At 40.7% G+C, this 57,671-nt stretch carries 44 protein-coding genes and 1 tRNA gene (2 of these 45 cut by a window edge); 30 read left to right on the top strand and 15 right to left on the bottom strand.

Going from position 1 to position 57,671, the window contains the following annotated elements; translation table 11 throughout:
• The 3 genes in view from R2Q78_RS04810 to R2Q78_RS04800 are tightly spaced (at most 48 nt apart) and all read left to right on the top strand, a layout consistent with a single transcriptional unit that may run on beyond the window.
• Positions 1 to 1,968: the 3' portion of a GH92 family glycosyl hydrolase gene (locus tag R2Q78_RS04810; RefSeq protein WP_316789387.1), read on the top strand. It extends 363 nt beyond the left edge of the window; 1,968 of the gene's 2,331 nt are visible here — the last part of the coding sequence; its start codon lies off the left edge, out of view; the stop codon is at positions 1,966 to 1,968.
• A gap of 29 nt (positions 1,969 to 1,997) precedes the next feature.
• Positions 1,998 to 3,596: a glycoside hydrolase 43 family protein gene (locus tag R2Q78_RS04805; protein ID WP_316789385.1), complete on the top strand. Its 1,599-nt coding sequence runs from the start codon at positions 1,998 to 2,000 to the stop codon at positions 3,594 to 3,596.
• 48 nt (positions 3,597 to 3,644) lie between these two features.
• Positions 3,645 to 6,341, top strand: coding sequence for a hypothetical protein (locus R2Q78_RS04800; RefSeq protein WP_316789383.1), 2,697 nt, complete (start codon positions 3,645 to 3,647; stop codon positions 6,339 to 6,341).
• A 24-nt stretch (positions 6,342 to 6,365) separates the two neighbouring features.
• Here R2Q78_RS04800 and R2Q78_RS04795 read toward each other — a convergent pair whose 3' ends face one another.
• A complete protein-coding gene (locus R2Q78_RS04795; protein WP_316789381.1) occupies positions 6,366 to 7,391 on the bottom strand; it encodes a LacI family DNA-binding transcriptional regulator in 1,026 nt (341 codons plus the stop codon).
• Positions 7,392 to 7,512: 121 nt separating this feature from the next.
• Here R2Q78_RS04795 and R2Q78_RS04790 point away from each other — a divergent pair, with 121 nt between their 5' ends.
• The 13 genes from R2Q78_RS04790 (at position 7,513) to R2Q78_RS04730 (ending at position 22,642) form a co-directional block, all read left to right on the top strand.
• Positions 7,513 to 8,985 carry a xylulokinase gene (locus R2Q78_RS04790; protein WP_316789379.1) on the top strand — a complete coding sequence of 491 codons (1,473 nt, stop codon included), beginning with the start codon at positions 7,513 to 7,515 and terminating at the stop codon, positions 8,983 to 8,985.
• A 44-nt stretch (positions 8,986 to 9,029) separates the two neighbouring features.
• On the top strand, positions 9,030 to 10,298 hold the full coding sequence (locus R2Q78_RS04785) for an MFS transporter (protein ID WP_316789377.1): 1,269 nt from the start codon (positions 9,030 to 9,032) through the stop codon (positions 10,296 to 10,298).
• A gap of 27 nt (positions 10,299 to 10,325) precedes the next feature.
• Positions 10,326 to 11,654, top strand: a complete 1,329-nt coding sequence (gene xylA, locus R2Q78_RS04780; protein ID WP_316789375.1) for a xylose isomerase — start codon at positions 10,326 to 10,328, stop codon at positions 11,652 to 11,654.
• 21 nt (positions 11,655 to 11,675) lie between these two features.
• A complete protein-coding gene (locus tag R2Q78_RS04775) occupies positions 11,676 to 13,364 on the top strand; it encodes a sodium/sugar symporter (protein ID WP_316789373.1) in 1,689 nt (562 codons plus the stop codon).
• A 226-nt stretch (positions 13,365 to 13,590) separates the two neighbouring features.
• Positions 13,591 to 14,172: a tRNA-(ms[2]io[6]A)-hydroxylase gene (locus R2Q78_RS04770; protein WP_316789372.1), complete on the top strand. Its 582-nt coding sequence runs from the start codon at positions 13,591 to 13,593 to the stop codon at positions 14,170 to 14,172.
• Positions 14,173 to 14,291: 119 nt separating this feature from the next.
• A tRNA-Pro gene (locus R2Q78_RS04765) sits at positions 14,292 to 14,365 on the top strand.
• Between the two features lie 192 nt (positions 14,366 to 14,557).
• Positions 14,558 to 14,797 carry a hypothetical protein gene (locus tag R2Q78_RS04760; protein ID WP_316789370.1) on the top strand — a complete coding sequence of 80 codons (240 nt, stop codon included), beginning with the start codon at positions 14,558 to 14,560 and terminating at the stop codon, positions 14,795 to 14,797.
• A gap of 3 nt (positions 14,798 to 14,800) precedes the next feature.
• Positions 14,801 to 15,442: a zeta toxin family protein gene (locus tag R2Q78_RS04755; protein ID WP_316789368.1), complete on the top strand. Its 642-nt coding sequence runs from the start codon at positions 14,801 to 14,803 to the stop codon at positions 15,440 to 15,442.
• 560 nt (positions 15,443 to 16,002) lie between these two features.
• Entirely contained in the window at positions 16,003 to 17,403 is a 1,401-nt protein-coding gene (locus R2Q78_RS04750) for an RtcB family protein (protein ID WP_316789366.1), read from the top strand.
• A gap of 173 nt (positions 17,404 to 17,576) precedes the next feature.
• Positions 17,577 to 18,551, top strand: a complete 975-nt coding sequence (locus tag R2Q78_RS04745; RefSeq protein ID WP_316789364.1) for a DUF1080 domain-containing protein — start codon at positions 17,577 to 17,579, stop codon at positions 18,549 to 18,551.
• 174 nt (positions 18,552 to 18,725) lie between these two features.
• Complete coding sequence (locus R2Q78_RS04740; protein ID WP_316789362.1) at positions 18,726 to 20,150, top strand: TlpA disulfide reductase family protein; 1,425 nt, start codon at positions 18,726 to 18,728, stop codon at positions 20,148 to 20,150.
• A 1-nt stretch (position 20,151) separates the two neighbouring features.
• Positions 20,152 to 21,897 (top strand): sensor histidine kinase, encoded by a 1,746-nt coding sequence (locus R2Q78_RS04735; protein ID WP_316789360.1) that lies wholly within the window; start codon positions 20,152 to 20,154, stop codon positions 21,895 to 21,897.
• 1 nt (position 21,898) lies between these two features.
• The gene (locus R2Q78_RS04730) at positions 21,899 to 22,642 is read left to right on the top strand and encodes a LytTR family DNA-binding domain-containing protein (RefSeq protein ID WP_316789358.1); all 744 of its coding nucleotides are present in this window, start codon (positions 21,899 to 21,901) and stop codon (positions 22,640 to 22,642) included.
• A 55-nt stretch (positions 22,643 to 22,697) separates the two neighbouring features.
• Here R2Q78_RS04730 and R2Q78_RS04725 read toward each other — a convergent pair whose 3' ends face one another.
• The 4 genes from R2Q78_RS04725 to R2Q78_RS04710 form a co-directional block, all read right to left on the bottom strand.
• Positions 22,698 to 24,380, bottom strand: coding sequence for a RagB/SusD family nutrient uptake outer membrane protein (locus R2Q78_RS04725; RefSeq protein ID WP_316789356.1), 1,683 nt, complete (start codon positions 24,378 to 24,380; stop codon positions 22,698 to 22,700).
• A 5-nt stretch (positions 24,381 to 24,385) separates the two neighbouring features.
• Positions 24,386 to 27,763 (bottom strand): TonB-dependent receptor, encoded by a 3,378-nt coding sequence (locus tag R2Q78_RS04720; protein ID WP_316789354.1) that lies wholly within the window; start codon positions 27,761 to 27,763, stop codon positions 24,386 to 24,388.
• A gap of 226 nt (positions 27,764 to 27,989) precedes the next feature.
• Complete coding sequence (locus R2Q78_RS04715) at positions 27,990 to 29,138, bottom strand: FecR family protein (RefSeq protein ID WP_316789352.1); 1,149 nt, start codon at positions 29,136 to 29,138, stop codon at positions 27,990 to 27,992.
• 77 nt (positions 29,139 to 29,215) lie between these two features.
• The gene (locus R2Q78_RS04710) at positions 29,216 to 29,803 is read right to left on the bottom strand and encodes an RNA polymerase sigma-70 factor (protein ID WP_316789350.1); all 588 of its coding nucleotides are present in this window, start codon (positions 29,801 to 29,803) and stop codon (positions 29,216 to 29,218) included.
• Positions 29,804 to 30,010: 207 nt separating this feature from the next.
• Between R2Q78_RS04710 and R2Q78_RS04705 the strand changes: the two genes are divergently transcribed.
• Positions 30,011 to 31,180, top strand: coding sequence for an aldose epimerase family protein (locus tag R2Q78_RS04705; RefSeq protein WP_316789348.1), 1,170 nt, complete (start codon positions 30,011 to 30,013; stop codon positions 31,178 to 31,180).
• Positions 31,181 to 31,253: 73 nt separating this feature from the next.
• On the opposite strand, the gene R2Q78_RS04700 is transcribed toward R2Q78_RS04705, so the two are convergent.
• Together R2Q78_RS04700 and R2Q78_RS04695 are read right to left on the bottom strand one after the other, a co-directional pair.
• Positions 31,254 to 31,754 (bottom strand): hypothetical protein, encoded by a 501-nt coding sequence (locus R2Q78_RS04700; RefSeq protein ID WP_316789346.1) that lies wholly within the window; start codon positions 31,752 to 31,754, stop codon positions 31,254 to 31,256.
• Between the two features lie 29 nt (positions 31,755 to 31,783).
• Positions 31,784 to 32,581, bottom strand: coding sequence for a DUF4382 domain-containing protein (locus tag R2Q78_RS04695; protein WP_316789344.1), 798 nt, complete (start codon positions 32,579 to 32,581; stop codon positions 31,784 to 31,786).
• 229 nt (positions 32,582 to 32,810) lie between these two features.
• Between R2Q78_RS04695 and R2Q78_RS04690 the strand changes: the two genes are divergently transcribed.
• From R2Q78_RS04690 to R2Q78_RS04675, 4 genes are read left to right on the top strand one after another with little or no spacing between them, the layout of a single operon-like run.
• On the top strand, positions 32,811 to 33,080 hold the full coding sequence (locus R2Q78_RS04690) for a hypothetical protein (RefSeq protein ID WP_316789342.1): 270 nt from the start codon (positions 32,811 to 32,813) through the stop codon (positions 33,078 to 33,080).
• Between the two features lie 12 nt (positions 33,081 to 33,092).
• The gene (locus tag R2Q78_RS04685; RefSeq protein ID WP_316789340.1) at positions 33,093 to 33,926 is read left to right on the top strand and encodes a hypothetical protein; all 834 of its coding nucleotides are present in this window, start codon (positions 33,093 to 33,095) and stop codon (positions 33,924 to 33,926) included.
• A gap of 13 nt (positions 33,927 to 33,939) precedes the next feature.
• Entirely contained in the window at positions 33,940 to 34,614 is a 675-nt protein-coding gene (locus R2Q78_RS04680) for a response regulator transcription factor (RefSeq protein WP_316789338.1), read from the top strand.
• Position 34,615: 1 nt separating this feature from the next.
• The gene (locus R2Q78_RS04675; RefSeq protein ID WP_316789336.1) at positions 34,616 to 35,929 is read left to right on the top strand and encodes a HAMP domain-containing sensor histidine kinase; all 1,314 of its coding nucleotides are present in this window, start codon (positions 34,616 to 34,618) and stop codon (positions 35,927 to 35,929) included.
• 12 nt (positions 35,930 to 35,941) lie between these two features.
• Here the strand turns inward: R2Q78_RS04675 and R2Q78_RS04670 are convergent, their stop codons facing one another.
• From R2Q78_RS04670 to R2Q78_RS04650, 5 genes are all read right to left on the bottom strand, one after another.
• A complete protein-coding gene (locus tag R2Q78_RS04670; protein ID WP_316789335.1) occupies positions 35,942 to 37,732 on the bottom strand; it encodes a cytochrome-c peroxidase in 1,791 nt (596 codons plus the stop codon).
• A 74-nt stretch (positions 37,733 to 37,806) separates the two neighbouring features.
• Positions 37,807 to 39,285, bottom strand: coding sequence for a hypothetical protein (locus R2Q78_RS04665; protein ID WP_316789333.1), 1,479 nt, complete (start codon positions 39,283 to 39,285; stop codon positions 37,807 to 37,809).
• A gap of 113 nt (positions 39,286 to 39,398) precedes the next feature.
• Positions 39,399 to 39,812, bottom strand: coding sequence for a DUF6691 family protein (locus R2Q78_RS04660; RefSeq protein ID WP_316789331.1), 414 nt, complete (start codon positions 39,810 to 39,812; stop codon positions 39,399 to 39,401).
• A gap of 4 nt (positions 39,813 to 39,816) precedes the next feature.
• Positions 39,817 to 40,374: a YeeE/YedE family protein gene (locus R2Q78_RS04655; protein ID WP_316789329.1), complete on the bottom strand. Its 558-nt coding sequence runs from the start codon at positions 40,372 to 40,374 to the stop codon at positions 39,817 to 39,819.
• 62 nt (positions 40,375 to 40,436) lie between these two features.
• Complete coding sequence (locus R2Q78_RS04650; RefSeq protein ID WP_316789326.1) at positions 40,437 to 41,078, bottom strand: DUF47 domain-containing protein; 642 nt, start codon at positions 41,076 to 41,078, stop codon at positions 40,437 to 40,439.
• Positions 41,079 to 41,436: 358 nt separating this feature from the next.
• Between R2Q78_RS04650 and R2Q78_RS04645 the strand changes: the two genes are divergently transcribed.
• The 7 genes from R2Q78_RS04645 (at position 41,437) to R2Q78_RS04615 (ending at position 52,191) form a co-directional block, all read left to right on the top strand.
• Positions 41,437 to 42,045 (top strand): RNA polymerase sigma-70 factor, encoded by a 609-nt coding sequence (locus R2Q78_RS04645; protein WP_316789324.1) that lies wholly within the window; start codon positions 41,437 to 41,439, stop codon positions 42,043 to 42,045.
• Positions 42,046 to 42,109: 64 nt separating this feature from the next.
• The gene (locus R2Q78_RS04640) at positions 42,110 to 43,372 is read left to right on the top strand and encodes a FecR family protein (RefSeq protein ID WP_316789322.1); all 1,263 of its coding nucleotides are present in this window, start codon (positions 42,110 to 42,112) and stop codon (positions 43,370 to 43,372) included.
• Positions 43,373 to 43,498: 126 nt separating this feature from the next.
• Positions 43,499 to 46,915: a SusC/RagA family TonB-linked outer membrane protein gene (locus R2Q78_RS04635; RefSeq protein ID WP_316789320.1), complete on the top strand. Its 3,417-nt coding sequence runs from the start codon at positions 43,499 to 43,501 to the stop codon at positions 46,913 to 46,915.
• A gap of 18 nt (positions 46,916 to 46,933) precedes the next feature.
• Positions 46,934 to 48,370 carry a RagB/SusD family nutrient uptake outer membrane protein gene (locus R2Q78_RS04630; RefSeq protein WP_316789318.1) on the top strand — a complete coding sequence of 479 codons (1,437 nt, stop codon included), beginning with the start codon at positions 46,934 to 46,936 and terminating at the stop codon, positions 48,368 to 48,370.
• Between the two features lie 44 nt (positions 48,371 to 48,414).
• Positions 48,415 to 50,940: a metallophosphoesterase gene (locus R2Q78_RS04625; RefSeq protein WP_316789316.1), complete on the top strand. Its 2,526-nt coding sequence runs from the start codon at positions 48,415 to 48,417 to the stop codon at positions 50,938 to 50,940.
• An 11-nt stretch (positions 50,941 to 50,951) separates the two neighbouring features.
• A complete protein-coding gene (locus tag R2Q78_RS04620; RefSeq protein ID WP_316789313.1) occupies positions 50,952 to 51,695 on the top strand; it encodes a hypothetical protein in 744 nt (247 codons plus the stop codon).
• Positions 51,696 to 51,780: 85 nt separating this feature from the next.
• Complete coding sequence (locus tag R2Q78_RS04615; RefSeq protein ID WP_316789311.1) at positions 51,781 to 52,191, top strand: AraC family transcriptional regulator; 411 nt, start codon at positions 51,781 to 51,783, stop codon at positions 52,189 to 52,191.
• Here the strand turns inward: R2Q78_RS04615 and R2Q78_RS04610 are convergent.
• The 3 genes from R2Q78_RS04610 to R2Q78_RS04600 all read right to left on the bottom strand — a co-directional run bounded on the left by R2Q78_RS04610 (position 52,160) and on the right by R2Q78_RS04600 (position 54,607).
• The gene (locus R2Q78_RS04610) at positions 52,160 to 52,450 is read right to left on the bottom strand and encodes a chaperone modulator CbpM (protein WP_316789310.1); all 291 of its coding nucleotides are present in this window, start codon (positions 52,448 to 52,450) and stop codon (positions 52,160 to 52,162) included. The two genes, R2Q78_RS04615 and R2Q78_RS04610, sit on opposite strands and share 32 nt — an antisense overlap.
• Before the next feature lie 10 nt (positions 52,451 to 52,460).
• Positions 52,461 to 53,390, bottom strand: a complete 930-nt coding sequence (locus R2Q78_RS04605) for a J domain-containing protein (RefSeq protein ID WP_316789308.1) — start codon at positions 53,388 to 53,390, stop codon at positions 52,461 to 52,463.
• A gap of 62 nt (positions 53,391 to 53,452) precedes the next feature.
• Entirely contained in the window at positions 53,453 to 54,607 is a 1,155-nt protein-coding gene (locus R2Q78_RS04600; RefSeq protein ID WP_316789307.1) for an ROK family protein, read from the bottom strand.
• Positions 54,608 to 54,954: 347 nt separating this feature from the next.
• Here R2Q78_RS04600 and R2Q78_RS04595 point away from each other — a divergent pair, with 347 nt between their 5' ends.
• Positions 54,955 to 56,235, top strand: a complete 1,281-nt coding sequence (locus R2Q78_RS04595; protein ID WP_316789305.1) for a Gfo/Idh/MocA family oxidoreductase — start codon at positions 54,955 to 54,957, stop codon at positions 56,233 to 56,235.
• A gap of 37 nt (positions 56,236 to 56,272) precedes the next feature.
• Positions 56,273 to 57,671 carry the start of a family 16 glycoside hydrolase gene (locus tag R2Q78_RS04590; RefSeq protein WP_316789302.1) on the top strand. The gene runs 2,015 nt beyond the window's last position, so 1,399 of the gene's 3,414 nt are visible here — the first part of the coding sequence; its start codon is at positions 56,273 to 56,275; its stop codon lies beyond the right edge, outside the window.

The raw sequence follows: 57,671 nt of genomic DNA, 5'->3' as shown, positions 1-57,671 counted from the left end.
GACAGGAAAGATGAAGTAGCCACTGCAGGTTATTACGCTGTTTTGCTGAAAGATTATGGTATAAAAGCCGAAGTAACGGCAACGCCACGTGTTGCTTTTCATCGTTATATATTTCCTGAAAATAAGCAATCGCACATACTTTTTGATGTTGGAAATAAGCAGGGGGAAAGCGGTGAGGTAAAAGACGCAAAAGTAGTGCTTACTGCTGATGGCCGTGTTGAAGGTTTTGTAACTACGCTACCGGTTTACGTGCAAAAATATCAGCCAGGTGCCGAGGTAACGATGTTCTTTTCGGCAGTATTAGATAAAAAGCCAAAATCATTTGGTGTATTCAGGGGAAAAAAGGTTACTGCAGGTAAAAATGAACTGTCAGGAAAAGGGGCAGGGCTATACCTCACATTTGATACAAAAGCAGGTGAAAGCGTCACCATAAAGGCAGGTCTTTCTTATACCTCTATTGAAAATGCTAGGTTAAATCTAACTACAGAAGCTGAGCAATTGAAATTTGACGATGCAAAAGAGAAATCGGCAACAGCATGGAACAATTACCTCGGTAGAATACAAGTTGAAACACCTGTTTATAATGACAAAGTGAAATTTTATACTGGTCTCTATCATGCCTTACTGGGTCGTGGACTGGCCAGCGATGTGAATGGTGCCTATCCGAAAAACGATGGTTCAGTTGGACAAATACCATTGGATAAAAACGGCAAGCCACTTCATCATCATTACAACACAGATGCGATTTGGGGGGCGTTCTGGAATCTGTCTCAATTATGGGTCCTCGCTTATCCTGAATATTATTCTGATTGGGTAAAAAGCCAGCTATTGGTCTATAAAGATGCCGGCTGGCTGGGAGATGGTATTGCCAATAGTAAATTTGTTTCGGGTGTGGGAACTAATTTTGTAAGCCTTGCCATTGCCAATGCTTACAGCTCAGGTATCCGTGATTTTGATATTAAGTTAGGTTATGAAGCCGCACTTAAAAACGAACTCGATGGGAAAAACCGACCTTTTGGAGCTGGTAAATCAGATGTTGCCCAATTTGTAAAAAATGGATATGTAGGTCATTTAGACAAGGGAAATGGAGGAAGTGAAACATGGCAGTTCTCGGCTTCTCATACACTTGAATATTCTTTTAGCGGTTATGCTGTTGCACAATGGGCGAAATTATTAGGCAAGAAAAGAGATTACCAGCAATTGATACAATTATCGAAAGGCTGGCAGCACTTGTTTAATCCGGAACTTAAATTGATACAGCCCAAGCTGGAAAACGGAGCATTTATAGCCAACTTCAATCCGTCTAAACCCTGGAGAGGTTTCCAGGAAGGAAATGCATGGCAATACACTTTTTACGTTCCCCATGATCCTTTGACACTCATTGCTAAGGTTGGACGCAATACATTTAATTCACGCCTTGACAGCGTTTTCCGTACCGCACAAAAAAATGCTTTTGGCGGAGGCAAAGTGATCGATGCTTTTGCCGGTATAGAAAGTTTATACAATCATGGCAACCAACCCAGCTTGCACACTTCATGGTTATTTAATTTTTCTGAAAGGCCCTCTTTAACTCAAAAATGGGTAAGGGCCATTTGCAATGAATTTTATGGTGTAGAAGGCATTCACGGATACGGCTATGGGCAGGACGAAGATCAGGGCCAGTTAGGTGCGTGGTACGTGATATCAAGTATGGGATTGTTTGATGTGGCAGGTTTAACGGATAGTAAGCCACAACTGGGTTTAGGTAGTCCGCTGTTTACTAAAATTAAAATCAAAGGCAATAAAAAATATTACAGCGGAAATGATTTTGAAATTGAAGTGAAGAATAATAATGCCGAAAATATGTATGTGCAATCTTTTACCTTAAATGGAAATACATTACACAAACCTTTCATTCCACTAAGTGCTGTACAAAAGGGAGGTAAGTTGATCATTGAAATGGGGAAAGAACCAAAAGACCAATATTAGAAATAACTGCTAATTAAATAATTAATCTATTGAACTTAAAAATCAAACTCCTTATAGCCGGTATTGGCTTGTTAGGTTTTCAGTTGAGCCAGGCTCAGGTTGTTGGTCCAAATCCTAAGACTACCGACGTATGGACTCCGGATAATGGGGATGGGACCTATAAAAATCCTTTACTGTGGGGCGACTGGCCGGATCCCGATTTCATAAGGGTAGGCGACGAATTTTATTTCGTTTCTACCAGTATGCACTATGTACCTGGTTGCCCGATACTGAAGTCGAAAGACCTGGTGAACTGGGAAATGGCAGGTTATGCTGTAGATCAATACAATGAAGATCCGCGTTACAATCTGCAAGGCGGCGACCGCTATCTCAGGGGTTCCTGGGCGGCAACGATCCGGCACCACAACGGACTGTTTTATGTAGGTTTTTGTACACCAAACTGGGGTAAAGAAAAAGGCAATTTTTCCATTTGCACTGCGAAAGACATCAAAGGTCCATGGACCAGAACCATTTTTCCTGAATATTTATACGATCCAGGTTTGTTTTTTGACGATGACGGTAAAGTGTACGTAGCACATGGACAGCAAAAACTCTTTATCACTGAATTAAATGCCGATGCATTGTCCGTAAAAACGCCACAAAAGGAAATCTATGATAACCGGAGTTTTCCGTATCTGGAAGGTTCACATATGTACAAAATCAAAGGTAAATATTATCTCTTAGGTTCTACAGGAGGGACAACGGGTCGGCAGGTTTGTTTGCGTGCGGATAATATTTATGGGCCTTATGAATCCAAGGTTGTGATTAACGATGATCATACTTATCCAGGTAATGGTTTGCATCAGGGAGGAATGGTAGAACTTAAAGACGGTTCCTGGTGGTTCATCATCATGCAGGACCGTGGACCAATAGGTCGTGTTCCAAGTTTAGAACCTGTGGTTTGGGTAGATGGTTGGCCAATGTTGGGCGTAAACGGTAGAGGAGTAGATAGCCATAAAAAACCAAATGTTGGAAAAACCTATCCAATAAAAATTCCGGCAACATCTGATGAATTTTCTGCTTCAAAGCTGGGCTTGCAGTGGCAGTGGAACCATAACCCGGATAATGCAAAATGGTCTTTAAGAGAAAGAAAAGGATATATGCGTTTGCATGCTTCTTTTGCCGATGATTTAACTAAAGCACGCAATACACTTACCCAGAGGGTACAGGGGCCAGTTTCGAGAGGTGTGGTAGAAATGGATGTAGCTGGATTGAAAGATGGTGATGTTGCTGGTTTTGGTATTTTTCAATCGCCCTATGCTTATATCGCTGTTAGAAAAGAGGGCGGTAAGAAAACATTGGTAATGGTAAATAATGGCAAATTGATCGATAGTCTAGAGAATATTAAAGCTGACAAAGTATGGATAAGTGCAAGCCTAACGCATATTGGTTTTAAAGCAAATTTCTCGTATAGCCTGGATGGGGACAAATATATCTCATTTGGTAATGAGCTGAATATGGGCCTGGGTTTAGACTGGACTGCCAATCGATTTGCGCTATTTAACTATAGCACCAGCAAAGAAGGAGAAGGTGGTTATGCCGATTTTAATTGGTTTAGGTTTAAAGGAAAAAGTGATTTACAAGAATAAAAGTTTAATATGCTTAGAGTTAAAATACGGACGCTTTTACACGGGAAAATGATACCAAAATTCTTAACCCTGTCGTTGATGGTAGGTTTCTTACCTGCCTACTTATTTGGTCAGGACAGTATGCCAAAAGTAAAGCAGCAGAAAGTAAAAAATACCACTAAAGTAACAGACATATGGGTGGTTTTTAAGACTCACTTTGACCTGGGCTTTACCGATTTGCCGGAGAATGTTTTTACGCGGTATCGTGAGGAAATGATGGATAAGGCTTTGTCGGTAATCGAGAAAAATGCCAATTTGTCAAAGGAGAAACAATTTGCGTGGACTGTACCGGGATGGCCATTGAAAGCCCAGATTCTAGGCCCTTTGCAAAGCCCGGAACGCAAGTTAAGAATAGAAAAGGCGATAAAGAGTGGTGCTATTGTGGTACACGGACTTCCTTTTACTACACATACCGAATCGCTGGAGTATGAAGACCTGGTTCGTGGCCTAGGCTTTTCTTCACAAGTTGCCCGTAGTTACGGATTGCCTTTGCCCATTAGTGCAAAAATGACCGACGTGCCTTCTCATTCCTGGGTATTGCCCACGCTATTGAACAATGCCGGTATAAAATTTCTGCAACTCGGTTGTAACCCTGCCAGTCAGTACCCCCGTTTTCCATCTTTATTTTGGTGGGAGGGACCCGATGGATCAAAGATCCTTTGTCAGTATAGCCCTTTGTATGGTTCTGATATCAAACCAATAGAAAACTGGCCTTCTAAAAATTATCTGGCCATGCAAATGACGGGTGATAACCACGGACCTCCATCCCAGGAAGATATCAATAAGTTATTGGATTATGCAGAAAGAGAATTGCCGGGTGTAAAAATCCATTTTGGGACTCTTGATGATTTTGCTAAAGCCTTAATTGCAGAGAATCCTAAACTGGAGACCGTTAAAGGAGATACACCGGATACCTGGATACATGGTTTGCTTTCCGCACCACAGGGAGCAGGTATTGCCAGAAGTATTCGTCCTCTGGAACCCGTACTTGATGCGTTGCATACTCAAATGAAGGTGTGGAACATTCCAGGTGCTTCTATCTCAGGGAAACTGGCGGAAGCATATGAAAATAGTCTTTTGTATAGCGAACATACCTGGGGAATGAATGCTGAATACGGTCCGCGTTACGCTTATGGTGATGAATGGAAAAAATGGATGAGAGAGGCAGAAGCGGAGCCTGTTGCCGCCAACGGTGATTATTCGAAATTAAAAAACAGCAATTCGACGAATACGGGGCAAGGAAGTAAAAGAAAATGGCTGAATTCTTACGATAAACACCAACAGTATATCCGTAACACAAGTGACATCATCAGCGCTGAATTAAATTCCCATCTTAATTTGCTTGCCAAATCAGTTAATATAAAAGGGAAACGTTTCGTTGTTTATAACCCATTGCCCTGGAAAAGATCGGGTATGGTGGAAAATCCATTGAAAAAAGGGGATTATTTTTTTGTAGAGGGAATTGAGCCATTGAGTTATATTTCTTATACTCAAAATCAGTTAAAAGATCTGACGACGACTAATGATGGAAAATCGATACTGAGTACACCTTATTTTAACGTAGTTTTTGATTTAACCCGTGGAGGGATTTCTTCGCTGATAGATAAGAAAACTGGCCGTGAACTGGTTGACAAATCTTCAAAATACATTGTTGGTCAGTTTTTGCACGAGCGCTTCAGTACAAATGAGGTAGACAAGTGGTTTAATGCTTATAGCAGGATAAAAACGGGTTGGGGTTTGAATGATTTGGGGAAACCAGGGATGATTAATGCGGAAAAGGCACCTTATCTGACATTTACACCCGATGAATGGAAAATAGCTGTTTCGCACACTGAGATTGCAGATGTTGCGACTTTAACAGCGGTAGATACGAAGGGCTATGCCAAAAGTTATAGCATCGTTTTTACTTTTCCAAGAAAGCTTAATTATTTTGATACAGAGTGGTTTGTAGATGGTAAGACGGCAGAGAAACAACCAGAAGGAGGATGGCTTTGCTTCCCATTTGCCGTACAGAACCCGAATTTTACAATTGGACGCTTGGGTGGACCTGTAAATCCGGCGACAGATATTATTGACGGTACAAACAGGTACCTTATGGCGGTAAATTCAGGGGTTTCGATTACAAGTGCAGATCAATCAGGACTGGCTTTAACACCTTTAAGCAGTCCATTGGTCAGTATGGGTGAACCCGGATTATGGAGATTTTCTATGGATTATATACCTAAGGTTTCATCGGTATTTGTAAATATTTACAACAACATGTGGAACACCAATTTTCAGTTATGGCAGGAAGGTTCATGGAGTGAAAAAGTAAGGGTCTGGACAGTCGGCCAACAGACGCCCACAGTACCGGACCTGGTTCAAAAATCCTGGGAGGCCAGATTACCCCTGTTGACCGGAACTGCAGATGGCGAAGCAGGTAAATTGCCGGCTAAGATGAATGGATTATCTATATCAAGATCTGGTGTGCTGCTAACCGCATTTGGCGAAAATCCAGATGGCGAAGGAACGATATTGCGTGTATGGGAACAAGCAGGCAATTCAGGAATGCTGAAAATAACCCTGCCAAAAGGAATGAAGGTGAGTAGGGCCATTGCTGTGAATCTCCGTGGAGAGCAGATGCCGGGTGGCGCTAAAAAGGTAGTTAATGGACAGTTTTCATTTGTATTAAACAAATATGCGCCGGCTAGTTTTGTATTGGAATAGGTTGTACAGGATGGAGTAAACGGTTTATTTTAATGTTGAGTCTCGGATGATTAATTCAGGGCGAATAGAAACAATCTGATTTTTAGAGATAGAGATACCGGAATCCGGCTCATTGAAATAAAGCTGAGCAATGGTTTTGCCCATTAAAATACTGTGCTGATCTATGGTTGTAATTGAAGGATTGGCAATTGTTCCGAATGATTCATTAGAATATCCGCAAATCCCCAGTTGTTGTGGTACCTGTATATTCATTCCGGTCGCTACTTCCAGTGCACCTAAAGCTGCAAAGTCAGAAGTTGAGGCAAAGATGGCATCAGGTGGCTGCGCCAGTTTTAAGAGCTTTCTGGTCGCAGTGGCTCCCAATTCTTTAGTCCAGGCGTTTTCCATGATCAGCTCGGGAATGACCGGAAGGTTATGTTTTTTCAGTGCCCTCAGGTAACCTGCTTTACGCTGCCTGAAAATATTCAGATTCTGAGGGCCTTCGAGCAGTGCTATGCGTTTATATCCTTTCGCTATCATATGAGAAACGGCTTCCATGGCAGCGCTTTCATTGTCATTGAGCACTTTCATCGTATCCAGTTCATCAGCTACACGGTCAAACTGGATCAATGGAATGCCCTGTTTCTGTATGTTTTCCAAATGACTGCTGTCTTTAAAATCTGCACTTACAGATATGATGATACAGCTTACATGTTGATTGGTCAGGGTATCGACACATTTTATCTCCCTTTCGGCTGATTCATTGGACTGACAAATCACAAGGCTATAGCCTTTTTGATAAGTCACCTCCTCTATACCTGCAATTACATTTGCAAAGAAATTTTGATTGATATGAGGGACGATGACGCCGATGGTCTGATTGTTACCGGTTCGGAGATTTGCGGCAACGCTGTTTACCTTATAGTTCATCTCTTCAGCCGTTTTCAGGATCAGCTCCTTTGTGGCAATGCTGACATTGCCACCATTATTTAAAGCCCTCGATACAGAAGAGGGGTTTAGATTCAGCTTTTTAGCAATGTCGTAGATCGTAACCCTTTTTGGTTGTTTCATGGTATATATCGTACTAATCTCGAAGAGACATAACAAGATGTAAATATGCAATATTATTTTAGGCAATCGATTGCTTTTGTTGATTATTTCCTTAACTTCATTTCACCAAACAGCCAAATAAATGTTATTACTAGGTATCGATTTAGGTACATCCTCAATTAAAATATCCGTGGTAGATGCCTCATCAGGTGCTATTATCGGTACATCCAGCTACCCGCCGGTAGAGTCGGAGATCATCAGTCTGCAGAGTGGCTGGGCCGAACAATCACCGGAAATGTGGTGGAATCAGGTGCAGCAGGCCATTCTTATTTGTAACACACAATATGCTTACAATCCTGCAGATATTGCGGCGATAGGAATTGCTTATCAGATGCATGGACTGGTCATTACAGACAAAGACCATCGAAGTTTAAGAAACAGTATCATATGGTGCGATAGCCGGGCAGTTGAAATAGGAGAGGAAGCGGCCGCTGTACTTGGTGAAAGTTGTTTGCAGGAGAGGCTACTCAATTCGCCCGGAAATTTTACGGCTTCCAAACTGGCCTGGGTAAAAAAAAATGAACCCGGGTTGTACGCTAAGATTGATAAGGTAATGCTGCCGGGTGATTTCATCGCCATGAAACTTACCGGCGAAATTACGACAAGTAGTTCAGCTTTATCAGAAGGGATCTTCTGGGATTTTAAAAAGAATGGTCTTTCCGATGATGTGATGAACTATTTTGGTTTCGATCATTCAATGATCCCTCAAATCAGGCCTGTGTTTTCATCGCACGGCACACTGTTAAAATCAGCAGCAGATCTGCTGGGGTTAAAACCCGGAGTTCCTGTGGCTTATAAATCTGGAGATCAACCCAATAATGCTTTGTCCTTAAACGTAACAAGACCCGGAGAAGTTGCGGCTACGGCCGGAACATCCGGAGTAATCTACGGCGTTACAGACCAGCTGGTTTGTGATAAGGGTTCCCGGGTTAATACCTTTGCGCATGTCAACCATAGTGCCAATGAACAGCGGCTTGGGGTGCTGCTTTGTATAAACGGAGCCGGAAGTATGAACAGATGGGCCAAAGCTCGTTTCGGCGATTCGCTCAGTTATGAGCAGATGAATAGCGCTGCGGCGGATATTCCGGCAGGGAGCAATGGTCTCCGTATATTGCCATTTGGAAACGGCGCAGAAAGGATGCTTCACAATAGAATTGTCGGGGCTCAGCTGCACGGGATCGATTTAAATACCCATACCAATGCACATATTTTCCGCGCGGTACAGGAGGGAATTGCATTTTCTTTCCGTTACGGGCTGGACATTTTAAGAGAAAACGGTATGGAACCGGCTGTAATCAGGGCAGGAAGATCGAACCTCTTTTTAAGTGATGTTTTTACACAAACATTTGTGAATATTACTGGAATCCCTGTTGAACTTTATGAAAATGACGGCAGTTACGGGGCGGCTGTCGGCGCAGGAATAGGATCAGGACTATTTAAATCAGCAGCAGAGGCCTTTGTCAATAAAAAGCCGATAAAGCTGGTGGAACCAGATGCTACAGCGCTTGAAGAAGATTACCTGGATTGGAGAGCGTTGCTTGAAAAACAACTATAAAATACCTAAACACAAAAATACAAACTAAACCAAAAACCAAATATATGCCTAATATTCAAACCTCTAAGTTATTCTGGGCCAGTTGTCTGGCCTTATTGGTCACTTCGCTTTCCTTTGGTATCCGTGCCGGAATTATGGGACAACTGGGTACCGACTTTCAATTGAGTGCAACCCAGCTGGGTACCATTACTGCTACAGCCTTTTGGGGCTTTCCGCTTGCTGTAATCATCGGCGGTTTTATCGTTGACGTTATAGGAATGAAGCGACTATTGGTGATGGCGTTCCTATTCCATCTGGCTGGTATTGCACTGACCATCTTCGCAACAGGATACTGGACTTTATTTTTCTCTACTTTACTGATCGGTATCGCTAACGGTACAGTTGAAGCAGCATGTAACCCACTTGTAGCTACACTATACCCTGATGATAAAACCACCAGGCTCAATTATTTTCACCTTTGGTTTCCGGGTGGTATTGTAATAGGAACTTTATTGGTCACCTTATTGGTACACCTGGGAATTGGCTGGCAGGTGCAGGTGGCATTGATGCTCATCCCAACGCTGATCTATGGTTTTCTTTTTTCAAAACTCGATTTTCCGGTTACCGAAAGGGTTTCGTCGGGTTTCTCCAGCGGAGATATGTATAAGGCAGTAGTTTCCCCATTATTCCTGTTTATGGTACTATGTATGTTCATGACAGGGATTACCGAATTATTTACCGGTCAGTGGATCAGTTTGCTATTGAAAAACGTGACGGAAAATGCCATTTTACTGGTTACACTTACAGCTGGTATGCAGGTTCTGGGCCGTGCTTTTGCAAAACCCATTGTAAAAAAACTGGCACCTGCTGGAGTACTGCTGTTTTCGGCGATATTCTCAGCAGCCGGTTTGTATATGCTCAGCACATTTACCGGGAATTCTATCTTTTTTGCCGCAGTCATTTTCGGTATTGGCGTTTGTTATTTCTGGCCTACGATGATTGGGTTTGTGGCTGAAAACATTCCGCAGTCCGGTGCGCTGGGCTTAAACCTGATGGGTGGCGCAGGTATGTTTGCGGTATCTGTTTTTACCATTTTTATGGGAGGATATTATGACGGACTGATCGTTAAACATCTGCCTGTGGGCGCTGATCTGGGCGCCTATACTGCGGCGGCGGGAGGATCTGCTGAAGCCACAGCTCTAGAGGCGGCAAAAAATCTTGCTGGTCCGGAAGTATTACAAGTGACATTAATCCTGCCATTGATATTAATCGCTGCTTTCGGCGGATTGGTAGTCTATATGCGCTCAAAAAAAGCTAAACAAGTTATTAATTAATCTATTGAACAAATAACACCACATCAGATGACAAAAATTACTGCTGAAAAAGAATATTTTAAAGGGATCGGACAGATTAAATTCGAAGGTCTGGGAACCGACAATCCATTGGCCTTTAGGTGGTATGATCCTGAAAAGGTAATTGGAGGAAAGACTTTAAAAGACCACCTGCGTTTTGCCGGTGCATACTGGCATTCCTTCTGTGGAAATGGGGGAGATCCATTTGGCGGTGCGACACATATTTTTCCATGGGATGTTAAAGATGATCCTATAGCACGTGCAAAGGACAAGATGGATGCGGCGTTTGAATTCCTGACTAAGATGGACATTCCTTATTACTGTTTTCATGATACCGATGTAGTAGACCATGGCAATGACATCCTAGAGAACGAGCGAAGGATGCAGGCTATGGTGGATTATGCCAAAGCAAAACAGCAGGAGACAGGTGTAAAGTTGTTGTGGGGAACAGCCAATTTGTTTTCACATAGGCGATACATGAACGGAGCCGCTACAAATCCTGATTTCCATGTACTGACCCATGGTGCTGCACAGGTAAAGACAGCCCTGGATGCAACGATCCAACTTGGAGGGGAGAATTATGTTTTCTGGGGCGGAAGAGAAGGCTATATGTCGCTGCTAAATACCGACATGAAACGCGAACAAGAGCATCTGGCCAGATTTCTGCATACAGCGAAAGACTATGCCCGTAAAAATGGCTTCAAAGGAACGTTTTTTATCGAGCCTAAACCTTGTGAGCCTACAAAACATCAGTATGATTATGATTCGGCAACGGTACTTGGTTTTCTTCAGAAATATGACCTGCTGAATGATTTTAAACTGAACCTGGAAGTAAACCATGCTACACTGGCAGGGCATACTTTCCAGCATGAGCTTCAGGTGGCGGCAGATGCCGGAATGCTGGGCTCTATAGATGCAAACAGGGGTGATTATCAAAATGGATGGGATACCGATCAATTTCCAAATAACATCAATGAGATTGTAGAGTCTATGCTGATCATTCACGGAAGTGGTGGATTGCAGGGAGGCGGAATTAATTTTGATGCGAAGATCCGCAGAAATTCGACCGATCCGGCTGATTTGTTCTACGCTCACATAGGTGGGATGGATATGTTTGCACGTGCGCTGATCATAGCCGACCAAATCCTTGAAGGCTCTGAATATAACAAGATAAGGACGGAGAGGTATGCATCTTATGATAGCGGAAAAGGAAAGGAGTTTGAAGCAGGCAAAATGAGTCTGGAAGACCTTCGTGAATATGCGGTACAGCATGGGGAACCTGAGACGAGAAGCGGAAGACAGGAATATTTAGAAAACCTGATCAACAGATATATTTAACTAAACCTTCAACAGCGTTTTATGAAAACACTTGGAACACTTGATTACGCAGTATTTCTGGTTTATTTCCTTATCGTTGCTTTTTATGGCTGGTGGGTATACCGCCAAAAAAAAGCACATAAGGAGAACTCTAAAGATTTCTTTCTGGCGAAGGATTCGCTTACCTGGTGGGCAATTGGGGCGTCTTTAATTGCTTCCAATATCTCTGCTGAGCAGTTTATAGGGATGAGCGGCTCGGGTTTTAAAATGGGACTGGCCATTGCTACCTATGAATGGATGGCTGCGGCCACATTGCTTATTGTTGCTATATTCTTTATTCCGGTATATCTGAAGAATAAGATCTATACCATGCCGCAGTTTTTGCATCAGAGGTACAACAGTACGGTGGCTATGATCATGGCCGTGTTCTGGCTGCTGCTGTACATCGTCGTAAACCTGACCTCAATCCTTTATTTAGGTGCATTGGCGATACATAGCATATCGGGAATTAATCTGGATGCATGCATGTATATCCTGGCCTTCTTCGCCATCATCATTACACTTGGTGGGATGAAAGTAATTGGATATACAGATGTAATTCAGGTGTTCTTTCTAATATTGGGTGGACTGGCGACAACCTATCTTGCACTAGATCTTGTAGCTACTCATTTTGGCTCAAGTGGGGCACTTAAGGGCTTTAATCTATTGACCACCCACGCAGAAGAACATTTTCACATGATCTTTAAAAAAGACAATGAAAATTACCTGGATCTGCCGGGATTAACGGTATTGATAGGTGGTATGTGGATTGTAAATCTAAATTACTGGGGTTGCAACCAGTACATTACCCAAAGGGCTTTGGGAGCGGACCTTAAAACTGCCCGTTCCGGAATTCTCTTTGCGGCCTTCCTTAAATTATTGATGCCGGTTATTGTGGTGTTGCCAGGTATTGCCGCTTATGTGCTTTATAAGGAAGGATATGGCGATTTCAAAGCCAGTATGAGCAGCGGTGGTGAAGTTATACCAGATACAGCCTATCCGGTGTTATTAAATCTGCTTCCTGTCGGCCTGAAAGGATTGTCTTTCGCTGCGCTCACAGCAGCGGTAGTGGCGTCGCTTGCAGGTAAAGCCAATAGTATTGCTACTATTTTTACATTGGACATTTATAAAAAGGTCATCAATAAGGATGCGCATGAGGATAAACAAGTTGCTATAGGGAGATGGACTGTTGTACTGTCCATGTTAATTGCGATTGCGATTGCCCCACATTTGGGTATCGATAAAAAAGGAGGGTTCCAGTTTATACAGGAATATACAGGATTTTTCTCCCCTGGTATTTTCGCGATGTTTATATTGGGCTTCTTTTGGAAGAAAACTACCTCTAATGCGGCTTTATTTGCTACTGTAGGAGGCTTTGCACTTTCTGTACTATTGAAGTTCATACCTTTTGTTGTTGATCTCCAATTCTTAAGTGCATCAGGGTTTTCAAAGCTGGTGGAGCAGAAGGACGGTTCTATGCTTTATGAAATTCCTTTTCTGGACCGCATGGGATTTGTCTTCATCATATGCGCGGTGGTCATGTACCTGATCAGTGTTTTTGAAACTAAAAGAGGAGTTGTCGCCAAAGGACTGGATATTGATAGCGGAATGTTTAAAACGAGCAGAAGCTTTGCGGTAGGGGCACTCATTATATGCGGCTTGCTGATTGCTTTGTATACTATTTATTGGTAGTCATATGATCTGTTGAAATAAAAAGAGACTGTCTGAAAAGGGACGTTCGTCATCCTGAATTTATTTCAGGATCCCGGATATATAATTTAAATCTTGCCCAAGCGGGATCCTGAAATAAATTCAGGATGATGTGGAGCTTTAACCTTTTCAGACGACATCTTTTCATTTGATTATCCTAGAAGTATCAAATCTTTCCTAATTTTGGGCGAAAGAGATATTATCTATTATGCTTGGATTGAAATTATTGACGGACCCGCGGTGGGTAAACATTGCAGAATCAAATTTGGAAGAGATCCTGACTGATCATGCCTGGTGTGAACAAAAAGCAGCAACGAATGCAATCACCATCATTGCCGATAACTCAGAGCATCTGGAGCTTGTAGAAACGCTGACTGTGATCGCCCTGGAAGAATTGCAGCATTTTCAAATGGTGGTCGAACTCATTAAAAAGAGAGGATATACATTGGGCCGCCAGCGTAAAGATGATTATGTTGGGCAGCTGGTAAAATTTAGTAAAAGGGATGGAAGCAGAAATTCTGCATTTATAGACCGCCTTTTATTTGCCGCAATGATTGAAGCAAGAAGTTGTGAGCGTTTTCGGGTATTGTCACAAAATATTAAAGACCAGGAATTGGCTAAGTTTTACCACGACCTGATGGTTTCTGAGGCTGGTCATTATACGGTATTTTTAAATTTTGCCAGAAAATATACCGTAGATATTGACGTAGATAAGAGGTGGAAGGAGTGGCTTGAATTTGAAGGAGAGCTGATTCAGAGCTTTGGGAGTAAGGAAGCTATTCATGGATAGTAAGGTAAATGAAATTTAATTTGTTGATTCTGTGAGGTTAACTAAATATGACGAAGATTTATTTATGAGGTAATGAAGATTTTTATATCTTTGCAGCATCAAAAAAGAAGATACCAGTTCGGGGTGTAGCGTAGCCCGGTATCGCGCCTGCTTTGGGAGCAGGAGGTCGTAGGTTCGAATCCTGCCACCCCGACGAAAAAAGCCTTTAGATCGTAAGATTTAAAGGCTTTTTTGTTTTAATACTATACATCTTTATATGTATTATTAACTTCATTTTTATTACAATTGGAATATTTGTAATATAGTGTTGCTATATTTGACTATGCAAATTTTGCATAATTTGCAATTGATTAGATAATAATATCTAGCTAATAAAATTACCACTATGGGAGTTTCTTCAGTTGTTGACCGCCTTTTAAAAAATATGGGAAATATGCATGAATTAGGACGTCAGCGGGCGTTTGAATTAGGCAATCCATTTTATGCTCAGTTTGCTGAAGATGGTGGTTTATGGCGTAAAGAATTGCCAGGTGGTGAAAAATTCCTAGTCTCACTTGAAGTTATTACTGATGAAAATGATATGCCTGTGGAGGTTAAGGATACCATTATTAAGAAATTGGACTAGTATATGCCAGAGCTAATCTTCGTAGCTGGTTGTAATGCCGCTGGTAAATCAACATTTATTAGGACCCGGTTAAATGAGCTTGAAAGTTTTGAGATTTTGATGACCGATGTTTATAAGTCTAGAACAAAGGATTTAGCCAAGCAAGCCATTGATAGTGGAAAAGATGTTTTGATTGAAACTGTTTTTAACGATGCATCCTTTAAGGATATAGCAGATTATGCTAAGAATGTCGGATATCAAACCTCATTAGTTGTTTTGTTTTTAGATAGTTTGCAGCAATCCATTACCAGAGTAGCCTTACGTGGTATGCAGCAAAGTGGGATAACCATTTCAGGAAGTAATATTAAAATTAACTTTTATGAAAGCTTTAAAAATATTGCCAACTTCTTTTTTTATTTTGACCGTTCCGATTTTGTATATACTGGTGAAGGTGAGGTAAACCAATTAATTATGAGTTTTTATAATAGTGAACTTATTAACTACCATTCCAACAATTTAACATACCCTCAGAATTTTGTTAAATATGGTATTAGTAATGAAAGGATCGAAACAGATACTTATGGTATCGTTACAGCAAACAAAGATTTTAGAAGAAAGCAATCTAATAAAGACAGACCCTCAGGGAAGTTTAACCTACAAGGTTAAGAATTCATTCTAAGGTTCTCGGTAACAAATTTTGTGTAAAAAATTATTTGGAAGCATTAAAGCCCGCCAATAACCTCAAATCATGCAGAAAAACGTCCGAAATAAGTACAGGGAATGAAATAATTTCTATCTTTGCATCCAGTTCCTGGTTTGTTAACCTTTTAAATATCAAGGAATCATGACAGAGCATATCTACATATCGCCCCTTTCGCTCATTGCCTAATTAGGCAGTCAGACCCCCTGTTTTATTAAATAATTAAACGGTTGCATGAGTAACTTCTGCAATGTTTGTCTGCCCCAATTCATGGATTTTTCTGAGCGCTTTTAAATGGGTATGTCCTTTCACAAGGACGAACTGAGATCAGAAATCAAATTCAATAAAAATTAAAATTAAGTGTGATTCACACACAGGAATGGTCGTGCCATATTAAATAACGCGAGGCAGAAGTTATCGTTGGAATAACTGGTTTTGTGAGTGCGACAAATATATTAACAAAATTAAAAACATACCCAGGTACAGCCTTATAGAAGCTTATCTGGAATTAGAAACATAAACCCACATGGGCAATTTAAGAACAAAAGATTTAAGTAAAATAGGTTATCATAATGATCAGCTGCGAAGCCTGGTTATTGGCATAGCCTCCAAAAATTTCAAACACTACAGTAAACAGCAATTGCTGGATCTGTTGGTGAATATTAACAATGATCCGGAAGCATTTTTGGATAATGAATTAACAAGTAAGATAGCAGAGAAGATAATAGGTAAAGTAAAAGAGGTGTCGTTTAAAACTTACGAGTTACGCGATGAACCGGTATTCTGTAAGACATATGGCGCTAAGCATATTGAGTCTTCGGCTAAAAAGCAAATGGAGCTGGCCAACCTCTTGCCAATCAGCATACAGGGTGCATTAATGCCGGATGCACATATGGGCTTTGGCTTGCCAATTGGTGGTGTGTTGGCTACAGACAATGCAGTTATCCCCTATGCAGTAGGAATGGATATTGGCTGTCGGATGGCGCTCTCTATTATCGACGAGAGTGATGGTTTTCTAAAGAGGTTTGAATACCAGATCAAACAGGCCTTAAAAAACCATACTCATTTCGGTATGGAAGGTGGATTGGATGTAAGGCAGGAACACGAAGTGTTAGATAGCCATGTATTTAATGAGATTCCTTTTTTAAAACCCTTACGCGGAAAGGCGGTAAGGCAGTTGGGAACCTCTGGCAATGGAAATCACTTTGTAGAGTTCGGTGAGATTGAAATGTTGCCTAACAATACCTTGGGACTACCAGCAAAAAGGTATACGGCTTTATTAACGCACTCGGGAAGCAGAGGTTTGGGTTCGGCCATTGCAAGGCACTATACCCAGATTGCCATGAACACTTGTAAGCTTCCGCGCCATGCACAACAATTGGCCTGGCTGGACATGAACAGCGAAGCTGGACAGGAATATTGGCTCACAATGAATTTGGCTGGAGACTATGCACAAGCCTGTCATGAACGCATACATGCCAATTTGTTAAAAGCACTAGGATTAACTGCTTTACAGGTTGTAGAGAACCATCATAATTTTGCCTGGAAGGACAAACTTGCTGACGGCAGAGAAGTGATTCTTCACCGAAAGGGTGCAACACCAGCGCATGAGAACGAGTTGGGTATTATTCCGGGCAGCATGACTACCCCTGCCTATTTAATTTCGGGTAAAGGTGCGGAGGACGCTTTGTATTCAGCTTCGCATGGTGCAGGTCGTGCGATGAGCCGCCAAAAAGCGAAAGACAGCATGACTGTTTCCGCGATGAAAAAATTGCTGGCCAATGCAGGTGTTAGCTTAATTGGTGGAACGGTTGAAGAGAATCCTTTAGCGTATAAAGACATCGAGGCTGTCATCACTGCTCAGCGTGAGCTCGTTGATATTCAAGGTAAGTTTTTTCCACGGATCGTTAGAATGAACAAGGAGTAGTGATGAAGATTTAGAGGCTTTTTTGTAATATAACATTAAGGTTATTTAATTTTCCCTGCTATAAAAGGCATAAAAAGTTTTTTACTTATCTTGTGGTCAATTACTCATGGCTTGGAGCCACTTAATAGCTAAGAGTATAAGACACAAATGATTTTCAGAAATTAAACACATTTATGCGTAAAAGAATTCTTGTATTTGGTATGAGCTGCCTGTTGATGGCCGGTTCTGCCCAAAGTATGTTTGCTGCTACAGGCACAACGCCTGCTGTAATTCAATCAACTGCTGAACCTAAAGACCTGATTGGTCGCTGGGATATTACTGTTGATGTAAATGGTAAATCTGCCCCTTCCTGGCTGGAAGTAAAACTATCAGGTTTTAAAACACTGGTGGGCTATTTCGTATCTACTGCAGGCAGTGCGCGTCCGGTATCGGAAGTAAAGTTTGACAATGGTAAGTTCAGATTTGAAATTCCACCTCAATGGGAGAGCGGAGCCCAGAATTTGGTAATAGAAGGGGAACTGACTTCAGGAGGAATGCAGGGAACTATGACTGATTGCGATGGCAAAAAATATAGCTGGAAAGGTGTAAAAGCTCCTTACTTAAAAAGAACATCAGCACCTGTATGGGGCAAGCCGATCAATTTGTTTAATGGTAAGGATCTGGCAGGATGGAAAGCCAGCGGCAAAAACCAATGGGTGGTGAAAAATGGTATTCTGACCAGTCCGACAGCAGGATCAAACCTGATTACGGAGCAGAAGTTCAATGATTTTAAACTGCACGTTGAATTCAAGTATCCTGAAGGGGGCAATAGTGGTATTTACTTAAGGGGCAGGTATGAAACCCAGATAGAAGACAGCAAGAAAGATGCACATCCGAACAGTGTATTATTTGGAGGGATCTATGGCTTTTTAACGGCTAATGAAATGGTGACACTCGGTCCCGGACAGTGGCAAACTTACGACATTACACTAGTAGGGCGCCTGGTTACTGTGGTAGCAAATGGCAAGACGATCATTAGCAACCAGGAGATTCCTGGTATTACCGGTGGCGCGCTTGATAGCAATGAAGGAGAGCCTGGGCCGATATATCTGCAAGGAGATCACATGCCGGTTGAATTTAGAAAGATTGTGATTACACCGGCTAAATAATTATTTTATTTGATGATACTGAGAGGGCCCGGACTAATCCGGGCCTTTTTGCTATAAATGAATTTGCAATACTGCATGCAGCGATATAAATACTAATCTCCCTCAACTGCATACTGCTTGTATATTTTTATCTATAAATGAATTGCTGAGTTTTAGATCATTAATTATAAACAAATGAAGAAAATCATCAATTTATTAATGCTCTTTTTGCTGGCCCTGCCTGGTATGGCGCAGCAGAAGACAAAAATCAGCGGAAAGTTACTCAATTGTAAAGACAGACAACTAGAACTTACACCAAGTACGGGCAATTTTAAGGACAGCATTATGATTAATGCAGATGGAAGCTTCAGTTATGAAACCGATAAAATCAAATCCCCTTTCAGAGCCAACCTGACCAATAGAAAGCAGATTCAGATTCAGCTGTTCCTGGCGCCAGGATATGATCTGCAGATAACAGCAGACGTAAGCGATTATGAAACAGCTCGTTCAAGCATAAAATATGCTGGAAAAGGCGGGGCAAATAATCATTATTGGGAGAAAAGGCCAATAGATACTTTGAAACGTGTTCCTAAAGACACGGTGAACTGGATGAAGAAGGATGAAGATACTTATATCGCTTATCTTAAACGGACAAAAAGTACAAGTCACATAGACCAAGTATTTGGACCTGATAATACGGATCCATATCGTGATTATTTCAAACGAAGCCTTCAGCTGGATCAGAAATTTGGAGATCTGATCTCGATTATGGACTATTATACTTATCAGCATAAATATACTCCGGAGCAAACAGACAGAATGATTAACAGGCTGGGATTGGGAAACATGAATGATGTACTCAACAGGAAAGAAAATCTGGCCAGTTCTAACTTTTGCTATGTCATCAACTATATTTATCCATATCATGCCAAAGCGCGCGACCAAGTCACTGATGAAAAGGCAAATCCGGCAATTCCCAATTACAGTTTGTTTAAAATTGCTCAGCTTTATAAAGGCGCTGTATACGATTTTGTATTTGAAGATAAGCTCAACAGGAATCTGGATTTCATATATAAAGTAACGGAGCTTGAGAAATACAAACCTTATATTTTAAAAGTTCAAAACACGGAAGTTAGGAAAAAACTGCTTGCAACTTATGATAAGAAACTCAAAAGCAGCAGCTTTTTGAGAATAGGCGGTCCGGCGCCTTACTTCAACCTGCCCGATACCAGTGGAGTGCTTCATAGCTTAGCAGGACTGAAAGGAAAGGTGGTCTACATAGATCTGTGGGCCAGCTGGTGCGGACCTTGTCGTGAAGAGAACCCCCACATGCAGAAATTATACGAAAACTATCAGCATAATCCTAAATTAGCGATCATCAGTATCGCGGTAAATGACTTAAAGACAAGAAAAAATCGCTATGCGATTTTAAAAGAAAACAAACCACTTTGGTTGCAATTGGAAGATCAGAATGATGTGGTCTTAAAAGATTATACTGCAAATTCGATCCCGAGATTTATCTTGATCAATAAAGAAGGAAAAATTGTAGATGCAGATGCACCAAGACCAAGTAATCTGGATGTATTAAGTACTTTGTTGGATAAAGAACTCGCTAAATAAGATGAAAAAAGTAATCATACTAATGTTTTTGTTGATTTATTCAACGGCATATGGACAAAAGGGGTTAAATATTCCTGCTGCAGATCTTAAATATTGGAAATTTTTAGGCACTTCATTTTTAGACACCAGGTATGCCACTAAAAAGCAGCTGCGATTAATAACCGCCAGGGAGAAATTGGAGGCGATTGCAAAAGATCGCTTTCTGTTTTCAATAGGAGAAAATATCCACGGAACTTACAATACACTAGCCTTGCGTTTTGAAAAGGCCGGTGGAGCTACAGTATATGAAGGATTACCCTGGAATTGGGGAAACCGTCATGGCTTACGTAGATACCTGCTGGATAAACCTATAGGAATAGAGTTTGCCAATGTCAAGATTACCCCTGAAAATGCTAAAGATTACCGCTACCATATCGTAAGTAATGATGACAAGGAAATTGTTGGTTGGTCTGTTCCCGATCAGTTCAGAAGCAGTGATGATAGTAAATTTTCCTATGCTTATTTTGGCAACTTTCCAGCTCAGGTCAATGGTTTTTTAAAGATTGAAATCTACAATATCCATAATTATAAAGAGAGAGATGGAATTATCGTAGACTGGCGTCCGGTAAAACCAGTCGACCTGACGATTGGACTTGAGCATGTGCGAAATAACAGGGTGGCAAACCCTATTTTTGAGCATTTATATGGGAATTCTCTGGGGATGAAGAGAACGAGCAGTAACGGTCATGAATTTTTTCTTGGCGATTCATTGATGCGGATGCGTGTCTTGTTGAATTATGGCGCTAGCTATGGCCTGGAGACCAAGTTGATCAGAACCATCAATGGTAAAATAGAAGAGCTTAATCTGGGTGTCAATGACGCAGGTTTTTTTATCTACAAGGAGTATTGGAAACAACCAGGAGATTATGAACTGATCCTTACCCCAAGGCTACCTCATCCCGGCGGTAATCCTGTTACCTATTTTAAAAACATGACCGTGCGGTACAAATTTAAAGTATTGCCGGAAAAAGACGCTAAACACATCTTTTCCAATAGAGATCTAATCACTACCGGAATAATTGTCTTTGCCTTCTTTGGGCTGCTGATCGGGGGCATAATGACCTGGCTGAAAAAGAAGAATAAAAAGAAGATACAGGAAGAGCAGAGAGAGAAGGAAATGGCAAAGATACGGTTGTCGGCAGTCCGTTCGCAACTCAACCCGCATTTTATGTTCAATGCCCTGGCGGGAATCCAGTCGCTCATGAACCAGAATAAAACAGAAGATGCCAATCATTACCTGGGGCAGTTTGCGAGGTTAACGAGGAATATAGTGAAAGATCAGGAGATGCTTAGCCTTACAGAAGAGAAGGCTTTACTGCAAGATTATCTGGAAATGGAACAGCTGCGTTTTGGGTTTGTTTTTCAAATCAATATCGATGAAGGTCTTGAAGCTGAGAATGTTGAAATCCCTGCCATGCTGTTACAGCCATTCGTTGAAAACTCAATTAAACATGGGATCATTGACAAGAAAAGTGAAGGGAGAATTACGATTTCATTTTTTGAGCAAAACCAAGATCTGATTTTGAAGATTGAAGACAATGGTGAAGGTTTTGATACCAGTCTAAATTATGAAGGTTTGGGTTTGGAACTCAGTAAAAAGCGAATATCTTTATTGAATACCATTTATCAGGAAACCCCGATACTGTTGGACATGAATTCAGGAACCGAGGGCACAACAATAACAGTTACTTTAACACAATGGCTATAGGATGCGTGCAATATTAGTAGATGACGAACCGGCGAACTTAGAGAATCTGCGGATACTGCTTGAAAAACATTGTCCTGAGGTAAAGATCGTGGCAAAAGCTGAAAATGTAGCAGGAGCGCTTGACCTGATCAATCTACATCGGCCTGAGTTGCTTTTTCTGGACATTCAACTGGGCAAAGAGTCGGGATTTGATTTGCTGAGCAGGCTTTCTGAAAAGTCTTTCGAGGTGATTTTCGTAACGGCTTTCGACCAATATGGCGTTCAGGCAATTAAGTTTGCAGCACTGGATTATATACTGAAGCCTGTCAACTCAAATGAACTTAAGGATGCAGTTTCCAAAGCTGAGCGCAGGATCAAAAATAAACTGCAAAATGAGCAGCTCAATTTCCTGTTGCAACAAATAAAGCAAACTGAAATGAGCCTGCCAAAGATAGCTCTGCCTCTGCAGCATGAAATCAGGTATGTTGCTTTAACCGATATTGTGCGTTGCGAAGCGGCGAATACCTATACATTTTTCTTTTTGAAGAATGGAGATAAGGTCTTGGTGTCCAGGCCTCTGAAAGAGTATTCGGATATGTTAAAGCCTCATGGATTTTTAAGAGTTCATCAAAGCCATTTGATACATCCATCATTTGTAAAAAGCTGGCTTAAAGAGGATGGAGGGATGTTGCTGATGAATGATGAAAGCAAGATTCCTGTGTCTAAGCCTAATCGGGAAAACATTAAGCTGGCGCTTAGGAAATAAAAATGGGTGTCTTATCCTAATTGATAGACACCCATCTCCATTAAATTAGCTATTCTTAATAACCCTTAGCGGCTTGTGCTGGTTTTAAATTAGCATTTCTATCTAAAGCTGTTTGCGGATATGGCATTAGCATAAATTTAGCATTCCAATTACGCTCCTGAACTTGTACGTTAGCAATATCTTTAGGAGTTTTCATCACACTGGCAGCGATGTTCCAGCGTCTGATATCGAAATAGCGTTGTCCTTCACCCGCCAATTCTATCCTGCGTTCATTACGGATCACTTCTCTAAGTTTTTCTTTAGTATTGTTCACAATTTGATTGACTGGCGGCATGCCTGCGCGATCTCTGATGTCATCTAAAGCAGCAAAAATAGTTGCGTCCGGGCCACTTACTTCGTTTTTAGCTTCAGCATATGCCAATAGGATTTCTGCATATCTGATGATGCTGTAATCCTGAGGAGCATCGAATTCTAAACCACTTTCCAAAGAAGGCGGATCCAGGTACTTTTTAAAATTGTAACCAGTAGAGCTTTCACTGCCTGCCACACCAGCCCAGGTAAATACATAACCGTCTTTATATTCGTTCCAGGTTGCTCCAGGAAATAATATACTTGCGTACAAACGGGTGTCCCGGTTTTTGAACTCATTTATATAGTTAGCCGTAGGTGTTTCTTTAATTTTGAAATCAGCTGCCCTTTGCTCAGGTGTTGGTGGCGTAAATGCAGTACCATCGCTCTTCCAATAAGCATCAACCAAACCTTGAATAGGCGTAATAGAACTCCATCCACCCATATTTGCGGTAGCGAATAAAGTTCTCAATCCGTTACCATACGGCGCATAGCTTTGGTTTTCCTGAATATTCTGAGATACCAGTATTGCTTCTTTATTACCTTCGTTAGCTGCCCAGAATTGTTGTTGATAGCTGGCCAGGCCTTTATAGAATTTTTGCTTGGCGTCATCATCTGCAAAAGTTACTAAAGTGCTGTAATCATCTTTAGTATCTGATGCGGTTAACGCAGTTTTTCTGAACAACTGATATCCTGCGACCATCACTTTTTGAGCACTGATTACTGCATCAGCATATTGCGCGTATTCTAACTGTATTCTGGTCAAAATTGCCCATGCTGCACCACTGGTAATTCTACCTGTTTGGTTGGGAGTACCTCCACTGTAGCTAGGCGATAGATCAGCAGCTACAGCTTTGATCTCATCGGTAGCAAATTTTATAACTTCAGTCGATGGAGTAGGGGCCACCGAAGTTTCGCCAGGATCAGTATATGATTTAGTCAACAACGGTACTGCACCAAAATAATGAGCCAGTTCATAATAAGTAAAAGCCCTTAAAACCCTTACTTCAGCAATAAAGCGTTTCCGTAATGTTTCATCCATGGTGGCTTTACCAATGTTATCTAAAAAATAGTTATAGCGGCGTATAAAAACATAACGACCGTTATATCCGGCGTCTAAAGTAGCATCTATGCTACCGGCAGATATCAGGGTAGCATTGCTTTCCCAGGGGTATTGGCAGTAGGCGTTATCGGCAGCGCCATCATCGTATGCATAATTGTACGCATTGGCTAAATATCCGTAACAACCTGTTAATGCAAGCTGTACATCATTTTGCGATTTCCAGAACGTGCCGGCAGAAAGTTTATCCTGCGGAACAAAATCTATGGACTTTTTACAACCTCCTAAAATTAAAAGAGAGATCAGCGATGTATATATAAATTTTTTCATGGTGATTATAGTGTTAAGTTTAGGCCTACAGAAAATGTTTTTAAAGATGGGTAAGCCGATCTTGCTGAAGGAGCTTCCGGATCAAAATCTTTCAATCGCTGATCACCACGGATGGTGAACGGATTATTGCTTGATGCATAAACTCTTAAGCCTTTAATTTTTGCCCTATCCAATATATTTTGAGGGATCGTATAACCTAGTGTAATTGCTTTTACCCTTAAGTATGAAGCATCGAACAGCCAGAAGCTGGACATGCCAAAATTCTGGGTATTGTTGGTTACTCTTGGGTACGCTGCATTAGGATTAGGGTTGTCAACAGTCCATCTGTCTAAAACATAATTTTTTACCCCTGCGCCATTAAAGAAAGCTTGCGAAGCTTCAGCTTCTAAATAGACTTTTACATCACTTACTCCCTGGGTTAATAAGCTAAAATCGAAACCTTTATAATTGGCCGACAGGTTAAGGCCATAAGTAAAATAAGGTACATCGTTGCCATTGATGATTCTGTCGTCGCCATCTATATCACCATCTCCATCCTGGTCTTTGTACCTGATGTCGCCAGGTTTTGGATTATTTGCCTGTGTGGCATGACCATCAATATCAGCCTGATTAACAAATAAGCCTTCAGCCTGCCACATATAGAAAGAACCTACAGGCTGGCCGATACGGTTGATGTAATAACCACTTGGAGCAGTTTCGTTTGCACCTCCCAAATCAGTTACTTTATTCCATATCTTACTGATGTTACCACCCACTGAATAGTTGAAATCATTTATTTTACCATTGTAGTTTAGCGAAAGTTCAAAACCATTGTTTTTAACAGCACCCAAATTTACAGATGGTTCTTCACCGCTACCTAAACCTGCTTCAGCCGGAATATTTGGATTTGGCAATAAAATGTCATTGGTGATTCGGCTAAATGCATCCAATTGTAAGGTAAAAGATTTAAATAAGGTTGCATCTAAGCCGGCATTATAAGTAGTCAGTTTTTCCCAGCTTAACAACGGATTTGCCAATTTACCCGGAGTTACACCATCTTGCTTCGATTGGTCTAAAATCACAGTAGTACCAGCATTCAGGCCGTCATAAAAATCATAATTGCCCACGTTGTTGATGTTACCTAATTTACCTGCAGACAAACGTATTTTTAATTCGTTAACTGCTGTAAGGTTTTTCATAAAATCTTCCTGAGATATACGCCATGCTACCGAAGCAGACGGATACCATGCCGCGCGGTGACCAGGGGCAAATCTAGAAGAAGCATCATTCCTGGCACTTGCCTCAAACAGGTATTTATCAGCAAAAGCATAATTTAAACGTGCAAAAACAGAAGCCAGCGCACTTTCGCCAGAGTTACCACTTGCAGTTGTATTTGCCGGAAGTGTAGAACCCGCATTGATCGCACTCAAATCATTATTTGGAAAGTTCTTACGCACAACCGAGATCGTTTTATTTTCAGCTTTTTCGTAAGAAGCACCGGCCAAAACCTTGAAGTAATGCTGCTCTACATTCTTTTCATAGCTGGCAGTTGCCTGAGCTAATATATTCGAGTTACTTTGCCATGCTTCAGTTAACTGGTTGGTCGCTATCGTTGTACTGCCTAGAGGTTGTTTCGTAATGAATCCGATAACAGGATCTACTGTATTTATGAAAGAACTGTTGAACTGGTTTAATGCATTATAAGAGAACAAACCAGAGATGTCCAAACCTTTAACCGGTGTATAAGTTCCATTTAAATTACCAATAAAGCGATTGGTATTGTAATTTGTTCTACCGCCGTCTTTTAATAAACGTAACGGATTTTGACTTGCTATTGTGGCATTCTCTTTTCCAGCCGTTACACTGCCCCATTCGCCATTACTTTGTCTGGCTACAGATAGTGGGATAGACCTTCCAACACCCGTAAAACCTATTTCTAAATTATCATTACTATAGCCATCTCTAATAAATGACAGGTTGCTACCGATTTTAAACTTATCGCTGATTTGGGTTTCGGTATTGGCCCTTAACGAATAACGTTTTAAGTCTTTACCCGGAATTAAAGAGTTTTGTCCAAAATATGCACCACTTAAGTAATATTTCGTTTTATCACCTCCGGATACGCTCAACTGGTGTTCCATCATAGGTGCATTTTTACGTAAAATCAAAGAATACCAGTCGGTGTTGGGATAAAGATCCGGATTGGACTGGCTTGTTATTGCTGCTAAAGCGGCAGCATCATAAAGAGCCGTTCTGCCCAGATTGGTTTCAGCTTCGTTACGTAGAATGGCATAATTATAAGCATCTGTATAATCTGGCAGGTAAGTCGCCGATTGACTGCCGTAGTAAGCGTTATAATTAATAGACGGTGTGCCATTTCCTTTTTTGGTCGTTACCAGGATTACACCATTTGCAGCCCTTGCACCATATATTGATGAAGAAGATGCGTCCTTTAATACAGAAATTGCTGCCACATCGTTAGGATTGATACGGGCAAAGTCATTTTGACCAACTACCACACCATCGACCACAAACAATGGGGATGAACTACCAAGATTTGCACGACCCCTAACATTGATACTACCCAGATCTGCGCCCAAATCTCCGGGAGCCGATTTTATAGCCACACCCGGAACAGTACCCTGCAAAGCATTTGTTAATGAAGTTACAGGACGGTTAACGATGGTTTTTGTATTTACTGTGTTTACAGCTCCCGAAAGGTTAACCTTTTTCTGAGTACCGTAAGCGACAACTACTACTTCGCTCAGTTCTTCCTGCGATTCTTTTAATACTACGTTGATGTTTGTATTGTCACCGACTGCAACTTCTTTGGATTCGAAGCCTAAATAGCTGAATACCAGGATTGCATTCTTATCCGCTACAACAACAGCATAAGTTCCGCTTGCGTCGGTCATGCCACCGTTTTCAGTACCTTTTACTTTAATATTGACCCCGGAAATAGGCAGTCCCTTTTCATCCCTTACCGAACCTTTGATGGTAATGGGATCGGCGAAAATGGCAACGATTTTATCTAAGAATGAAAGTTCTTTTTTCTTGATGATGATGGTTGAGCCAAAAATCCTGTAAGTGAGGTCAAGATCTTTCATAGAAGCTTCCATTGCCTCTTCTATGCTGGCATTTTTAAGGTTGATGTTTACATTTCCTCCCTGTTTAATGTCTTCTTTATTGTAGAAGAATACGTATCCGCTTTGTCTTTTTATAGATTGCAACACTTTGTCGAGGGACATGTTTTTTTCTTTCAGATTGATTTTCTGGCTAAATCCTATCGCACTAACTTGCATTAGTCCAAGAAATAGAAGGATTGCTGTAAGTTTCATGACACGGATAAATTTAGCTGATAGCCACGCACCAGGCATAGCTATGTGAATAACATTTAATTTCATTAAATTTACGGTTGATTTTGAGTTAATAAATGAATGGGTTCACCAATTTGTTCATCCCGATCTTATCGGAAAGGGTTAATTCAAAGTATTATCCGGTAAGTGTTGGTAGCACTTGCCGGTTTTTCTTTTATAACCATTGAACATTCTTTTAAGGTTCTTGTAGATCTTTGCTCATTTTGTTTAGGTGATTTGGTTAGTATTAGTTTTATTATTTTGTGTGTTGGTTTTAAGGGGTTACGACGATGGTTTTACCCGTTATCCTGAAATTGATCCCGGCATAACTGAGCATTTTAAGTACTTCATCGAGATTGGCTTTTCTGGAGAGCTCTCCTTCGTAAATACGATCAGGAATGTCGCCTGAGTACTCCACATCGATGTTATACCAGCGTTCCATTTGTCTCATGATGTTTTTAATGTCTGCATTTTCAAAATGGAAGACGTTGTTTTTCCATGAGATCACTTCCTGGGCATCTATATTTTTAACCTTCAATGACGATTTGCTGTCACTAACTTCTGCCTGCTGACCTGGTTTAATGACCTTACTCGTTCCCTCGGTAAGGACCTTAACACTGCCTTCCAGCAGAGTAGTCTTTATGATCGGCTCGTCGGTATAACTATTTACGTTAAAATGTGTTCCCAGCACTTCAACAGTTTGTTTGTTGCTGACTACCCTGAAAGGTAAATGTTCATTTCTTGCAACTTCAAAATAAGCTTCCCCCGTAAGTTCCACTCTACGTTCAGTTTTGCTAAAAGTGATTGGAAAGCGAAGCGACGAAGCTGCGTTTAACCAAACTGTGGTACCGTCTGGAAGATTGATCTGGTATTGTCCGCCACGCGGCGTCTCTATCGTATTTAAGGCATTACTTGCTGCTGAGCCAGGCGTTGTTTTAGCTACCGTATAGACCAGTTTCCCATCGGCAGTTTTCACGATGTCAACGCCGGCCTGATTGGTGATTTTGCCATTATTAGCATCATTGAGGGAAATCCTGGAGCCATCTGCGAGAATCAGCACAGCATTGTTTCCGCCTGACTTAATGCCGCTTTTTGCGATTTGCTTTTGCCATGTTTTCTGACGGTTTTCAGGCGTGTCCTGATACAGGTAAGCCAGAGTACCTAAAGTAATTAATAGCAGCATTGCCGCCGCGATACGTGGCCATAGCCTGAATGTTTTTGCTTTTGTGTGGTCAATACCAGTTGTGGTGCTGATGTTTTTCCACATTTTTGATTTGAGGTGGGTGTAATCCAGATGGTCGGTTCCCGAATTTTGCACAGCAGACTCCATTAAGTACCAGTGCTGTACTATGGCCTTTTCTGAAGGGCTTGCTACACCCTTATTGTATTTGTCTAACAGTTCTGCAGCTTCGCGCTCGTTCATCGGATTCCTCTTTATCGGTTTAAAAGTATAAACAGGTGAGAAGGTCGTTGGTAGTAGAAGGAAATAAAAAAAATATTTTACCTGAATAAAGCGAGGTAAAGAATGCTGAGTCCGCCGGAAACGGCAAGTTTGTTTTTAATGATTTTTAAAGCATTGCTGATCTGCTTTTTTACTGTTTTTTCGGAGATATTCAACTCGGCTGCAATCTCCTTATAACTGAGATTTTGTTTGCGGCTAAGTTCAAATACTTGTTTCATTTTTGCAGGTAGTGCTGAAATTTCTTTTTCAAGGGCGTTGAGCAGATCCTGTTCATCCAATTGTTCCAGCGTTACATTGCTGCTGGCATCTGCAAAATGGGCAAGCGAGGTGAGGTATTGATTTTTAACCTTGTTATGCTGGATGAGATTCAATACCCTATTTCTTGCACTGACATAAAGAAATCCTGACAGGTTGGTGCTGGAATGGATCTGATTTGGATTTAGCCAGAGTGTGCTGAAGAGTTCCTGAATCAGATCTTTTGCTTCTTCTTCATCTTTCAGCATCTTGAATACATGAAAATATAGTACGTTCCAATACCTTTCGTAAATTTCTCTAAAAGCAATTTCATCCCTGGATTTTACCAGTTCTATTAACTCATTTTCAGAAAAGCTGTGGTAAGTTACCATTATCCTAAATATCCTTAATTGAAACAAAGTACGGACAATTATTAAAGCCTACAAAACTTTTTGTTTTTCATGCGAAAGACAGAAGGATGGAATCAGTTACCTTATGAATTTTTGCATGGTAAAATTTGAAATAAAAATACTAATTTGGTGTTGCTAAAACAGTTTATCAAATATTAGTCTAACCATTTAAAAATCATATAAAAATAAATGAACGCATTAAAATTATCCCTTGCAGCTGCATTATTATGCTCCTTTGCTGCTTGTAATCAAGGTACAAAAACAAATTCGACGGCCGGTACATCTGACAGTTCAAATGTGACTCTTGCATTGGACAGTACAAAATTTCAAAAAGAAATTGACGGCAAGAAAACCAATCTATATGTGCTCAGGAATAAAAATAAGATGGAGGCCGCTTTTACGAACTATGGAGGTCGTTTAGTGAGTTTGCTGGTTCCGGATAGTTCAGGGAAACTGGTTGACGTAGTTGTTGGGTTTGATAGCGTAGAAGGGTTTGAAAAGTCGACAGAACCTTATTTTGGTGCTACTATTGGCCGGTATGGCAACAGGATCGCCAAAGGCAAGTTTAGCCTGGATGGCAAAGAATATACTTTGTTTACCAATAATGGAGTGAATACATTGCACGGCGGTAAAAAGGGATATCAGTATGTAGTTTGGGATGCCAGTCAGCCCGATGCACATACGCTGGTGCTTTCTTATTTATCCAAGGATATGGAAGAGGGTTTTCCCGGTAATCTGAAAGTAAAGGTTACTTATACGCTTACGGATGATAATGAATTAAAAATGGATTATGAGGCAACTACAGATAAAAAAACGGTTGTTAATCTTACGAACCATGCTTTCTTCAACCTGAATGGAGAGGGAAGCGGAACAATATTGAATCATAGTTTGCAGATTTTTGCAGACCAGTATACTCCGGTAGACACTACATTGATTCCTTTAGGGAAAAATGCAAGCGTGAAAGCAACGCCATTTGATTTTACTACTGCCACTACAATTGGAAAAAGAATTGAAGAGGCGAATGATCAACTGAAAGCTGGGAAAGGATACGATCATAATTTTGTACTGAATGGTACTCAGGGAATGGGGATGACCCATGCAGCGACTGTAAAAGGAGATAAATCGGGAATTGTGATGGATATTTACACACAGGAGCCAGGTCTGCAGTTTTATAGCGGCAACTTCATGCAAAGTAAAAACGTGTTTAAAGGTGGTGCTAAAGATGATTTCAGAACTGCACTTGCCTTGGAAACACAGCATTTTCCTGATTCCCCAAACCAGGCGGCTTTTCCTTCGACGGTCTTAAATCCGGGACAAACCTATAAAACTTCATCTGTTTATAAATTTGCCAGTAAATAGTTTTAAATAGCTACAAAAAGGCCCGGGTCATTTACTGATCCGGGCCTTTTTTTGTTAAGTGTGTGCTTAGCGGCTAATGCTTCCCTTTACCATTGCCATGTCCTTTTCCGTTCCCGTTATTGCCTTTTACTTTAACTTTTCCGTAGGCTTTGCCGTTATTTCCCGGATGTCCCTGCACTACATAGTATTTTGCATTCCTGCTGCTACGAATGACTGGCTGGGTATGGTATGATTTATACTTTTTGTATTTTACTTTATGGTCACTAAAATAGCGATATGGAGTAGGTGAGTTGATCACTACTTTATATCCATTATATAAGTTATAACCACTATATCTTGATGGCAAGCCGGATGCAAACACCCATTTGCCATTACTCAGGTAAATAAATTCCCTCGTAGGTACATAGTAATAACTTTCTACATCTGGCAGGTAATAATAATCTACATGATCATAACCGACAGGGCCCCATAAAGGTTGAGAACCGATGTTAACATTGACGTTGATCTGTGCCGTTGCGCGGTTAGAAACCAAGCCCAGGGTTCCTAAAAGCATTAAAAAAAATAACTTTTTCATTTTAGTTTTATTTATGTGTATGATAGATATTAATTGTTTTTCAGCGTGATGGTACCTAGATTGTTGATCTGTCCGTTGGTCACCCCTACATTGGTAATAGTGCTCTCTTGATAACCTACAACAGGAACAAATTTTACACTATAATTTCCTGTAGTAAGACCGCCAACAGTGAATTTTCCAGTGATTGCATCAGGTACAGTACCTACAGTATCTGTTCCTGCAATTACCAAAATTTCCGGATGACTTTCAATTGGTAAAACCGTACCTGTGATCATTCCTGAAGTAGCCTCAGTAATTCCTCTGACAACCGGTTTTAACAAGAATTTTCCGTTTCCTGTGCTTACTATTGATTTTGCTGCATCAAAATCTAATAAAAGAGAATAAGTAATTCCGGGTATCAACTGAGGATTGCTTTTCAGTTTTACTTTCCATCCCGAGCTTTGTGCACTTGGTGTTTTCAGATCTTGTTCGATTCCGTTTACAACAATTGTATTTCCGCTGTCATTGAGGACCAATCTGATCTCTGTGATTTCACCAGAGGGCATTTCTCCGTCTGCGATAAGAATGTCAGGTCTTGCAGTTCCGATTCTAAAATCCAGGATGTTAAATATCCCACGATCTACTTCGAAGGAATAAGGTTTTCCAGCAGAAACCAGTACAACCTCTTTTACACTTAGATTGATGGCGTCAAAGTCGCCCGGCGCGTCGGTCATTTTAATTTGTACCTTGGTAGTGCCCGCGGAGCTGTTTTCCTTTTTACAGCCGATGAATGTTCCAATAGCTAATAATAAAACTATTGAGGTTAAAATTGCAAATTTCGTTTTCATGGTATGACGTTTTACTTTAATTACAATGTCAAAGCTGCGGCACGAACATGAAAACAACATGAAATTCAAAAATTATTTTAATTATCTCAGAATTTCATCTGAATTTCATGTTGGTACATGATCTTTGATACCAATTAGATAGTAGTGGCGATGATGAAACATGTTAGTGTTTTAAGGAGAGGATGAAAGTTTGCCTTGCAAGAGGCAAACTTTCTTTATATTTACCATAATGAGTATTTCAAATCATTTTAGTTCTGCAATAAGGTGCATTTTAATTGCTGGTATGGTGATGTGTATCTCGTTCAGCGTAATTGCGCAGGAGAAAACTAAGGAGAAGATAAAGGATAAAAAAGGGGAAGTGGTAGAAACGAAGGAAACACAAAAACCTGATATTAAAGAAGTCCCTAAATCAAGAAAACAGCCTAAACCCGCAGTGGTGAAGCCAAATGTCAAAATCAAGCCTGTAAAAATTGTAAAACCAAAAATCAGGAAACCATAATTAATCCTTCGCATGAGATTATTCGCTTTCTGTATCTTCTTTCTGAGTGCATCGACCTTATCGGCGCAAACTGAATCTGTAAAAAAAATAAACGTTACGGTCGCGGCCATGTACAGCAGCAATGCGAGTTATTATGGTCAGACTACAGCTGAAAAACTACCCTATGTGCTGGCGAACGCGACGGTAAGATTCCCGGTTGGGTTATACCTATCCGCAGGAACATACAAGTTGTTGAATATCGGAAGCGGACTATCAGAAACCGATCTGGGGATTGGTTTTGAACATGATTTCAGTGAACGCTTATCGGTGGGCTTAGGCTATACCAAATCCTTTTTTCCTTCAAATTCTCCGTTACTCCAGGCAGCTAATGACAATAACCTCGATCTTTCTGTGGGCTGGAAATGGCCATGGTTCACAACTAAACTGGAGACGAATTATGCTTTTGGTTCGGAAAACGATGTTTTTCTTGGGATTGAAAATTCCCGTTCCATTGAATTAGGCCAATTATTCAGTGAGAAGGATGCACTTTCAATTGAGCCGGCTATAGAAATAGTGGCGGGTACACAGCATTTTTTTAATACCTACCAGCAACAGAAAATCAAGAACAACAATGGCAACGGCAAAGGGAACAATAATGGGAATGGCAACGGCAACGTTGTGACGATTACAGAGCCCGCGACCAGTTTTAACCTACTTTCTTATAATTTCAAACTGCCCTTGTATTACAGCCGGGCGAGTTATATGGCCGAACTGAGTTATCAGTTCTCAGTTTTGGGAGCAGAAGCGATAACAGAAGCAAAACGTAGCCAGTCCTTTATTGGTCTGGGTTTTTATTATCAGTTTTAAGTTAAATAGCATCATGAAAGTACTGATTGTAGAAGATGAAAAATTATTGGCTGCTGAAGTTGAAACCTTTTTAAAAAAGGCATTCTATGTATGCGATCTCGCACATACCATCGCCGAGGCGACAGAGCAGATAGAGATCAATACTTACGATTTTATATTGATTGACCTGGGATTGCCGGATGGCGATGGCTTGAGTTTGCTGAGCAAGGCTAAAAAGTACAATCCGGAGGCCGCCTATATCATTCTGACAGCAAGGGGAAATCTGGAAGACAGGATCACAGGACTAGATCTTGGTGCTGATGACTACCTCGCAAAACCATTTTCCCTGCTGGAGTTACAATCGAGGATGCAGGCCATAGCCAGGAGAAAATTTAATCTAAATGACGAACTGGTATTGCTGGGTGTTTTTATGATCGATCTCCAGAAGCGCTTCGTATTATTTAATGAGCAGCAAATAGAACTGTCCAGAAAAGAATTTGATCTTTTTAGTTACCTGCTTTTGCATAAAAACCGAGTACTGACCAGGATGCAGCTTAGCGAACACATCTGGGGTACTTTTGCAGATGATGATTATGACTCGAATTATATAGATGCACACATTAAGAACATCAGGAAGAAATTAAACGTCTGGGGTCCTACAGAATGGTTGGAAACAGTCAGGGGAGTAGGCTACAGGATAAGAAAGTAATATGAAGTTATCCAGCAAGCTCGTTTATTTCATTACAGGCTCCAAGCTCATTGTAGTTTTGCTGTTTGTACTTTCGCTGCCATTTTTGGTTGAGCGAATTGCTTCGGAATATACGAACTATTCATTGCGCGAGCAGCGAAAAGAAGTCATTAGCGTCATTCAAAAGAAGGGGATAGACTATTATCTTCAGGGAGATGATAGCTACGGGAGCTATACTTTGCTTAAAGAAGAATACATCGCACTGGAACCCGATACCAATGGGCAGCGACTGGATACCATAAAAAATGCACAGCGGATCATAGAACAGGATACCTTGAATTATAGGGTTTTGAGCTATAGCTTTAAAATGAAAGGGAAGCCTTATTTGCTGGAAATAGGTAAAGCTACGGCAAGCATCAACCAGTATAATAAGCCCTTGCAACGGATAGCGCTGTATGTATTAATGGGGCTGATTGCCATTACCATCCTGATCGACCTGGTGTTTACCCGGATATTGATCCGTCCGCTGGGAAAAATCATAGCCAGCAAACTGATCAACAGAAAATTCCCTTTCAAAGACCACGCAAAGCCGGTGAAGACTTCTACAGATGATTTTAAATATCTTGATGAATCTTTAATTCTTTTGATGGATCAGATCAATGAAGATTTTGAGAAAGAAAGGGAATTTACGGCCAATGCATCACATGAGCTGATGACCCCGATCAGTATCCTGCAAAATAAAATGGAAAATCTGCTCGCAGAAGACGAGCTCACAGACGAACTCGCCTCACGCATCGTAGAAATGATGAAGACTTTGGATCGTCTGAAAAAGATTTCGGCTTCTTTGCTGTTCATTTCAAGAATAGAAAATGAACAGTTTGCCAAAACTGCGGATGTCGCGCCCCGGGAAGTCATCGCTGAAGTGATTGAGGAAATCAGTCACCGGCTGGAAGATAAAAACATAAAGCTGGATGTCAGGTTGTCTGATAAGAGATTCTCATTTAAAGCCAATTATGATCTGATCTTCCAGTTGTTTTACAACATCATTAACAACGCGATCAAGTACAATAAAGAAAACGGAAGCATTGCAATTTCAGATGAATTTGATCCTAAAGGAAACTATAGACTGTTGATCAGAGATACCGGGATAGGTATTGAGCAATCAGAATTAGGATTTATTTTCGACCGCTTTAGAAAAACAAACCTGTCCGAAAATGTCGGTTATGGATTGGGCTTGTCTATTGTAAAGAGCATTGCGGAGTACCATGGAATAAAAGTGCAAGTCACTTCAGTGATCAGAGAAGGGACTTGCTTTACGATAATCTTTTCTAAATAACAGGCATCAGCACTATTGATCATCCAGTGCTTTCAGAAATGAAATGATGCTCTTTGTTTCTTTGGGCGTCAGCTGCAGTGGATCTGCTGAAAGGGTTTGGTTATCCAGGTGAATGCCGATGCCCGCACCACCACCACGATTGTAAAAATCCAGCACCTCCTCAAGTGTTTTATAAACGCCGTTGTGCATGTAAGGAGCAGTTTTTGCAATGTTTCTTAAGCTTGTTGTTTTGAATGCGTATTTGTATTGGGGATATGGATTCAGCTCATAACGGCCTAAATCTTTATCAATAACAGCATTTGCGGTATCCGCTTTTGATGGTACACCCAATACCTCTGCCTCACTTTTCTGGAATAAGGGGGCTTGTGTTCCGTTGAATAACGGTGCAAAATGACAGGTGCCGCATTTGGCTTTGCCCATAAATAAGTTGAATCCTTCTTTTTCCTGTGCATTCAATTGTTTTTTGTCGCCCTGCATGTACTTGTCTACACGGGATGAAAAAGGGGATAGGGACCTGATATAAGCGGCAAGCGCGTGCTGAATCTTCCATGGACTGGCTGTTCCTTTTGGGTCTTTGTATGCTTCGGAGAATGCAGCCTGGTAGGATTTAGCATTGTTGATCCTTACTGCCGCCTGCTCCAGCGAGCCATCCATTTCCTCTTTATGGTGAACAACGTCCAATGCCTGATCTTCCAATGAACCAGCTTTCAGGTCATAAAAAAAGGCACGTTGCAGACCAGCATACATCAGAGTAGGGGTATTTCTTAATAGTACTTTATTGGTGTTGAGTCCCTGAGCTGTTACGAGCCCGTCGGTAAATGCTCTGTTCTCATGGTGACAGCTTGCACAACTTCTGTTTCCGCCATTAGAAAGTACATTACTGTTGAAAAGCAGTTTTCCTAATGCTATTTTTTCTTTGCTGATGTATTCAGTATGGTTGCTTACGAATTTATTGACATTAAAGGCATCTTTTTGAAAAAGGCTTGTTGCATCATCATTTAACGCTGATCCGCTTGAAGCTGTTGTTATCTTCAGTTGTTTACGTAAATGATCAAGCTGGGCCGCTATTGGTTGTAAATGATTGGTCATGAAATCAAGACGGTTGAAAGAGTTGAAATCACTATTGTCGTGAAGAAAGCTCATTGCATCTTTCAAACTATTCACTAGTTTTTCATCATCGTAATTTGTGATGACATTCTTAATTCCCTCCAATGCTGCGGCAGCTTCAGGAAGAGATTGCAATGCAGTGGGAGTATCAAAGCCAGTAATACCCAGACTGGTGATGCGGAATAATTCGAGCCTCATGGCATCAAATAGCTGCGCATTTGTAATGGTATATTGCTCGTTATACCTGGCTACGCGCTGCAGGTTGAGCTGCATCTTTTTTACCTCGTTGAGCAATTCATTACGGTTTTCAGTTGTTGGGGTATCGTAAATCAGTTCTTCCATTACCTGAAAACCAGTTGGATTCTCTATCAGGTTCTCCCCAAGTTCTATTTCATCTATTGGCGCTCCGTTGATCAGTACAGCTGTGGTAGGGAAGAAATATTCCATGTAATACTCCATTCTTTTATATTGCGCTCGGGATTCCAGGAAAGCAGTCTTTATTTGTGCTTCGTTCTTTTTGGTTACTGCGTTCAGGAGCTTGTCGTCCACTACAGCTTGCAGTTTCAGGAGTTCCTGGTCAAAGGATGCTTTTACCTTTTCTTCTGATGATTGATTATTCATCGTGCAGAATAAGGTTAGAGAGGTAGTAATGATGATTATGCTGAAAAGAGCAATGGTTTTTTTTATGCTGTTCATTGATAGGAAATAAGAAAATATCCCTGTCTGTATATTGCATCAGACAGGGATCGGGAGGATTAAAACAGAAATAATTATCTTGCTACACCCCTTACAATTACAACCTGGCCGCCTTCGCTGTTGTTCACTAAACGAGTTGATCCGCCATCGGCGTTTTTATATTTATCGCTTGTCCAGGTATGTGGGTGAAGGTTAACTATAAAAGTATCGGGGATACCAGTAAGTGCAGAGACGTCGTACATCGCGCCATATTCCCATGAGCTCAACTGCTGGTTGTTAGATGGATTGTATTTTGTATTAAATGCAGTTTCGGTTCTGCGGTGGTTCATTTGCAGCATAGGTTTTAGTGCTTTGCTACCCATTGAGAACTGCCATATGGTTCCGTCGTGATCATTGTTCTTATAGAATGAATCGCCGTCTTCCTGTATGTACACATAGTTTTCAGTAACGCAAAGGTTATCCGGGTTTACAATACTTTTTCCTGGATTATCATTTCCGTCAACAGCTACTTCTAATTTTCCTTTTAACGGATTGGTAGCATCAAGAACCAATTTATACACACGGCCCCACATGGTTTTTCCGCTTACAGGAGTCAGCTTGTCGCCCTGGCTCACACCAGTAGCAGTAAAGTAAACCTCGCGGCCATTAGCAGCACTTCCTTTTCTGTAGTCGATATCTTCCACACGCGCCAGCATCAGCGCTTTTTTATCTACCGTCTGCTGTTGCAACTGAGCACCCGTACTGCTTTTTACATTGTCCAGCTCAACGAATTCTACATCATAGCTCTGGCCTTTTGACATGTTGGTTTCAACAGGGTCATTGTTTGATCTTTTCAACACGTATAGTTTTCCATTGTTGAGGTCTCCCTGAGTATTGGACAGATACATAGCAAGTTGTCCGTCGCTTTCATCTTCGCCGATCATTACAATGGTTTTTCCCGGGAAAGCACCTTTAGGTAGCGGTACTGCATTTTCAGCACTCCATCTGCCCAATGCAGCTTGAGTACGCTGGTTGTTTTTCTTATCGGCAGGAGCCAGAGGGTCAATTGCGTGGATCATAGATTCAGCACCACTTTCACCAGCGGTAAGGAATACGGGCTTTGAGAAACCATGTTCTTCAGGAGTAGCCATTGTAGCAGAGCACAGACGGGTCATTCCACCATCAGAATCAACGATGTACTCACCTTTAACAGGTTTGAAGTTTTTATCTAGATATACCCTTGAAACCGACTGTAGGATTTCATGGTTGTTGATCATCACAAAACCTTCTCCCGAAGGGTTTTTGATAATGCCTGCACCGTCGGGCTGAGCGCCAAATATAAATGAAGGAGACTCTGGCAATACATCATCACTGCTGATGAGCGTAGTGATTTTTAGTCCTTCAAAACCTGCCATGGATTTTACCAGGGAAGGATTTACAGAATAGTCTTGAAGCTGGGCAGGAATGACGATAGCTGGCCTGTCTTTTCTGCATGCAGTTACCGCTACGGCAGTAGCCGCAAAAGCTGCAATGGCAAATGTTAAATTTCTTGCTCTAAATAGGTTTTTAGTCATGATTTGTTTTTCGTTTGTCTGACGCAAACCTACCGTGCCAATGTTGCCTGAAATTTAAATGTGTGTTAAGTAAAAGAGGTTGTATCTATTTAGAATTGATCTATAGATTGGGGTTAATGAGGGAGTTTATCTTTGATGATTCCATAGATATAAGTTCCGGCCAGGGCTCCGATAATTACAATTAACATGGCTAAATAACCATAGCCTACATTGACGAACATTGGCCCCGGACATGCGCCTGTGAGTGCCCAGCCCAATCCAAAGATGGTTCCGCCGATAATATACCTGTAGAATGTTTTTTCCTTGTTCTGAAAAGTGATCTGTTGCCCTTCGCTGGATTTCAGTTTCAGCTTTTTAATCAGGAAAACGGCAATTACACCAAGGGTCACAGCTGTTCCAATGATTCCATACATATGAAAAGACTGAAAACGAAACATTTCCTGAATCCTAAACCAGGAGATGGCTTCTGATTTGGTCATGATGATTCCAAAAAGAATGCCTGCCAGTATAAATTTAAGTGCTTTCATTAGATTAAAATAAGTAAGGCATAATTAAAAAAGTCATGATCAGTCCGCCGATAAAGAAGCCAATTACTGCAATAAGAGATGGCAGCTGCAGATTAGATAACCCGGAAATCGCATGTCCGGAGGTACAACCGCCAGCATATCTGGAACCAAAGCCAACCAGGATTCCACCAAAGAGCAATATCAGTATCACTTTGGGTTCTTTCAGTGAAGCAATGGAGAACAACTCATCAGGATTTATTCCGCCTTTGAATGAGATGCCTATTTTTTGCAGGTCGGAGATGGTGGCTGCGGATAATTTCAGGTCTTCGGGATCGCTTAAGTAATGTGAGGAGATGAAACCACCGATGATTGCTCCGACAAGAAACAAAAGGTTCCAGCGCTGTGCTTTCCAGTCAAAGTCAAAGAATTTTACCTTTTTGCCAGCTCCTGCAATGGTACAAATGGTCCTGAGATTCGAAGAGAAACCAAATGATTTACCCCAAAAGACTAACAGCAACATGATGACTACGATCATGAAGCCGGAAAAATACCAGGGCCAGGGTTGTTTGATCAGTTCAAGCATTTTCTGATTATTGAATGATCTGCAAAGGTAAGGGTATTATTCTGGTAAGTTATAAATGGTTTTTAAGCATTTTTTATGAGAATGGATTCCAGCACATTGGCTGCGTCGTCACATTTGTCGGTCGCCATCTCAAGGGTCTGCAATACATCTTTTTGTTTGATCAGTTCAATTGCATTCAGTTCCGTGCCAAAGAGTCCAGCTACAGCTGTATTGCAAAGATGATCTGCATGGCTCTCTCCTTTGTTGATGCGCAGACAAACTTCAGCAATCAGTTTCGTGTTTTTAAAGCTGCGGAGCTCCGCAATGGCGCTGTTCAGGTCAACACACATTTCCAGAATTAAATGGGCGAGGTCTGGCATTGCTTTGTTCAGCACTTTTATGTTGTAGAGGCTGATGTTCATTGCCGAGGCATAAATATAGTCGGCAATATCGTCGAGTGAGCTCGCCAGGGCGTGTATGTCTTCACGATCAAACGGTGTAATAAAGCTTTTTCCCAGTCCGAGAAAAATGGCATGGGTGATGTCGTCACCGGCCTGTTCCAGTCTTTCAACTTCTGATATGTATGTTTTTCTTGCTTCAGTGTCATCGGTATTGACAGCTGCAACCAGAGCCTCAGCTATTTTTACCAGGTTGGCGCCAGCCTGTTCAAAAAGAGGCTGGAAGATTTTATCTTTCGGACTAAAAAAGTTGAAAACACTATTCATCGGTTTTTGATTTTAACAAAAATATAGATGCAATGTTAACGCAGCATAAAGTTTAATGTCTGATAATGTTGTATTTACATTATCGGTTTGTCAATAGTGATGCTTGCGGATAATTAAGGGCCTTCGACTGACCAGCTTCGTAACTGATAGAGGCCAGCTTCGGGGATGCTTCGCAAAAGGGTACCCGTTTTCCGAAGCAATCCCCTGTCAGTTATGAATCAGTTACGGATCAGTCGAGGAGTAGGGGTTAACAAAATCTTAATATTCCTGATATGAGGTTATTATAGAAATTATTTTACAGCTTTGTAATAAGATTCGTTGTGAATTTAACGCAACGGATAAGGGGATATTATTCATAATGGCAAAAGCGATTCATAAACTGATGAATGAGGCCGAACTCTTTGCTGGACTTGCAAAGGGTGATGAGCAAGCTTTTGAAGCAATTTACCGCCATTATACCCGCCGATTATTCCCATATGTGCAGAAGCTGCTGAAGACACCTGAGCTTTCGGAAGAGCTGATTCAGGATATTTTTGTTCAGATATGGATGAACCGTCATGTTTTTGCTCATGTGGAATACCCAGCCTCATATCTGTTTAGCATAGCAAACAGGCAGGCATTGAAATACCTGAAAAAGGTGGCCAGTGATGCCAGGATATTGAAAAAAATAATGGATGGCTCTGAACCGTATAGCAACGAAACTGAAGAGCAGATCATCTTGCGGGAGAGTGTAGAGGCAATTAACCTGGCTGTTGCACAATTACCCGATCAGCGCCGGCTCATTTGGGAACTTAGCCGAAATGAAGGCTTAAGTCATGATCAGATCGCAGAAAGGCTGAGTATTTCCAAAAATACGGTGAAGAATCAAATGGTCCAGGCTTTAAAGCATGTGCGTAATTTCATAGACAGGCGGGCTGGGGTACTGAGTGTTTCAATAATTATTCTGCTGTCTGACAGTAAGTTATAATTTATTTCATTTTCTGAATAGTCCTATGCAGGGCTTTGTTGTACTTATCTACTAAACAAGGAAAATGCAAACAGATCCATCATCCATTCAAGTACTATTTGCAAAGTATGTAAAAGGCAAAGCTTCTGCTGAGGAGACGGAACTTCTTTTTCAGTTGATCGGAGCAAATAAACACGATCCTGAAATACTTCGTCTGTTAGATTCGGAGCTGGCTGAAACTTCGTTTGTTGCATATGACCCCGCCTGGGAATTGACTTTGGAAAAGATTAAGGAAGAAGTGTTGGAAGGAGAGGAAATGACATTAGCTCCGAAACGAAATTATAGGCTTTGGTATCGCGTTTCAGTAGCAGCAGCAATTTTACTCGTGATTGGAGTGGGGCTTTGGTTTTACTCCGCTACTCGTCATCTCGACGATAGGAGAGATCTCTTGAACTATGCTAACGATATAGCGCCTGGTAAAAACGGTGCGACCATCACACTGGCCAATGGCAAAGTCATCCAACTGAGCGACATGAAGAGTGGAGTAGTGATCGGCTCTGCCGATTTGAAGTATGATGATAACACCCTTGTCATCCAGAGCGATAGCGAAGGATCTAGATTCCTCGAAACTCGGAATGACAAAGTCCTCGAGATGACGGCAAAAACAACCAAAGGCCAAACCTACGAATTTACCTTACCTGACGGTACAAAAGTCTGGCTAAATGCGGCTTCATCTATAAAATTCCCATCGAAGTTTACTGGAAGTGAAAGAATTGTGGAGCTAACTGGGGAAGGGTATTTCGAAGTAGCAAAAGACAAAAAACATAAATTTATGGTTAGGAGTGCGGGACAGGAACTGTCGGTTCTTGGAACGCACTTTAATGTGAATGCTTACGCGGACGAGGGCAGTGTAAAGACTACTTTGCTGGAGGGATCAGTTCGCGTTGCTATAGACGGTCGTCATTCCTCTAACGCTCCACGTCATCCTGAATTTATTTCAGGATCCCGGAATGGAAAGGCGAATACGCAGACTATCATCCTTAAACCAAACCAGCAATCGGTCCTAAATAATAATACCGGTATCAAAGTTCAACAAGTAAACCCTGAGGATGCGGTAGCATGGAAAAACGGTCTGTTCGTATTTTACAATGAGGACATCAAAAGTGTGATGCGAAAGGTGTCACGCTGGTATGATGTGGATGTGGAATACGCCCAAGGTTTTAAGAGCCAGACTTTCGTAGGAACCATTTCAAGATTTAAAAATATATCCAGTGTTCTGGAAATGCTGGAAACAACCGGGGCTGTTCACTTTAAAATAGAAGGAAGGAGGGTTGTGATCAGGAATTAAATCTACAAAGAAAGAAATGAGGTAAAACAATACCGGGAATGCGCTAACACTCCCGGAGGATGTTTGGCCATCATTAAAAATCAATTGCGAAATCAAGTAATAAATCGAACCAAACAAAACAAATGTATGAATTTTTATAACGTATTCAGGCTATGGAAAAGCTTTCATGTGCCCATACAAATCTATCGGATTATGAAGGTTGCTATACTTCTTATTACCGTTGCCTTAGTACAGGTCAGTGCAGCCACCTTTGGTCAAAGGGTGAGCATAAATATGCACAATGCATCTCTTGAAAAGGCCCTGCTGGAAATAAAACAGCAAACAGGATACAATATGCTATATACCCTGGAAATTTTGTCTAAATCTAAACCAATCAGTATTACGGTCAGGAACAATGATATTTTGAAAACACTGGATCAATTATTTGAAGGCCAGCCTTTGGAATATGTAATTAAGGAACATACTGTGGTCGTTAAAGAGAAAACGCCTTCCTTTCTGGATAGAACTGTTTCTGTCATCCAGAGCGCAGCGAGGGATCTATTTTCTGCTATTGATGTCTCTGGTTTGGTATTCGATGAGAAAGGGCTGCCGCTAGCCGGAGTTACGGTGAGGGTGAAGGGGACGAATAAGGCGACTTTTACGGATAATGCGGGAAAGTTTTATTTGTCTGGTGTTGATGATGATGCGGTGATTGAGTTTAGGATGGTTGGGTATAAGGTTAAGGAACTTTCGGCAAAGAATAAGTTTGAAGAGATACAATTGGAAATTGCCTCAAAGGAACTGGAAGAGGTCGTTGTTGCTTATGGCAAGACCACGCAACAAGCTTTGACGGGGGCGGTTACAGTAGTGAAAGGTGAGCAGATTGAGAACCTACCGAACAGGAGTTTTGACAAGAGTTTGCAAGGATTAGTGCCGGGACTACAGATTACAAAAGGCACAGGTCAACCAGGCGGAGGTATGAGCAGTATTATATTAAGGGGGATATCAAGTGGAGGAGACCCGCAATCTGGCTCAACAGTTAGAAATCCGCTAATCGTGATTGATGGAATACCTGTAACTCAGGATAATTTTCAACTGAGCATGACTGTATCCGGAACACCTGTAACTAATCCAATTGCACAATTGAATCCTTCGGATATAGAAACAATTTCTGTTCTTAAAGATGCAGCGGCAATCGCTTTATATGGATCAAAGGCCAGTAATGGGGTGATTTTGGTAACCACTAAAAAAGGAAAACAGGGGAAACAAACCTTTAGCTTTCGCTCGCAAACGGATCTTTCTGATGTTCCACAGAGGTTGTTTAGTTCAGTCCCAACCAGTGAACAGTATCTGCAGCTTTTATTTGAAACCTATAAAGCCACAAGTTCGACATGGACAGATGCAAGTGTTAAAAGCGATTTGCTTAAAAAATTCCCATACATAGTTTCAGGTACTGACAGCAGCTTTTATCCAGCACCAGATTGGAAGAATGCTATTTTTAGAAATGGGGCAAAGACTTACTCAAACGAAATCTCACTATCCGGCGGATCTGAAAAAGGCAATTATTACCTGAATTTTGAAAATACAAAACAGAACGGAATTGTAAGGAATACAGATTTTGATAGAAAATCTTTCAGGATGAATTTAGAAAATAAGCCATTACAGTGGTTGACTTTAGGAACAAACACTTTTTTATCCTATAGCGTTCAAAATGTATCAGACCTGAATGAGGGCGAAAGTACGTTCGGGCTCGTGCCCACCGTATCGCCACTGATTCCTATAAAAGATAAAGATGGCAAATATATATTAACCTACAAATGGGGGGCACCGGCTACGGCTTTTCCTAATCCTGTTGCTAAACTCGAATATGATATTGCCAGAAACACATCATATAGGGGGCTGAGTAAAATTTATGGTGAGGCAAGGTTTTTAAAATATTTCACACTTCGCTCAAGTCTTGGCGTGGATTTTATGTTCGCAGGAGTTAAAGAGAAAATAGATCCGAGATTTAGACAAGGCACCTCTGGTGTAGGTGTAATTAAAGAGGGAAATACCCAAAGGGCCACTTTGATAACAAATAATATTCTCGACTTTAAGCTACTCAAAAATTCCAATCATTATATCGGAGGACTAATTGGTCACGAGGCACAAATCGTTACTAGTAAAGTATTATCTGGAGAAGCAAGAGGTGATACAACGGCACTTTCAATTTACGACCAATTAACAAGCCCTGGTTACAGTGTTTCATCTCTTTACGGATCTAAAACTAAACAAACCTTGCTTTCCTGGTTTGGGCAGTTGAACTATGGATTTAAAAATAGATACTTTTTATCCTCGAGTGTTCGTTGGGATGGATCTTCCAGGTTTGGAGATAGAGAACGGTGGGGCAATTATTGGTCGGTTGGAACTGGGTGGGTAGTCACAGAGGAAGCCTTTTTAAGAAAGAATAACCTTCTTAACTACCTAAAATTAAGGGGAAGTGTTGGGGAAGCCGGAAACTCAGAGGCCGTTAATCCGTCAACAAAATTTGACATATTGGTACAAGGTTCTTACGATGGAAGAACTGCGGTAGTAGCCACTCCTTCACCAGGAAATAGAGATGTAAAATGGGAAAAGACTTTTTCTTACGATGCGGGATTAGATGCAAGACTATTTAATGACCGTATTAGCTTAACACTGGATATGTATATTAAAAAGACAAATAACTTAATATATACTATCAATTTACCCTCCATAAGTGGATTTAGTTACGTAAGCGAAAATATAGGCGATGTCAATAATAAAGGCCTTGAAGTTTCAATTTCCGGCGATGTAATAAAACTATCAGCCTTTCGCTGGAATATGGGAGTGACCTGGAGTATCAATAAAAATATATTGACGAAAGCTTATGTACCGTTAATTACCCTAACTTCCGGAACCCTGGCAAATGAAGTAGGTAGAAATATGAACTCATTTTATCTTCGGGAGTGGGCAGGTGCCAATCCACAAGATGGTAAACCCCAATGGATAGGAATAAATGGCTTGCCGACAAGCAATAGTAGTCTCGCCAGAAGATCTTTTGTTGGCAAACCTCAACCAGACGGATATGGAGGCTTAACAAATAATTTGTCTTACAGAGGCTTACAACTAACCGCCCAATTTTATTACCAGTATGGAAGCTCTTTCCTAAACGATAAATTGAGAACATTGGCCAATGATGGATCTATACCTTACATTAATCAATCTCTTAGCGCATTTAATTATTGGAAAAAACCAGGTGATGTATCTAACAACCCCAGAAGGATGTTAAATAATACAGATAGCGGAAACCTTATATCAACCCGCTATTTATTTGATGCAGATTACCTCAAGCTAAGTAATGTCTCTTTGGCGTATACTTTTCAGCATCCAATACTTGATAAAATAAAATTGAGACAATTAAAGGTCTATGTTCAGGGAGATAATTTAGCCATTTGGACAAAGGCTTCCGATCAGGATCCAGATAATGCAAATGTAACCGGAGGGATTGGAAGCCCGTATCCTAATCAACGAACATTTAGTTTAGGCTTGCAGGCCAATTTTTAAAACGTAAATAAAAGACCAATGAAAAAAAGATATATAGTGATAACAACAAGATATACCGCAATTTGCTTTATTGTAACAATTTGTTTGTTCATCGTTTCCTGCGGTAAAGATTTTTTGAATGTGCCGGTAGCAAGCACTATCATTAAGCAAGATTATGTAAAAGATCTTCAGACGAACCAGGAGTTTTTGAACGGTATTTATTATACATTATCAACCCAATTGGGAAGTCCTTCGGCATTGTATGCTGACATTGTAGCTGATAATATTAACCCCAGTGCTGGATTTTCCGTTGAACAGGTCCAATATTTAACCCATTACAATTGGCAGCAAAACGCAGATGATAAAACATCTTCTTTTAGCAATATGAATCATCTTTCTTATTCTTTGTATGGAGTTATAGCAAGCTTAAATTTTTCTATTGAATCGTCGATAAAATTCAGATCTGAGAATGCCGAGAAAGCAGATTTAATCAGAGGACAGGCTTTAACACTTCGTGCACTATCCTATTCATATTTGCTTAATTTTTTCGCACAGCCCTATTCATACACTGCTGATGCTTCACATTTAGGTGTAGCGATTCAGATATCTGATGATTGGCGAGTATTACCAAAACAACGCAGCACAGTTAAAGAAGTTTATGATTATATCATTAAGGATTTAAATGCTGCAATTTTGCTAATGCCGCCAATAAAAGGAAGTACGTTATTCGTTAATAAATATGCTGCCGCCGGTTTGTTATCTAGAGTATTGCTTGCAAAAGGAGACTATTCAAATGCGAGAAAATACGCCAGAATGGTCGCAGAAGTAATGCCTCTGATGACGGTAAACTATCCGTCAAAACTGTTTACCCTACAAGAGACAGAAGCCATTTTTCAAATTCCTCAAAACGAGCGGAGCCCAATCTTGTTTGCATCATTTTACTTGAGAACAAATGTGCTTTACAGGCCATCGGCGGATATGGTGTCCTTATTAAATGAGAGTGCAACAGATTTAAGAGCTTCATGGGTTACAAAAGTTGGCAATGATTGGACAGTCACTAAATTTCCCCAAAGTGCCAATAGCAAAATTACCATTCCCTCGGTTTCTTATTATCCAACTATTTTGAGATCATCAGAAATGTACCTTATTGCTGCCGAATCCTACGCCCAGCTAAATAATACGGATAGCGCCAGATTTTATTTAGATGCTATCAGGAAAAGAGCCGATGCTACTGCTATCGGGACGACTGCGAGCGGAAATGTACTGTTGGAGGCAATCTACAAGGAAAGAAGGAAAGAACTCGCCTTTGAAGGGCATCGTATGTTTGATTTGTTGAGATGGAAAAAGGGAGTAATAAGAACTAATCCTTTGAATGTACAATATACAGAGTTGCCTTATCCAAGCAATATGGCTATTGCTCCAATCCCCTTGAAGGATGTACAATTGGCAGGTATGGAACAAAATCCAGGCTACTAAAAAGTACGAAATTACTAAGGTTTTATATTCTTAAAAGTAAAAAAATGAAATACATAGTTTCAGTAGTATACTTATTGCTGTTATTTAGCTATCAGCCTGTTGATGGACAACAACAAAAACTCCAAACTATAAAAAGAACAATAATTGAAATCTCTGCTAGTGAAGAAAATCAAATTCCTGAAAAAAAGTTAAAATGGAGTGATGCTGAGTTTATACTTGATGTTACAAAGTCAGCTTTCCCTGTTAGGACAAATCATTCTGTAAAATGGTATATTGAATCGATAGGCCCTTTTATATTTCATAGTGCCAGTGTAATTGACACTATAATTGGCAATCTGGTTGAACCCGGAGACAGCATTTATGTTACATTTAAAAAAGGAGAAATTAATTACTCAGGTATCGGCGCTGAGAAGTTAAACCTTTACAGCGAAATAGAAAAACGACTTAACCAAATCAAAAAGCCACCTATTCGTTGGTACAGTATTAATTCACTTCTTGATTTTTATAAATGGAATACATATTGCGATCAGCGCAACGTGGTAGTTAATGATGTTTTGAATAGATATAAATCAAAGATCTCTATTTATGCATTTAACTTTATAAAATCTACTTACTTAGAAAAATCAGAGGCCGATCGTTGTAATGGTTTTTTGATGATTTATACAAAGCGAAAGGAATTTAATTTACCAAATGAAGGTTTAATTTCAATTTATGATTCTTTAATCAGAAATCAGGACAATATCTGGTTACAGACTGAGGAAGCCACAGGCAAAACTGATGCATTTATGTATATCTTTTCTGCCATTGAGGTAAATAGAGATAGTAGTTTCAGAGCTATTCTAGTCGGTGACCCACAGGCCAGGTTTCACTTTTTTGAACTAGCGCATATAAAAATCAAACAGATTTTTATTGGCCGGCAACAAGAAAGGGCTTTGGTTTATCAGCTGGCGGATAAAGGAATAAGAGGATTGCGTATGAATCCTTTATTTGAAAAATTACTTGGTGAGTATTATGAATCTCCCGGGTTTCCTGAATACAAGGCTTATCTAAAAGAATTCGAGGAAAGAGAGATGAAAAGGGGGCTTGCAACTGGAATAAAAGCACCTTATTTTGCGTTGAAGGATGAAAAGGGTAATGAATTTACTTTAGATCGACTAAAAGGAAAGCCTGCGCTATTATTTTTCTGGAAGGTTGGCTGTCCGTTATGTAAAGAATTTTCTAGTTCAATAACGAGCGTACTTAAAAAGTTTGATCTGCATAATCGGTTTTCAATTATAAGCATTTCTAATTCGACTAATAGGGAACAATGGATTCAGGCAATAACAGCCAAGAAAAACAACATTCCAAATTCCACTCATCTTTTTGTAGATGACAATGCACAGGAACAATCTATTTTTAAAGGCTATAGAATTGAAGATTTTCCCACTATTTTTTTGTTAGATGTATCGGGAAAAATAGTCAGGTATCCATTCCCCAACCCCGTATTAGATAAAGGCAAATATTTATCAGACCAAATAGACCATCAATTGGCTTTGCTTAAGGATGGCCCTTACGTAAGGAACAATCTTAAAAACATTACTTCTCATATAATTAATAATTCATCAGTGTCATCTGAAGAATGGAATAATAGGAAATCGGTTAGGCTGGTAGTAGCGACAGATAAGGAAAATATAACGTTTCCGGTAGCTTTAAAAAATAAAATCAGTATAGAACCCAGCGAATTTTTAAAGCCTGAGAAGTTATTTGTGTTATCTGATATAGAAGGCAATTTCGATTCTTTTAGAAAATTACTTCAGAAGGCTAACATAATAGATGAAAAGTTTAATTGGATTTTTAGTGCTGGCCATTTGGTTTTTGCTGGGGATATGTTTGATCGTGGTAATCAGGTTACAGAATGTCTGTGGCTGATTTATTCCCTCGAAGAAAAAGCACGCAAAGCCGGTGGCTATGTACACTTCATTTTAGGAAATCACGAAATAATGAACCTTAGTGGAGACACCAGATATGTTGAACCGAAATATTTAAAAAATTCAAAATTATTAAATATTGCGTATCAGGAATTGTACGGAGAAAACAGTGAGCTTGGAAAATGGCTACGTTCTAAAAATATTATTGAAAAAGTTGGAGATCTTGTATTTGTGCATGGGGGCATAAGCAGTGAGTTTAGCAAGGTAAATATTTCGCTTGCTAAAATAAATGAAGCAGCCCGCTCATTTTACGATCAGCAAGCTAAAGCCTCTAAAGATAGTGATGCCATAATTAGTACAATATTTGGCAGCAAAACTTCTCCATTTTGGTACAGAGGTTATTATACACCTCTGGGACAGCCTGGAAAGACAACCGATACTGAATTGAATGAATCTTTGAATAGGTTTAATGCAAAGAGAATAGTTACGGGGCATACCATTGTGTCTGATACCATTAGTGTGCATTATGATGGTAGGATAATTAATACAGACACCAAGCATGCAAAAGGAATAAGTGAGGCTTTGTTAATTGAAGGGGCTAATTTTTACCGAGTAAATGCTGAAGGGCAAAGGGTGTTGTTATTTAAGGATGAGGAGAAATAACTAGAAATAACATGAAAAAGATATTAATGATATTAATTGTAGGGCTGGTGATCCAGTCTTGTAAAAAAGAAGAAAGCAAGCCTGCTTTGGCTTCCATAACGGTGGTGAATGTGGCTATTGATGTGGCCGGGAGCAAAGCTTATGCTTCAGATAAGAGAATAAATTGGAGTGCCATTGTAGCTGCTGATGTGGTCAATTTCGCGAATTTTAAGCACTTCGGGGTATTTGTTGGTAGCAAGAATGTGGTAGCTGTAAATTCTGTTGATACTACCAAAACTTTGTACGGTGGAACTGCTGAGTTTAAAGAAGCGGGCTTAAATACGTTGTTCCTTTGTGGGCAAGCGGGTAGTTACGAAGGTGTTTACCTCTCTGATGAGAATTTGCCAAATTATACAAACGAAGTTGTAGGCATTAGGTTCATCAACCTGTCTCCGAATAGCCCTGCTATTAGTGTGAACCTTGTGGCTACACCTACAGTAAACGAAACGGCAAACCTATCTTACAAGCAGAACACAGAGTTTAAAACTTACAATGCTGATGCAAATGTTGTAAAAACAGGTATTGCTTTCCAGGTAAAAGATGCTACTACGGGTGTTCTATTGGCTAGTTGTACTTTGCCAGCGACGGCAGTATCGCCCTACACTACGGCAACAGTAGCCCAGGCCAGATTTAAAAATGTAACACTCGTGATAAAAGGATTAGTTGGCGGCACAGGAGCGAACGCTTTTGGCGTGTTCCCGGTGAGTCACTATTGAGAGAATAATTTAGGGTTAGTTAGTAACGAAAGCATGTGCTGGTCTTTTGGGCCAGCCGTGCTTTTTCCATCTAGATTGTATCGTTATGCTAAATTTAAAATTGTCAGAAATAAAGAATATTGAGTTTTTTAGTGAGGGCGGGTATATTCCACCGGACATGAAGGTGGTGATGGGATTTTTGGAATTGCTGGAACGATGCTTTAGGGAGGAGCATGACCCGAAGTTTTATAGTGAGCGGATGGGTCTGAATCTGGAACTATTGACTGGTTTAACTAAATTTTATCTGAGTAAATCAGTCCACAGGCTGATCTGTGAAAGGATTCATCAAGAGGCTATAAAGTTGTTGAGGTATAGTAGGCTAAACATCAAACAAATCAGTTATGAACTTGGATTTAGTGATCCTACGTGGTTTAGCAGGTGTTTTAGCAAAAATGAAGGTATGAGCCCAAGGAACTGGAAAAGGATCATGGTGCATGAAGCCTTAGTCTCGATCTGAGCTCAGTTATTTCTTTCTGCATGTGGTCTACTTTATCCAATAAATGTCTGATGGCATCTATTCCTTCAATATTTATCTCCAGGTCATAATGAAGATGTATATACCGCTCCATTTCTTTTAACTGCGCAACACTAATGTATTTTTCAGTGTCTACAAGCTCAAGCGTAATGATTCCCTGGTCTTCAAGCGAGATGATAAATGAGGGTTCAATATTATAATTGACACAGTATTCTGTAATGGTAATCAGTTGTGTTTCCATGATTCGTTGATTAACTCAGTTGCTGTAATTCTTTAAATAAGTTCTCCTGTTCAGGGGTTAAATTGGTCGGAATCTTAATAGAATAGGTGATGAAAAGATTGCCAAATTCTCCATCCTTTTTGTAGACAGGGAAACCTTTGCCTTTCAACCGCACTTTTGTACCATTTTGAGTTCCCGGAGCAATTTTCAATTTTACCTTGCTATCGAATGTATCTACCGTAACTTCCCCACCTAAAACAGCTGTAAAAAGGTCTATTTCATGATTGCTGTAAAGGTCGTTGTTCAGCCGTTTGAATTTAGGGTCTTCCTTAATGTTAAACGTGATGTAAAGATCACCCGCAGGACCACCATTAGCTCCCGGACTTCCTTGCCCGTTTAATTTGATCACCTGCCCATCGGCTATCCCCGCAGGTATGGTGATGCGTATGTTCTTCCCGTTTACAGTAAGGGTTTGTTTATGCGTTGTGTAAGCATCTTGCAGACTCAGCGCCAGTTCGGCTTGATAATCCTGTCCCTTATATTTCCTGCTGCTGCTTCCTGAAGACCTGCCAGCCCCACCAAACATTGATTCAAAGAAATCTGAAAAACCACTACTGCCAAAACCTTCAAAATCATTTGGATTGAAACCACCAGATGCACCGGCAGAACCTGCATACGGGTTTCCGCCATACTGTTGCTGTCCCTGGTTTTTTCTTGCTTCAGCATATTGGTCGGCATTTTTCCAATGCTCGCCATACTCATCATATTTCTTGCGTTTTTCAGCATCGCTGAGCACTTCATTTGCTTCATTGATTTGCTGGAACATCTTGTTGGCCTCCTGATCATTGGGATTGAGGTCTGGATGATACTTGCGGGCAAGTTTTCGGTAAGCTTTTTTGACGTCATCCTGAGAGGCCTTTTTATCCAGTCCCAGGGTTTTGTAATAATCTATAAATGCCATGTGTGCCTTTTTTAACTACAACAAATGAAAGTACAAAAAAGATGGCAAATGGTATATACTGGTTATTTTTTTGCTTTTTGAATGTAATTATTGAGGAAATGATCGATCCCCGTGGTAGCGTAGCCCAAGAGCCTTGAGTTTTCGCCAAGTTCGGAAGAAGCAATTGTAGTTTTGTCTCTGATCTGGGTCATGCAATAGGTATTGATGGCCTGTTGCATGGGTAAGGTGATGTATTGCTTTGCCTCCGCAATTTTTCCACTCAAAATGATGAGTTCGGGGTTAAACAGCTGAATCAGTACCGCTATTCCTTTCCCCATATAGGTTCCGATATTAGACAATAACTGGATGGCGTATTGGTCGCCCTTATTTGCCGCTTTGATGATCACAGCAGGTTCAATTCTTTCCAACTCTTCATTCGTGAGGTCGTTAAGCATTGAATTTTTGCCAGATAAGATGCCTTCCTTTGCCATTTCTGATAAAGCATTTCCCGAAGCAATCGTTTCCAGACAGCCGTGTTTACCACAATAGCACAATGCGCCATTTTCCACGAAGGGAATATGTCCCAGTTCTCCCGAAAAGCCGCAGGTGCCCTGTCTTAATTTTCCATCCATTATAATTCCCAGCCCGACACCCCAATCCATTAACAATATCAAGGCATTTTGTTTGCCCTTCGCCATTCCATGCGTAAATTCTGCCATTGATGATCCGTTTACGTCATTTTGGATCACAACAGGTAGTTTTAACATGTTTTCGAATGCTGCGGTTAAAGAAATGTTCTCTACATCACTGAGGAAGTAACTGTAATTCTCGCCTTTTTTAGCATCAATCAAGCCGGGCATGCCTATGCTGCAGCCGATCAGCTGGTCGGTAGTTATATTTACTGACTTCAGGATGTCCTGAAGATGGGTATTTAAGATATTGAAGAAGTCTGACCTGCTTTTTGAGATAGGCAGAGCAACTGTCTTCGGCTCAAACACAAAATTATAGTTGTTGTCTATAATGGCTATTTTGGTATGAAATAATTCAATGTCAATGCAGATGATTAGAATTCTTTTATCCTTCAGTCCATATAGGTCAGGTTTTCTACCGCCCATAGAGATACCATAGCCCTTCTTTTCTACCCAGTCTTCGTCTGTTAAGCCATTGATCAGTTTCAAAATGCTAGGCGTACTCATATTCATGATGTCACATAAGCTGGAGACGGAAGAAGGACCCATATTAAAAAGATGTTTAATGAGTTGGTATTTCTGTAACGTCTGTTTACTACCTGAAGATTTTGTTATGTCATTTAATAGACGAAGATTCATAGCTTTAATTACTCTGTTTAGCTAATATATATAACTTATGTTAAAATATTATATAAGTTTTTTTAATACATAAATAAATAGGTAATGTTTTGTCTTTTTGATGATTTCTCGCTAATATTAGCTATCCAAATATTGAATTTTATGTTGCGTATATTAAGCATTACCGGGATAATTCTCCCGCAGAGTGTTAACTTTAAATATAAACCGTAATAGTAACCACCTTTATTATAAGTTTTTCTACAACACAAACAGACAAAATGAAACCTACAGAACCCCAACCAACTAATCCAAGAAGAGATTTTATTAAAAAGAGTGCCATAGGATTGGCTGCATTTACCATTGTGCCGAGATACGTTCTTGGCGGACAAGGATTTATTGCTCCCAGCGATAAACTGACCAAAGCTGTAATTGGCGTTGGTTCAATGGGACGCGGCCATTTTGAATATGAGGGTACCCAGGTTGTTGCAATCTGCGATGTGGATAAAAGACACATTGCACAGGTGCTTCCTTCATTGGATAAAGGAGTGAAGACCTTTTCTGACTACCGTGAGCTAATTAAGTTGCCAGAGGTAGATATTGTACACATTGCAACACCGCCACACTGGCACGGAATTATGTCGGTAGATGCGGCAAACGCTGGTAAGGATGTTTGGTGTGAAAAGCCAATGACCCACACCATAGGTGAGGGTAAGCGCGTGATGGAGGCTGTACAGCAACATGGCAGAATGTTCAGGTTGAATACCTGGTTTAGATTTAAAGATACTTTTTATGGAATGGGTACTACTGTGAAACCGATCAAGAAGCTGGTTGACAGTGGATTGTTGGGTTGGCCGCTAAAGGTTACAGTGGGTAAACATACTGGTTATGACTGGAAGTTCTATTGGGTAGGTAAAGAAAATCTTCCTGTAGAACCTGTTCCTGCAGAACTTGATTACGAAAGATGGTTGGGGCCTGCGCCGTTTAAGCCATATAGCAAGCACAGGGTGCACCAGACATTCCGCGGATACTGGGATTATGATGGTGGCGGATTGGCTGATATGGGTCAGCATTACATAGATCCGATACAATATTTCCTGGGTAAGGACAATGATAGTCCTGTTTCAGTAGAAATTGATGCTCCTCAGCAACATAGCGATGCAGTAGGTACCTGGAGACGTATTACTTATACTTATGCAGATGGTTGTCAGATCATTTTGGACGGAGAAGGTAAGGATACCAATGTGCCTTATATAGAAGGACCAAAAGGGAAACTTTATCCTGGTTTTAAATCAGACATCCCGGATTTACAACGTAAACTAGCTGCTTTCCCTGATCCGGAACCACAAATCACGAGTTTTACTGAGTCGGTAAAAACAAGACAGAAATTTGCTTTGAATGAAGAAAATGGACACCGCTCATGTAATATTGTTAATATCGGACTGGTTGCATTGAGATTGGGCCGCTCACTCAAATTTGATCCTGTGAAACAGGAGTTTATAGACGATGAAGGAGCAAACAAACTGATCAATCCGGTGATGCGTGCACCTTATACTATCTAATAAAAAACTTAAGAAGAATCAATTACCATATATAATAATGATGAAGAGAATATTATTTGTGCTGCTTGCAATAGTAATGCTACATGATGTAGCGTTTGCACAAAATACAGATCAGCGTACTGTGACTACACGCATAGCCGATCTTCTGGCACAATTGCCGTCAGGCGATGCAAAACAACTGAAGAGTAATATGCAGGACATTTCCAATCTTGGGGTGGACGGCTATGTAACCCTGATCAGCGGATTGGGTCCTCAGGGTAAGGGGAATAATAATTTAATTGAATATGCCGTGAGCGGATTTTCCGGATATGCAAGTCAGCCAGGACAAGAGAGCCTGCGCAAAATGGCTGCAGATGCATATTGCAAAGCATTGCCGAAATTGAGTGATAAACAAAATAAGTCGTTTATAATCAGTCAGTTTGAATTGGTAGGTAATGATGCTTCTGTGGCATGCATTTCTGCATTTTTAAAAGATGCGGATCTTGCTGATCCTGCATCGAGGTCGTTGGTGAAAATCAATACACCTGCTGCAACGGCTGCTTTGATAGCTGCTTTGTCTGGAGGTACTCCCGAGTCGGCACTCCGTTCTGTAGTGGAGGCTTTGGGACATACCCGTTCTAAAGAGGCTGCAGTAGCGATTAAACAACTGATATCTGGTGCGAGCACTGCGGAACTTTCTAAGGTTGCCCTGTTTTCTCTGGCGCATTTAGCTGATCCTTCAGCGGAACCTGTTTTAGCAAAGGCTGCAGAAGCAGCAGGCTATAAATATGAGCAGACCAATGCTGTGGCGGCCTACTTATTGTTTGCCCAAAAGTCATTGGCTACTGATAAAACATTGACAGCTAAAATTGCGAAGCAGTTGTTGGATAATGTAAAAGATGATACACAGGTTGATGTCCGCATTGCTGCGCTTAAGTTATTGGCTGAATCAGGAAATGGTCAGGAATACCTGCTTGCCGCAATGGATGACAGCAATTTTGAGTATAAGGCTGCTGCATTAGGATTTGCACAACCAGGCATTACTAACGATAATGCTGCAGCTTGGGTGAAGAAAATAGCTAAAGCTGATGCAGCTACTCAGGTTGCCATTCTGCATACACTTGGCGAAAGCAAGTCGCAAGCTGCTTTGCCTGCTATCATTAAATTATTAAAACACAAAGATCTTGCGGTGAGACATGCTGCTATTGCTGCTGCCGCCAAAATAGGGCAGGAAGCAGCATTGCCAGATTTCCTTAAAGCGACAAGCAAAGCTGATGCAGCAGATTTGACTGCTTATTCGGAGGCAATATTGAGGATGAAAGGAGAAGGGATAACTTCTAAGATTGCAGCTTATATACCTAAGGCAAAACCAGAGGTACAGGTAGCCCTGATCAATGTATTGGCTGCACGTGCGGCGACTGCACAGTCGGCAACTATCTTCAGCTTGTTGAACAACA

The sequence above is a fragment of the Pedobacter frigoris genome, from assembly GCF_032678645.1.
Lineage (GTDB): Bacteria > Bacteroidota > Bacteroidia > Sphingobacteriales > Sphingobacteriaceae > Pedobacter > Pedobacter frigoris_A.
This window is presented reverse-complemented; position numbering and strand designations above follow the sequence as displayed.

Excerpts from the sequence above, each read along its gene's own strand:
- R2Q78_RS04735 (WP_316789360.1), top strand. The coding sequence starts at position 20,152 with ATGAAAAAAGTAATCATACTAATGTTTTTGTTGATTTATTCAACGGCA.
- R2Q78_RS04655 (WP_316789329.1), bottom strand. The coding sequence starts at position 40,374 with ATGCTTGAACTGATCAAACAACCCTGGCCCTGGTATTTTTCCGGCTTC.
- R2Q78_RS04770 (WP_316789372.1), top strand. The coding sequence starts at position 13,591 with ATGCTTGGATTGAAATTATTGACGGACCCGCGGTGGGTAAACATTGCA.
- R2Q78_RS04615 (WP_316789311.1), top strand. The coding sequence starts at position 51,781 with ATGCTAAATTTAAAATTGTCAGAAATAAAGAATATTGAGTTTTTTAGT.
- R2Q78_RS04700 (WP_316789346.1), bottom strand. The coding sequence starts at position 31,754 with ATGAAAAAGTTATTTTTTTTAATGCTTTTAGGAACCCTGGGCTTGGTT.
- R2Q78_RS04670 (WP_316789335.1), bottom strand. The coding sequence starts at position 37,732 with ATGAACAGCATAAAAAAAACCATTGCTCTTTTCAGCATAATCATCATT.
- R2Q78_RS04760 (WP_316789370.1), top strand. The coding sequence starts at position 14,558 with ATGGGAGTTTCTTCAGTTGTTGACCGCCTTTTAAAAAATATGGGAAAT.
- R2Q78_RS04740 (WP_316789362.1), top strand. The coding sequence starts at position 18,726 with ATGAAGAAAATCATCAATTTATTAATGCTCTTTTTGCTGGCCCTGCCT.
- R2Q78_RS04745 (WP_316789364.1), top strand. The coding sequence starts at position 17,577 with ATGCGTAAAAGAATTCTTGTATTTGGTATGAGCTGCCTGTTGATGGCC.
- R2Q78_RS04785 (WP_316789377.1), top strand. The coding sequence starts at position 9,030 with ATGCCTAATATTCAAACCTCTAAGTTATTCTGGGCCAGTTGTCTGGCC.
- R2Q78_RS04640 (WP_316789322.1), top strand. The coding sequence starts at position 42,110 with ATGCAAACAGATCCATCATCCATTCAAGTACTATTTGCAAAGTATGTA.
- R2Q78_RS04800 (WP_316789383.1), top strand. The coding sequence starts at position 3,645 with ATGATACCAAAATTCTTAACCCTGTCGTTGATGGTAGGTTTCTTACCT.
- R2Q78_RS04630 (WP_316789318.1), top strand. The coding sequence starts at position 46,934 with ATGAAAAAAAGATATATAGTGATAACAACAAGATATACCGCAATTTGC.
- R2Q78_RS04625 (WP_316789316.1), top strand. The coding sequence starts at position 48,415 with ATGAAATACATAGTTTCAGTAGTATACTTATTGCTGTTATTTAGCTAT.
- R2Q78_RS04650 (WP_316789326.1), bottom strand. The coding sequence starts at position 41,078 with ATGAATAGTGTTTTCAACTTTTTTAGTCCGAAAGATAAAATCTTCCAG.
- R2Q78_RS04680 (WP_316789338.1), top strand. The coding sequence starts at position 33,940 with ATGAAAGTACTGATTGTAGAAGATGAAAAATTATTGGCTGCTGAAGTT.
- R2Q78_RS04710 (WP_316789350.1), bottom strand. The coding sequence starts at position 29,803 with ATGGTAACTTACCACAGCTTTTCTGAAAATGAGTTAATAGAACTGGTA.
- xylA (WP_316789375.1), top strand. The coding sequence starts at position 10,326 with ATGACAAAAATTACTGCTGAAAAAGAATATTTTAAAGGGATCGGACAG.
- R2Q78_RS04600 (WP_316789307.1), bottom strand. The coding sequence starts at position 54,607 with ATGGGTCCTTCTTCCGTCTCCAGCTTATGTGACATCATGAATATGAGT.
- R2Q78_RS04775 (WP_316789373.1), top strand. The coding sequence starts at position 11,676 with ATGAAAACACTTGGAACACTTGATTACGCAGTATTTCTGGTTTATTTC.
- R2Q78_RS04620 (WP_316789313.1), top strand. The coding sequence starts at position 50,952 with ATGAAAAAGATATTAATGATATTAATTGTAGGGCTGGTGATCCAGTCT.
- R2Q78_RS04685 (WP_316789340.1), top strand. The coding sequence starts at position 33,093 with ATGAGATTATTCGCTTTCTGTATCTTCTTTCTGAGTGCATCGACCTTA.
- R2Q78_RS04725 (WP_316789356.1), bottom strand. The coding sequence starts at position 24,380 with ATGAAAAAATTTATATATACATCGCTGATCTCTCTTTTAATTTTAGGA.
- R2Q78_RS04690 (WP_316789342.1), top strand. The coding sequence starts at position 32,811 with ATGAGTATTTCAAATCATTTTAGTTCTGCAATAAGGTGCATTTTAATT.
- R2Q78_RS04665 (WP_316789333.1), bottom strand. The coding sequence starts at position 39,285 with ATGACTAAAAACCTATTTAGAGCAAGAAATTTAACATTTGCCATTGCA.
- R2Q78_RS04660 (WP_316789331.1), bottom strand. The coding sequence starts at position 39,812 with ATGAAAGCACTTAAATTTATACTGGCAGGCATTCTTTTTGGAATCATC.
- R2Q78_RS04720 (WP_316789354.1), bottom strand. The coding sequence starts at position 27,763 with ATGAAATTAAATGTTATTCACATAGCTATGCCTGGTGCGTGGCTATCA.
- R2Q78_RS04635 (WP_316789320.1), top strand. The coding sequence starts at position 43,499 with ATGAATTTTTATAACGTATTCAGGCTATGGAAAAGCTTTCATGTGCCC.
- R2Q78_RS04730 (WP_316789358.1), top strand. The coding sequence starts at position 21,899 with ATGCGTGCAATATTAGTAGATGACGAACCGGCGAACTTAGAGAATCTG.
- R2Q78_RS04645 (WP_316789324.1), top strand. The coding sequence starts at position 41,437 with ATGGCAAAAGCGATTCATAAACTGATGAATGAGGCCGAACTCTTTGCT.
- R2Q78_RS04795 (WP_316789381.1), bottom strand. The coding sequence starts at position 7,391 with ATGAAACAACCAAAAAGGGTTACGATCTACGACATTGCTAAAAAGCTG.
- R2Q78_RS04605 (WP_316789308.1), bottom strand. The coding sequence starts at position 53,390 with ATGGCATTTATAGATTATTACAAAACCCTGGGACTGGATAAAAAGGCC.
- R2Q78_RS04705 (WP_316789348.1), top strand. The coding sequence starts at position 30,011 with ATGAACGCATTAAAATTATCCCTTGCAGCTGCATTATTATGCTCCTTT.
- R2Q78_RS04790 (WP_316789379.1), top strand. The coding sequence starts at position 7,513 with ATGTTATTACTAGGTATCGATTTAGGTACATCCTCAATTAAAATATCC.
- R2Q78_RS04715 (WP_316789352.1), bottom strand. The coding sequence starts at position 29,138 with ATGAACGAGCGCGAAGCTGCAGAACTGTTAGACAAATACAATAAGGGT.
- R2Q78_RS04695 (WP_316789344.1), bottom strand. The coding sequence starts at position 32,581 with ATGAAAACGAAATTTGCAATTTTAACCTCAATAGTTTTATTATTAGCT.
- R2Q78_RS04750 (WP_316789366.1), top strand. The coding sequence starts at position 16,003 with ATGGGCAATTTAAGAACAAAAGATTTAAGTAAAATAGGTTATCATAAT.
- R2Q78_RS04755 (WP_316789368.1), top strand. The coding sequence starts at position 14,801 with ATGCCAGAGCTAATCTTCGTAGCTGGTTGTAATGCCGCTGGTAAATCA.
- R2Q78_RS04595 (WP_316789305.1), top strand. The coding sequence starts at position 54,955 with ATGAAACCTACAGAACCCCAACCAACTAATCCAAGAAGAGATTTTATT.
- R2Q78_RS04675 (WP_316789336.1), top strand. The coding sequence starts at position 34,616 with ATGAAGTTATCCAGCAAGCTCGTTTATTTCATTACAGGCTCCAAGCTC.
- R2Q78_RS04610 (WP_316789310.1), bottom strand. The coding sequence starts at position 52,450 with ATGGAAACACAACTGATTACCATTACAGAATACTGTGTCAATTATAAT.